Origin of the sequence: Methylomonas methanica, assembly GCF_001644035.1 — a bacterium.
Lineage (GTDB): Bacteria > Pseudomonadota > Gammaproteobacteria > Methylococcales > Methylomonadaceae > Methylomonas > Methylomonas methanica_A.
This window is the reverse complement of sequence record NZ_LUUG01000062.1, coordinates 1-57,671: the sequence shown is the minus strand read 5'-3', so window position 1 is coordinate 57,671 and position 57,671 is coordinate 1. Positions and strand designations below refer to the sequence as shown.

44 protein-coding genes and 1 tRNA gene are annotated in these 57,671 nt (G+C 49.7%); 15 read left to right on the top strand and 30 right to left on the bottom strand.

The window, feature by feature from the left end:
- The first annotated feature begins 102 nt into the window (after positions 1–102).
- Genes dksA through A1332_RS09645 form a run of 4 tightly spaced genes read left to right on the top strand, consistent with a single transcriptional unit; the run spans position 103 to position 4,289 of the window.
- On the top strand, positions 103–534 hold the full coding sequence (dksA, locus tag A1332_RS09660; protein ID WP_020481282.1) for an RNA polymerase-binding protein DksA: 432 nt from the start codon (positions 103–105) through the stop codon (positions 532–534).
- On the top strand, positions 525–1,430 hold the full coding sequence (gluQRS, locus tag A1332_RS09655; RefSeq protein ID WP_331709872.1) for a tRNA glutamyl-Q(34) synthetase GluQRS: 906 nt from the start codon (positions 525–527) through the stop codon (positions 1,428–1,430). The genes dksA and gluQRS overlap by 10 nt, the downstream gene beginning before the upstream one ends.
- A 26-nt stretch (positions 1,431–1,456) precedes the next feature.
- Positions 1,457–3,397, top strand: a complete 1,941-nt coding sequence (gene acs / locus A1332_RS09650) for an acetate--CoA ligase (protein ID WP_064008281.1) — start codon at positions 1,457–1,459, stop codon at positions 3,395–3,397.
- Between the two features lies 1 nt (position 3,398).
- On the top strand, positions 3,399–4,289 hold the full coding sequence (locus tag A1332_RS09645; RefSeq protein ID WP_231890255.1) for a DMT family transporter: 891 nt from the start codon (positions 3,399–3,401) through the stop codon (positions 4,287–4,289).
- A gap of 284 nt (positions 4,290–4,573) precedes the next feature.
- Here the strand turns inward: A1332_RS09645 and A1332_RS09640 are convergent, their stop codons facing one another.
- Positions 4,574–6,277, bottom strand: coding sequence for a DUF4301 family protein (locus A1332_RS09640; protein WP_231886611.1), 1,704 nt, complete (start codon positions 6,275–6,277; stop codon positions 4,574–4,576).
- A 387-nt stretch (positions 6,278–6,664) separates the two neighbouring features.
- On the opposite strand from A1332_RS09640, the gene A1332_RS09635 reads away from it, so the two are divergent.
- Positions 6,665–6,913, top strand: coding sequence for a transposase (locus A1332_RS09635; RefSeq protein ID WP_064008280.1), 249 nt, complete (start codon positions 6,665–6,667; stop codon positions 6,911–6,913).
- A 251-nt stretch (positions 6,914–7,164) separates the two neighbouring features.
- Positions 7,165–8,493 (top strand): TolC family outer membrane protein, encoded by a 1,329-nt coding sequence (locus A1332_RS09630; protein ID WP_064008279.1) that lies wholly within the window; start codon positions 7,165–7,167, stop codon positions 8,491–8,493.
- A 58-nt stretch (positions 8,494–8,551) separates the two neighbouring features.
- On the opposite strand, the gene recD is transcribed toward A1332_RS09630, so the two are convergent.
- The 6 genes from recD to A1332_RS09600 form a co-directional block, all read right to left on the bottom strand.
- Positions 8,552–10,504, bottom strand: coding sequence for an exodeoxyribonuclease V subunit alpha (gene recD, locus A1332_RS09625; RefSeq protein ID WP_064008278.1), 1,953 nt, complete (start codon positions 10,502–10,504; stop codon positions 8,552–8,554).
- Positions 10,501–14,193 (bottom strand): exodeoxyribonuclease V subunit beta, encoded by a 3,693-nt coding sequence (gene recB, locus A1332_RS09620; protein WP_064008277.1) that lies wholly within the window; start codon positions 14,191–14,193, stop codon positions 10,501–10,503. The genes recD and recB overlap by 4 nt, the downstream gene beginning before the upstream one ends.
- Positions 14,190–17,687, bottom strand: a complete 3,498-nt coding sequence (recC, locus tag A1332_RS09615; protein WP_064008276.1) for an exodeoxyribonuclease V subunit gamma — start codon at positions 17,685–17,687, stop codon at positions 14,190–14,192. Before recC ends, recB begins: the two co-directional genes overlap by 4 nt.
- Positions 17,688–17,904: 217 nt before the next feature.
- Positions 17,905–17,982: transfer RNA gene (locus A1332_RS09610), tRNA-Met, on the bottom strand.
- Between the two features lie 52 nt (positions 17,983–18,034).
- Positions 18,035–19,126 (bottom strand): redox-regulated ATPase YchF, encoded by a 1,092-nt coding sequence (ychF, locus tag A1332_RS09605; protein ID WP_036278667.1) that lies wholly within the window; start codon positions 19,124–19,126, stop codon positions 18,035–18,037.
- 141 nt (positions 19,127–19,267) lie between these two features.
- A complete protein-coding gene (locus tag A1332_RS09600; protein ID WP_064008275.1) occupies positions 19,268–20,134 on the bottom strand; it encodes a hypothetical protein in 867 nt (288 codons plus the stop codon).
- A gap of 103 nt (positions 20,135–20,237) precedes the next feature.
- On the opposite strand from A1332_RS09600, the gene A1332_RS09595 reads away from it, so the two are divergent.
- On the top strand, positions 20,238–20,849 hold the full coding sequence (locus tag A1332_RS09595) for a tetratricopeptide repeat protein (RefSeq protein ID WP_064008274.1): 612 nt from the start codon (positions 20,238–20,240) through the stop codon (positions 20,847–20,849).
- Positions 20,850–20,945: 96 nt separating this feature from the next.
- On the opposite strand, the gene A1332_RS09590 is transcribed toward A1332_RS09595, so the two are convergent.
- The 3 genes from A1332_RS09590 to A1332_RS09580 are packed head-to-tail and all read right to left on the bottom strand — an operon-like array spanning position 20,946 to position 23,439.
- Positions 20,946–22,139 (bottom strand): sensor domain-containing diguanylate cyclase, encoded by a 1,194-nt coding sequence (locus A1332_RS09590; protein WP_064008273.1) that lies wholly within the window; start codon positions 22,137–22,139, stop codon positions 20,946–20,948.
- Complete coding sequence (locus A1332_RS09585; RefSeq protein ID WP_064008272.1) at positions 22,139–23,008, bottom strand: HDOD domain-containing protein; 870 nt, start codon at positions 23,006–23,008, stop codon at positions 22,139–22,141. The genes A1332_RS09590 and A1332_RS09585 overlap by 1 nt, the downstream gene beginning before the upstream one ends.
- Positions 23,008–23,439 carry a protein YgfX gene (locus tag A1332_RS09580; RefSeq protein WP_157203984.1) on the bottom strand — a complete coding sequence of 144 codons (432 nt, stop codon included), beginning with the start codon at positions 23,437–23,439 and terminating at the stop codon, positions 23,008–23,010. Before A1332_RS09580 ends, A1332_RS09585 begins: the two co-directional genes overlap by 1 nt.
- A gap of 77 nt (positions 23,440–23,516) precedes the next feature.
- Between A1332_RS09580 and A1332_RS09575 the strand changes: the two genes are divergently transcribed.
- The 5 genes from A1332_RS09575 (at position 23,517) to A1332_RS09555 (ending at position 29,661) form a co-directional block, all read left to right on the top strand.
- Positions 23,517–24,470 (top strand): YgfZ/GcvT domain-containing protein, encoded by a 954-nt coding sequence (locus A1332_RS09575; protein ID WP_064008270.1) that lies wholly within the window; start codon positions 23,517–23,519, stop codon positions 24,468–24,470.
- Between the two features lie 14 nt (positions 24,471–24,484).
- A complete protein-coding gene (locus A1332_RS09570; protein WP_020481918.1) occupies positions 24,485–25,327 on the top strand; it encodes an HDOD domain-containing protein in 843 nt (280 codons plus the stop codon).
- Positions 25,328–25,341: 14 nt separating this feature from the next.
- Positions 25,342–26,316 carry a COX15/CtaA family protein gene (locus A1332_RS09565; protein WP_064008269.1) on the top strand — a complete coding sequence of 325 codons (975 nt, stop codon included), beginning with the start codon at positions 25,342–25,344 and terminating at the stop codon, positions 26,314–26,316.
- A 121-nt stretch (positions 26,317–26,437) separates the two neighbouring features.
- On the top strand, positions 26,438–28,186 hold the full coding sequence (locus A1332_RS09560; RefSeq protein WP_064008268.1) for a DEAD/DEAH box helicase: 1,749 nt from the start codon (positions 26,438–26,440) through the stop codon (positions 28,184–28,186).
- Between the two features lie 773 nt (positions 28,187–28,959).
- Positions 28,960–29,661 carry a hypothetical protein gene (locus A1332_RS09555; RefSeq protein WP_064008267.1) on the top strand — a complete coding sequence of 234 codons (702 nt, stop codon included), beginning with the start codon at positions 28,960–28,962 and terminating at the stop codon, positions 29,659–29,661.
- Between the two features lie 386 nt (positions 29,662–30,047).
- Here the strand turns inward: A1332_RS09555 and A1332_RS24745 are convergent, their stop codons facing one another.
- From A1332_RS24745 to A1332_RS09545, 3 genes are all read right to left on the bottom strand, one after another.
- Complete coding sequence (locus A1332_RS24745) at positions 30,048–30,230, bottom strand: YbdD/YjiX family protein (protein ID WP_081733713.1); 183 nt, start codon at positions 30,228–30,230, stop codon at positions 30,048–30,050.
- A 12-nt stretch (positions 30,231–30,242) separates the two neighbouring features.
- Entirely contained in the window at positions 30,243–30,557 is a 315-nt protein-coding gene (locus A1332_RS09550; protein WP_228375618.1) for a PilZ domain-containing protein, read from the bottom strand.
- Between the two features lie 106 nt (positions 30,558–30,663).
- Positions 30,664–32,961, bottom strand: a complete 2,298-nt coding sequence (locus A1332_RS09545; protein ID WP_064008266.1) for a DNA internalization-related competence protein ComEC/Rec2 — start codon at positions 32,959–32,961, stop codon at positions 30,664–30,666.
- Between the two features lie 259 nt (positions 32,962–33,220).
- Between A1332_RS09545 and A1332_RS09540 the strand changes: the two genes are divergently transcribed.
- Entirely contained in the window at positions 33,221–34,540 is a 1,320-nt protein-coding gene (locus A1332_RS09540; RefSeq protein WP_064008265.1) for a PepSY-associated TM helix domain-containing protein, read from the top strand.
- A 26-nt stretch (positions 34,541–34,566) separates the two neighbouring features.
- On the opposite strand, the gene A1332_RS09535 is transcribed toward A1332_RS09540, so the two are convergent.
- The 17 genes from A1332_RS09535 to A1332_RS09455 form a co-directional block, all read right to left on the bottom strand.
- Positions 34,567–35,427, bottom strand: a complete 861-nt coding sequence (locus A1332_RS09535) for an HDOD domain-containing protein (protein ID WP_082879625.1) — start codon at positions 35,425–35,427, stop codon at positions 34,567–34,569.
- Complete coding sequence (locus A1332_RS09530; protein WP_064008264.1) at positions 35,420–40,525, bottom strand: response regulator; 5,106 nt, start codon at positions 40,523–40,525, stop codon at positions 35,420–35,422. Before A1332_RS09530 ends, A1332_RS09535 begins: the two co-directional genes overlap by 8 nt.
- Positions 40,526–40,538: 13 nt before the next feature.
- A complete protein-coding gene (locus A1332_RS09525) occupies positions 40,539–41,078 on the bottom strand; it encodes a YfiR family protein (protein WP_197491431.1) in 540 nt (179 codons plus the stop codon).
- Positions 41,079–41,179: 101 nt separating this feature from the next.
- Complete coding sequence (locus tag A1332_RS09520; protein WP_064008262.1) at positions 41,180–43,162, bottom strand: TonB-dependent receptor plug domain-containing protein; 1,983 nt, start codon at positions 43,160–43,162, stop codon at positions 41,180–41,182.
- Positions 43,163–43,547: 385 nt separating this feature from the next.
- A complete protein-coding gene (locus tag A1332_RS09515; protein WP_064008289.1) occupies positions 43,548–44,615 on the bottom strand; it encodes a hypothetical protein in 1,068 nt (355 codons plus the stop codon).
- Positions 44,616–44,671: 56 nt separating this feature from the next.
- Positions 44,672–47,470 carry a class I adenylate cyclase gene (locus A1332_RS09510; protein ID WP_064008261.1) on the bottom strand — a complete coding sequence of 933 codons (2,799 nt, stop codon included), beginning with the start codon at positions 47,468–47,470 and terminating at the stop codon, positions 44,672–44,674.
- A 42-nt stretch (positions 47,471–47,512) separates the two neighbouring features.
- Complete coding sequence (locus A1332_RS09505) at positions 47,513–48,112, bottom strand: histidine phosphatase family protein (RefSeq protein WP_064008260.1); 600 nt, start codon at positions 48,110–48,112, stop codon at positions 47,513–47,515.
- Between the two features lie 16 nt (positions 48,113–48,128).
- Positions 48,129–48,875, bottom strand: a complete 747-nt coding sequence (locus A1332_RS09500; protein WP_064008259.1) for a phosphate/phosphite/phosphonate ABC transporter substrate-binding protein — start codon at positions 48,873–48,875, stop codon at positions 48,129–48,131.
- Between the two features lie 12 nt (positions 48,876–48,887).
- Entirely contained in the window at positions 48,888–49,364 is a 477-nt protein-coding gene (locus A1332_RS09495) for a PAS domain-containing protein (RefSeq protein WP_064008258.1), read from the bottom strand.
- A gap of 27 nt (positions 49,365–49,391) precedes the next feature.
- Positions 49,392–49,754 carry a roadblock/LC7 domain-containing protein gene (locus tag A1332_RS09490; RefSeq protein WP_020481940.1) on the bottom strand — a complete coding sequence of 121 codons (363 nt, stop codon included), beginning with the start codon at positions 49,752–49,754 and terminating at the stop codon, positions 49,392–49,394.
- Between the two features lie 41 nt (positions 49,755–49,795).
- A complete protein-coding gene (locus tag A1332_RS09485) occupies positions 49,796–50,452 on the bottom strand; it encodes a hypothetical protein (RefSeq protein WP_064008257.1) in 657 nt (218 codons plus the stop codon).
- A gap of 5 nt (positions 50,453–50,457) precedes the next feature.
- Entirely contained in the window at positions 50,458–50,994 is a 537-nt protein-coding gene (locus tag A1332_RS09480; protein ID WP_020481942.1) for a GTP-binding protein, read from the bottom strand.
- A gap of 19 nt (positions 50,995–51,013) precedes the next feature.
- Positions 51,014–52,243: a hypothetical protein gene (locus A1332_RS09475; RefSeq protein WP_064008256.1), complete on the bottom strand. Its 1,230-nt coding sequence runs from the start codon at positions 52,241–52,243 to the stop codon at positions 51,014–51,016.
- The gene (locus A1332_RS09470; RefSeq protein ID WP_064008255.1) at positions 52,240–52,941 is read right to left on the bottom strand and encodes a FimV family protein; all 702 of its coding nucleotides are present in this window, start codon (positions 52,939–52,941) and stop codon (positions 52,240–52,242) included. Before A1332_RS09470 ends, A1332_RS09475 begins: the two co-directional genes overlap by 4 nt.
- Before the next feature lie 60 nt (positions 52,942–53,001).
- Positions 53,002–54,393: an argininosuccinate lyase gene (gene argH / locus A1332_RS09465; RefSeq protein WP_064008254.1), complete on the bottom strand. Its 1,392-nt coding sequence runs from the start codon at positions 54,391–54,393 to the stop codon at positions 53,002–53,004.
- Between the two features lie 35 nt (positions 54,394–54,428).
- Positions 54,429–55,772, bottom strand: a complete 1,344-nt coding sequence (locus A1332_RS09460; protein WP_064008253.1) for a sensor histidine kinase — start codon at positions 55,770–55,772, stop codon at positions 54,429–54,431.
- The gene (locus tag A1332_RS09455; protein WP_064008252.1) at positions 55,769–56,434 is read right to left on the bottom strand and encodes a response regulator transcription factor; all 666 of its coding nucleotides are present in this window, start codon (positions 56,432–56,434) and stop codon (positions 55,769–55,771) included. Before A1332_RS09455 ends, A1332_RS09460 begins: the two co-directional genes overlap by 4 nt.
- Positions 56,435–56,569: 135 nt before the next feature.
- Between A1332_RS09455 and A1332_RS09450 the strand changes: the two genes are divergently transcribed.
- Both A1332_RS09450 and A1332_RS25950 read left to right on the top strand, forming a co-directional pair.
- Positions 56,570–57,196, top strand: a complete 627-nt coding sequence (locus A1332_RS09450; protein ID WP_064008251.1) for a cytochrome b/b6 domain-containing protein — start codon at positions 56,570–56,572, stop codon at positions 57,194–57,196.
- Positions 57,197–57,485: 289 nt separating this feature from the next.
- Positions 57,486–57,671 (top strand): hypothetical protein (locus tag A1332_RS25950; RefSeq protein WP_231890254.1); only part of this gene is annotated, 186 nt, incomplete at its 3' end.

The following is a 57,671-nucleotide window of genomic DNA, read 5'->3' as shown; positions in this document are numbered from 1 at the left end:
TCCGTTAGTAGAAAGCGCCTGCATCATAACAAACTTCTTGCTTGCCCCCGGCTATTCTGTTAAAAAGCCCCGATTTTTTTATAGACCGTCAGGAGTCATTGGATGAACAATACTAACCCTGCCGCATCGGAATTTACTTTTAAGCCTTATGAGGAAAAAGAAGGCGAAGAGTACATGAACGAGGCGCAGTTGAGCCATTTTTCCGCCATCTTAAATAAATGGAAATCCGAACTAATGATGGAAGTGGATCGTACCGTCCACCACATGCAGGACGAAGCGGCCAACTTTCCGGACCCCAACGACCGGGCCACGCAGGAATCAGAGTTCAGCCTGGAACTGCGCACCCGCGACCGCGAACGCAAATTGATCAAGAAGATAGACGAATCCTTGAAGGAAATCGAGTCGGGTAACTACGGCTACTGCGAAACGTGCGGTATCGAGATTGGCATTCGCCGCCTGGAGGCGCGCCCCACCGCAAACCTGTGCATCGATTGCAAAACGCTCGATGAAATCAGGGAAAAGCAATTGGGTTAATTCTGCCCAAGTCCGCACCGTATATCGGCCGGTTTGCGCCCTCGCCTACCGGCCCGCTTCATCTCGGTTCTTTATACACCGCTCTCGCCAGCTATCTGGATGCCCGTCAGCATAATGGGCTATGGCTGCTGCGCATAGACGATCTCGATACGCCGCGCAACATGTCAGGCGCCAGCGATGACATCCTGGATTGCCTGCAAAGCTTTGGTTTGCATTGGGACGGCGAGGTGGATTACCAAAGCCAGCATCTCGATCAATACGAGCAAGCCCTTGTCGAATTGCAAAATCGGCATGCGCTTTACCCTTGCACGTGCAGCCGCAGCTCACTGGCGAATTCGCCTTTGATTTATCCGGGCTATTGCCGCGCAAAGGCACAATCGACTGATGCGCCACATGCGCTGCGGGTAAAATCGGCAGATATTTCGATTCACTTTATTGATGCCTTGCAGGGTGACATAACCCAAAATCTGGCAAGCGAGCACGGCGACTTTATCGTCAAGCGCAAGGATGGCATCATCGCTTATCAATTGGCTTGTGTCGTCGACGATCAGCGGCAAAAGGTCAATCGGGTAGTAAGAGGTTACGATTTATTGGATTCGACCCCCAAACAGCAGTATTTACAGCATTTGCTGGGTTACCCGTCGCCGCTGTACATGCATATTCCATTGATTGTCGACTCGGAAGGCAATAAGCTGAGTAAGCAAACCCGCGCCGAAGCCGTGAGTCCAAATCAAGCCGGACCAACCTTGTTTCTGCTGCTAACCTTACTCAAGCAAAATCCACCGCCCGATTTGCGGCTGGCTGCAATCGACAGTATTCTGGAATGGGCCATCGAACATTGGCAAACCGAACGCTTGACGAACACCCAAGCCGTCTCAGCCTTACAACACAATTAATAACGTTCAAAGAAGGAGGTTACGTTATGTCAGACCAAAAAATTTATCCGGTTAATCCGCAGATTGCCGCCGGCGCACATATCGATAGCGCTGCTTATCAGCGTCTCTACCAACAATCGATAACCGAACCGGAAGCATTTTGGGCTGAACAGGCCACCGAATTTTTGGACTGGCATCAGCCTTGGCAGCAGGTACTGCAATACGACTACCCCAAGGGCGAAATACAGTGGTTTCTGGGCGGCAAACTTAATGTCACCGTCAACTGTCTGGACAGACACCTTGAAAAGCGCGGCGACCAGGTTGCGATCATTTGGGAAGGAGACGACCCGGCGCATGATCGCAAATTGACCTACCGCGAGTTGCACGCCCAAGTCTGCCAATTCGCGAATGTCCTGAAAGCCAATGGCGTACAAAAAGGCGACAGAGTCTGTGTCTATCTGCCGATGATCGCCGAAGCGGCGGTGGTAATTTTGGCTTGCGCGCGGATTGGCGCGGTGCATTCCATAGTGTTTGGCGGCTTTTCGGCTGATGCGTTGCGCGATCGTGTGATCGATGCCGATTGCAGGGTTTTGATCTGCGCCGACGAGAGCTATCGCGGCGGCAAAATTGTACATTCCAAATTGAATGTCGATAAGGCCGCCAACCAATGCCCCAACCTGAATACCGTGATCGTCATCAAGCATACCGGCCACGACATTCCCTGGACTGAGGGCCGCGACATTTGCTACCACGAAGCCATGCAAACCGCATCAAGTGACTGCGAGCCGGTGATGATGGACGCGGAAGACCCCTTGTTTATTCTGTACACCTCCGGTTCCACCGGCCAACCGAAGGGTGTGCTGCACACCACCGGCGGTTACTTGCTGTATACGGCAATGACGCATAAATACGTATTCGATTATCAGGAAGGCGATGTCTATTGGTGCACCGCCGACATAGGCTGGATCACCGGCCATTCCTACGTGCTGTACGGCCCATTATGTAATGGCGCCACCAGCTTGATGTTCGAGGGCGTACCGACCTACCCGCATCCCGATCGTTTCTGGCAAGTCATCGACAAACATCAAGTCAATATTTTTTACACCGCGCCGACTGCAATCCGCGCACTGATGGCGCAGGGCGACGATTTTGTCACCCGCACCAAACGCAGTTCGCTTCGCATTCTAGGCAGCGTCGGCGAACCTATCAATCCGGAAGCCTGGGAATGGTATTACCAGGTGGTCGGCAACAAACGCTGTCCGCTGGTGGACACCTGGTGGCAAACCGAAACCGGCGGCATTCTCATCACACCATTACCTGGCGCGACGCCGTTAAAACCGGGATCGGCCTCGCTGCCGTTTTTCGGGGTAAAACCTGCGATACTCGATCCGGATGGAAATATCATGGAAGGCGAAGCCGAAGGCGTATTGGTGCTAACTTACCCATGGCCGGGCCAAGCACGCACGGTTTACGGCGATCACGCGCGCTTTATCGACACTTATTTCGCCAAGTTCCCCGGCTATTATTTCGCCGGCGACGGCGCCCGCCGCGACAAGGACGGCTATTACTGGATTACCGGTCGCATCGATGACGTGTTGAATGTGTGCGGCCACCGTTTGGGTACCGCAGAGATCGAAAGCGCGTTGGTATTACACGACCTGGTAGCCGAGGCCGCTGTGGTCGGTTTTCCGCATCCGATCAAAGGGCAAGGGATTTATGCTTATGTGACTTTAAACGTCGGCATTGAGGGCAACAGCAGCCTGAAAGGCGAATTAAAAGACTTGGTACGCGAAGAAATCAGCGCTATCGCTCTACCCGACTTGATTCAATGGGCACCCGGCCTGCCCAAAACGCGCTCCGGCAAGATCATGCGCCGCATCTTGCGCAAAATAGCCGCCAACGAATTCCACGATCTGGGAGATACATCCACACTGGCCGATCCGTCAGTGGTCGAGCAATTAATCGCCAATCGCTTGAAACTGCCTTAAGGTGAAAATTCGCCTGGCTTTAGCATATATTGGTGTGGTGCTGGTCTGGACGACGACGCCGCTAGCCATCAAATGGAGTAGTCTCGGCGTCAGCTTCGTGTTCGGCGCAACGGCGCGGATGACCACCGGCCTGACCTGTTTGCTGTTGCTACTGCTGTTGTTGCGTCGACGCTTGCCGCTCAATCGGCTGGCGTTACTTACCTATCTAGCGGTGGCAATTCAACTCTACGGCAGTATGTTGATTACTTATTGGTCCGCGCAATTTGTGCCGTCCGGCTGGATCTCAGTAATTTTTGGCTTAAGCCCCTTTATGACCGCCTTTATGGCTGCCGCATACTTAAAAGAGCGCAGTCTGGGCTGGGGTAAGTTATTTGCATATAGCTTGGGTGTGGGCGGTTTAGTAGTGATGTTCAGTTCTGCGCTGGAATTGGATGAGATGGCTCTACAAGGCGTGATCGGCGTGCTGGTGGCAACCTTTATACACGCGGCCAGCGCGGTGTGGGTCAAACAAATTGATGCGCGCTTGTCGGCTTTACAATTAGTCACGGGCGGATTGTTAATCTCGGTGCCATTGTATTTCTGCACTTGGTATTGGCTGGATGATGGCGTATTGCCTGATACTATTCCGCAGCAAACCCTTTACTCAATTGCCTATCTGGGCGTCGTTGCGACCACCTTGGGCTTTGCTTTGTATTATTTTGTTTTGAACAACATGGAAGCCACCAACGTGGCGATGATGAATCTGATGACACCCATCATGTCATTATTCCTGGGATACAGCGTCAATCACGAACCATTGACATTGAAAACGATTGCTGGCACCAGTCTGATTATGTGTGCCCTTTTGATTTACGAGATCGTCAATCGCCGTCAACAACGGAATGGCATGTAATCGCCATTCCGTTGTCTTAGCGTTAGATCTTGCTGACGCGTTGTTTTGATACGCAGCGAATTCGGCGTTAATTTCTTGATGCAATAAAACTTACTCGACATCAGCCAGCAAGAAGCCGAACTTCGATCCGCAATCGTAGCGATTTCCGGCAAATTCAAAAGACAGCACTTGCTCATCTTTCATTAACGTCGCAATTGCATCAGTTAGCTGAATTTCACCTCCTGCGCCGCTCCCGGTGTTTTCGATTGTTTCAAAAATAGTAGCTGTGTTTAATTATAAAAAAATTATCTTATTTGCTGATGCTCAGGACGAAGCAAATCGTTCACTGTTTTTACCGGATTGAATGTTTCGATAGGAACTTCAACAAAAATTGTATTCCAATCGCTCATGGCTCCATTCCAAAGTCCGGGCAACTCTAAAGCTTTCAATGCTTTACCACCCTTCGATTTCAATGAAATAAATCCGGTTTGCTTATCGACATACTGTAAAAGATTAAATTTTTCGCCTTTATAGTTTTTCACTCCACATACCAAATCAACAGGATTAAAATGAGTTGAATGCATCATTTTAGCTTTTTCAGCCGGATTTGATAAATCAATTTGCGAACTTTCGAGAATTTGAGTAGACACTGTTCCATCTGCATTTACAGTAAGAAAAGGACCACCACCAGGCTCTCCGGTATTTTTAACCATACCACAAACCCTAATCGGACGATTTAGTTTTGATTTCAGATATTGTTTTAATTCACTTTCATTCAATTTATTAATTCCAGGGTGAATGTTATTAAGTTCCTTTTCGCAAAACAGAGCAATTTCATGTAAGCTTGAAATAGAGATGTTATCTTTCTCCAATAATTGAAGATTTTCAAACGCTTTTTGTTGAAGTTTAATCAATAAACCAGCAATAGCTTTCTTGTATTTAACTGTTTGATTTTTAAGCGAATCAGGGACCACATTATCAATATTTTTAATAAAAATAACATCTGCATTCAAATCGTTCAGATTTTCAATAAGAGCACCGTGCCCTCCGGGGCGAAAAACTAATTTTCCATTTTCGCGAAATGGTTGATTTTGTTCGTCGACAGCTATAGTGTCAGTCGATGTTTTTTGTTCTGAGAAACTGATGTTGAATTTTTTGCCCAGTACATTTTCGTATTCAGAAAGCGTATCATTTACATGATTTTCAAACAGTTGACGGTGTTCAGTTGAAACTGTGAAATGAATATTTACTTCATTCGATGCATTAGAAGCATACAATCCACCTTCCACCAAATGCTCCTGTAGCGAAGTGCGTTTTTCATTGTTATACGTGTGAAATAAAAGCAAGCCTTTAGGCAACGCACCATAATTCAAGCCATTACTGTTTAATAAATTAGATACAATAGCTTTCGTCTCCCCACTTTTAATCAAATCATCAATGCTTTTATTATTATTTTTTAAACAACATTCGTTCAAAACATCGTAAAAAGCGAAGTTTTTAATTTCAGTAATAAATTTAATTTCAGCAGGTTTTGTTGGTTCGGCATAATCGGCATCCAAAAACTCATATAAATCTTTAAACATACGGCTGGCCGCACCCGATGCCGGAACAAATTTGAGTATTGAAGCATTACTTTTCAAATAAGCATCCCATGTTTCCAACAAATCATTAATTTGTGCATCCGAAACAATGGTAATACCCTGCTCTGTTGATGCAGCATTAATAATTTCCAAAAACGGGAAACCAGTTTCAAAACATTTAAGCTGATGAACAATTTGTGATTCTGAAATACATTTTTCGCTAATTTGCTGTAAATCGTTGTTTGATAGCATGATGTTATAATTTTTGATGTTGTAAATTTTGTTATATGTATCTATACAATTAAACGCCAAAAGTACGGCTACATTTGGCCACCTCGAAAAAACCATCCGATGGGAAAAAAGCGGCAACCCAATGCTGCTGATACCCGCCATGATCATAGAAAGCTTCTTGCCGCCGAAAAAGGGCATTGATCTGCCCACAGTGGGGATTGTGGTGTGATATCCGACTACGTAGTCTTTACCAAAATCATCCCCACTTTAGAAAAACACTGATATCCGATTGATTCCCGTATGAGTTACCGTTCGGCATAATTCTTCATTATATTCATATGGCAACAATGCATCGGCTTTGGAGCTAAACAGAAATTCTATATCATGATTGACTGCTTATGGTCGATTGTGTTGAAAAAACCTGTTTTTCTCGAATTCCAACTACTTTTGCGGTTTAAGCAAATTGTAAGTTATTGCTTTTCTTCTTAATTACTTTTCTGCTTTAACCCAATTTTCCAACAATAGCCATTTTCAACACAATCAGCCAGTTCCTGCCAATGTAATGCTGACTTTTCTCAAGAATGCATGTGCAACGACACCAGGACACTAAGTAAGGTGCGCGGCAAACCGCTGACCGACCGGGAAAAACAAGGCAGCAGCTCCCGCTCCAAAACCCGTTGCCGGGTCGAACACGTGTTTGCCTGGATGGTGCAATGGAGCGGAAAGTCAGTCCGTTGCATCGGCCTGGCTCGCTCCGAAGTGCGTATCGGTTTCATGAACTTGGTTTACAACATGAGGCGTTTTTGCGCTATTCGCAGGGTAGCTGCGTCTTGATGCCGCCCATAGGGGCCGAAAAGGCTCCTATGGGAAGATGATTGTTTGGAAAAGTTGGCTTTTGAGGCCGTTTTAAACCTCGCAAACAATTATTATTGGATTATTATTAGAGGTACCCTAAGGTTAAAATTGACTGCTAGCTAATCAAGTCTGCGCACACAAGCTGACGTCAGTCTTAAATTATCGCGGCACGCTAGTTATTTTAGGCGATAATTAAAGTTTATTTTCAACTCTCCTCGCAAGATTTCTCAATGACAAAACTGTTACTCACGTTTTTGGTAGCTCTGATATGGGGAAGCCCCGCTTTTTGCCAGGATTTACTGGAAACCTATCAGCTGGCGAAAGCCAATGACCCAGAATTTAAAAGCTCGGACATTAATAAACTCGCAACCGCAGAGATCAAGTCACAAAGTATCGCGCAAATGTTGCCAAATCTTTCCTTTAGTGCCAATAGCAGCCGCAATCGCTTGGAAAGTACCAGCTTTTTGGGAACCACCTTGCAGCATTACTGGGACAGCAAATTGGGTATTAATTTGAAGCAACCCGTGTTTCACTGGGACCATTGGGTACAACTCGATCAGGCCGATAACAAAATTGCTCAGGCGGAAGCGCAATTCCAGGCCAAACAACAAAGCTTGATCCGCAGAACCGCCGAGGCTTATTTCAATATATTGGCCGCGCAAGACAATCTGGAATTTGCCAACTCGGAAAAAAAATCCATCGAAAAGCAATTAGAACAGGCCAAACAGCGTTTCGACGTCGGTATCATCGCTATTACTGACGTTTATGAAGCCCAAGCCGGTTACGATAGGGCTCTGGCAAGCGAGATCGAAGCGGAAAACCTTTTGGATAACAGCAAGGAAGCCTTGCGGGAAATCATAGGCGATAATGCCGCCGAACTGAGCAGTCTACAACCACAAATCCCGCTCAGCCCACCGGCACCAGAGGATTTGTCATCGTGGGCGAATACCGCCGAGAACAACAATTTCTCTATTGTGGCTCAGATCAATCAAGCCGAATACGTGCGTAAAAACGTCGAGTTACAACAATCCAAACATCTGCCAACCCTTGACATCGTTGCTCAATACAACGAAATGGACACAGGTAACCAATACGGTTTGCGCGGTGACAATGAAAGTTTCGGATTACAACTAAACCTGCCTTTATACGAAGGCGGCGGCACCTCATCCCGCAGTCGCCAGGCAGCTTATGAGTATGAAGCAGCCAAGGAAGATTTAACTAAAGTAAAACGCAGCATCAATCGCGGCGTTAAAGACGCGTTTCGGGGTGTGGTTTCCAGTATTAGCAGGGTCAAAGCGTTAGACGCTACCAGTAAATCCGCAGAAATGGCGGTAGAAGCCGCTGAAGCCGGCTTTGAAGTGGGCACCCGAACCATGGTGGATGTGCTCACCGAACAACGTAATTTATACAAAGCCAAGAGCGATCACGCCAGAAGCCGTTACGACTATCTGATTAACGGCATAAAACTCAAGGAAGCCGCCGGTAGTCTGAATGAAGAGGACTTGGAACAAATCAATCAATATTTGCAGGCAAAAACTGGCGCCCTAGTAGCGCATTGATGGCAGGTGGTAAATACTAGCCCTTTGACGTTCTAGGATTGCCACCAAACCCCAATCACTATTTACGGCAGGTCAAAATAGCTTTAGAAAAAACCCCGTCGCTGCTTTCCAGCAAAGTGAAACTTTCTTTGGCGCGTGTGATGCCGGTATAAATCAATTCGCGTGTGATCACCGGGCTGATATTTTCCGGCAACACCAAGGCCACATGGTTAAATTCCGAACCTTGTGACTTGTGCACGGTAATAGCAAACGCCGTTTCCACATCGGGCAAACGCATCGGCGATACCCAACGAATCTTCAGCGCCGCCAATGGATCGGTATTCGGAAAGGCCACCTTCATTTTGCCGCTGCTGTCTCGCAGTGCGATCCCTATGTCGCCGTTCATCAATCCCAGATTGTAATCGTTGCGAGTGATCATGACCGGCCGGCCTTCATACCAGAGCGCCTGTTTGGATCTCGCAAACAGCCACTCTTCGATACGCTGATTTAGCCCTTCTACGCCCCACGGCCCTCGTCGCAATGCCGACAACACCTGAAAGGCATCGAAGGCTGCCAACACTTGCAGGGCCCACTCGTCGCATCGCTCCGCAGTTTTTGGCCGGCAATCGCAGATTTGCGCCAAATAATATCCATAACCCAGGCCACCCTCATTAATCACCAACTTTCTTAACAGGCTATTGGCGGCATCCGGGCTTGGGTGTTGCCGTAAGGCCATGTATTCTGCATGCGGTTCGGGTCGCAAATCCGGGTAGCGTTCCGTGTCGGTTAAGATCGCCTGAGCCTGCAAGGCATCGCCCTGATTCACGGCTTTAGCCAATTGTCCTATGCCGCTGTGCTCATCGAAACGATGACTATGACGCAACATGATAGTTTGTTGATTGATAGCAGAACCTAATGCTGCGGCAGGCTTAAGCCGTTCTCCGGCATAGTCAGCAATCCAGGCCAAAGTAGCCGAATCATAAGCGGCCTGTTCGGCGCCACGACATAAATCGCCCATCACCGAGCCGGCCTCGACCGACGCCAATTGATCCTTGTCGCCCAACAAGATCAACTGAGCGTTTGCCGGTAAGGCCTCCAACAGCGATGCCATCATTTCCAGATCTATCATCGACGCCTCATCGACAATCACAATGTCGGCGACAATCGGATTGTGGCGATTATGCAGAAAGCGCCGCGAATCGTGCCGGCTGCCCAGTAAACGGTGCAAAGTGCTGGCTTTTCTGGGAATAGATTGCTTGATGCTTTCATCGACAGCCAAATTGTCTAGGGCTTTGGCAATCGACTCGCTGACTCTGGCCGCCGCTTTACCGGTTGGCGCCGCCAGTAAAATATTCAGTGTTTTGGGGTTCTCACTATCTTCTTGCGCTAAATGGATCAACAAGGCCAACAACTTGGTTAACGTTGTGGTTTTACCGGTACCCGGTCCGCCGGTGATAATGGCAAATCGCGCCCGCAAAGCCAGGACACAAGAGATTTTCTGCCAATCCGGGCTTTCCGAGCTCGTTGGAAACAAACGTTGCAATCGTTCCGACAAAGACTCCGGCAAGCTATCCCGCACCGGTTGCAAACGTTGCATAATGCAGGCTTGTGTGATCTGTTCATAGTGCCAGTAACGCCGCAAATACAATCGATTGCCAGCCAAAACCAGCGGCGTAACGCCCTCTCCAAACGACACAAGCCTTGATTGCGTTAGCGCAGCTTTCCAGACCTCAAGGTTATACACTTTTAAGCGCGCCAATTCGGCCGCAGCCTCATCCTGCTCGACCACCCAAGCATCATCAGCGGGAATAGCCAGCGTCATACCGGGCTGCTCGCAGAGTTTTTTTAAGTCCAGATAGACTTCGCCTCTATCCAGTTGATGGCTGACCAAGGCTCCCGCCCACAGCACGGCTTCGGTTGCGTCAGGCTCAAGTTCCAACAAAAAGCCAACGAAGGCCCGATTCAAATGACTCAACCAACCTTTTGCAATCCAGTGCTGCATGATGTCTATTACCGCTGCTTGCCGAATCATGCATAAGCTCCGTCTTTTGACGCCGAAAACAACATATCCAAGCTGTCGATCAAGATCCTGGGCGGCTTATCGTATACACGCCCCGCCGTCGGACCTTGGGTGCCTCTTAAGAACAAATACAGTGCCCCGCCGATGTGCATATCGTAATCGTAAGCATTGCCCAGCCTTACTTTCAGCAAGCGATGTAAAGCCAGCAAATACAGGCTGGCTTGCAAATCGTAACGCTTAGTCAACATGGCCGCAGTCAAGGCGTCCTGGGTATACGCCGCGTCGTCGACACCCAAGCTGTTGAATTTATAATCGACCACGTAGTACTGCCGATCGTGCACGAACACCAAGTCGATAAAACCTTTTAACAGCCCATTTACTTGGCCGGGCAGTAAGCCGGGACGGACTTGTCCGCCGAAGGTGTGGCGGCTGACCAAGCGGTCCAGTTCCACAGTGTCAACCGTCTCGGCACCCAGCAGAAATTCCAGTTCGGCTTGATAGGCATGGGCGTCTAGGGTAGACAAGCTGAGATTGTTGCCCTCCAGCAAGGGCATGCTCAACCAATTCGCCAGGGCCGAACCGATGATGGCCTGTTTATTCTCCCATTCACTACTGGTAAAACGCTTTTGGATCAACTCCTGTCTTAGGGCAGGAGTTGCCGACACGCTGGCAAAACCCAGTTGCGCGCATTCCTCAAGCAGGTCATGAATTAACACGCCGGGGCCGGCGCCCCTGGGCAAACCGTGGACACCGGACAGTGGCGGTGTGCTGACTGCCGCCGCAACAGTTTGAGCTTCGTCGCTTTGCTTATCGTCATGGGCAGTTTCCAACTCCGGCAACAGCCGAGGCTGATCTTCTGCCAGCGTCGGTCGGTCCGCGATGTGCAAGGCGCTGTAACTGGCTATCCACCAATTGCTGGCTACTTTGCTGAGCGGAACGCGCGCATCGTCGCAGCCGTCGTTTGCCAAGACCAGGCTGTAGCGTGCATCGTCACTTTCCGGTAAAGGCGCTATCGAAATCGCTTCACAGCTGCCTTTCAGCTCGAGCAGTTGCGATGCTAATTCGCTGATCGGCTGCTTGGTCCGCCAATTGAGCAACGCGCCCAACGCGGATTTTTCCAACTGGCAATCCTTGGTACTACCCGACTTGACCGGCGCTATACCCAACCAACAAGCATGGCGGGCGCGGGTCATCGCCACATACAGTAAACGCAAATCCTCCTGCAACCTTTCTTCTTCGCTGATGGTTTTGATACGCTCTTGTTTATGCAGGTCGATTTGTAAATCCTGATTCTCGTCGTGATAACGGTAATAGGTATTGAAGCGACCACCCACTTCCCGAAAACTGCAAATAAACGGCAAAAACACCAGCGGGTATTCCAGGCCTTTGGATTTATGAATGGTCACGACTTTAATCAGGTTGGCATCGCTTTCCAGCCTGATGATGCCGTCGTCGCCGGCCTGACTGCCGCCGGCCTCTATCGCTTCGGCCAGATGCCGGATTAGGGCTTGCTCGCCTTCCATCTGCATGCTGGCTTGTTGCAACAATTCGGCGAGATGCAGCAGATTGGTGATGCTGCGCTCGCCGTCGCTGTCGGCAGAAAGGCGGGCATGCAAACCGTAATCATTAATCAGCTGCCGCAGGGCCGGCAAAATGCCGTCCTGTTGCCAGCGTTGTTGATAAACCAAAAAACGTTCCAGATGCGATTCCCAGCCGGGTTCGTCCAAGGCCAGTTCATGCAGCGCTTGGTAAGACCAGCCGAAGGTTGCGGAACTTATCGCCGCCCTCACCTTGCGCTCGTTACGCGGCTCGGCTAAGGCATTTAACCAAAGCAACATGTCAACCGCTTCGGCGCTGGCAAAGATGGAATCGCGTTCGGAAAGATATACGCTACGCAAGCGCCGCTGCGCCAAAGCGTTGCGAATTGCCCTGGCTTCGCTGCCGCTACGGACCAGGATAGCGATGTCCCCGGGTTGCAAGACTTGAAAACCAGATGCCGATTTGAACCCGGTTTGCCCCGCATCAGCCGCGCTCAACAATTTGACAATCTGACTGGCCGTTACCTCGGCCAGCGTTTCCCGATAAGCCGGCATGCCCACCGCATCCTCGCTTTCCCAATGCCATAGCGTTAGCGCCGGGGCGGCTTGATTATCGATAACCCAAACCTCGTCGCGCCCCTGAGCCTTGACCGGCAGAAAGGGTAAAGGATTATCTTGTGGAGTTTTAAACCAAAACGCGCCACGCTCTTGCTGATCAGCTTGCAAAAACGTCTGATTGACCGCGTCGACCAGTGCCTGGGTGGAGCGGTAATTGGTGCCCAAGGTGTAATGCCGGCCTTGGGTATCACGGTGCGCTTTCAGATAGGTGTAAATATCCGCGCCCCGGAACGAATAGATGGCTTGTTTCGGGTCGCCGATCATTAAACAAGCGGAATCACCAGCAGCTGGCGTGGCATAGAGCGTAGAAAAAATCCGGTATTGCACCGGGTCGGTATCCTGAAACTCGTCTATCAACGCGATGGGATATTGTTGGCGAATCACTTCCGCCAATCTTTCGCCGTTACGGCCTTGCAGCGCGTTATCCAGACGAATCAACATGTCGTCGAAAGTCATTCTGGCGATGCGCTGTTTTTCAAAATCGTAACGCTGCCTTATCCAATGCACGGCGTGTTTGATTAGCTCGACTTTTAAACTCGGCTGCGCCGCGAGTTGCGCAGGTAATCTGCCTATCGCGGCAAAACCGGGATGGTGCGGCGGTGTTTGTCCGGGATTGGCTAACTTTGCCATGCCGTCCGGCGACAGATTCTCAAAACCCTTGCCTATGTCCAGCGTGTCTTGCAATGGATCCAAACTCCATGCCTCGATTTTGTCCAGCCAGTTGCGGCGGTTAGCCGAGTTGTAATTTTTTGCCGGCAGCACTTTGGATTCTATGGCCGCCTCCAGTAGTTCGCGTACTTCAGGCAACCAATTTAGCCAAGGCGCTTTTATGGCCTGTAGCTCAGCCTGCCTAATGGACACCACCGCATAAATCAAGTCCTTGATGGGCTGACCGTCGGCAAGGCTAAATGGTATCGGCTCGGCGTTGCCCAGCAATGAACGCACTGCTAGCAGTAACTCGTCCGGATGTTTGAACACCGAATACACGCTTGGAAAATCGGCGTCATTAGATATTTCGTAATAGAAACTCCGCCAATAGTCCCGCACCACCTCATTTAACAATTCAGTATCGTCGGTATTGACCTCCTGCCTAAACAAGCTGCCGCTATCGAAAGCATGTTGTTGCAGCATGCGGTTACACCAACTGTGGATGGTGTAAACGGCTGATTCGTCCATCCAGTTAGCCGCCAACTCCAGACGGCAGGCGCATGCCGGCCAGTCTTGCTCTACATAACAGTCGCGGATGTCTTGTAAGAATGAGTCCGTAGTCGCTAATTGCTGACGAAAAAATCGCGCAGCCTGACTCAAGCGCTCGCGAATCCGCTCGCGCAATTCCTTGGTGGCGGCCTCGGTGAAGGTCACTACCAGAATATCCGGCGGCAATAGATATCGGCTTGGTTCAGCACAATTGGGATTGTGTCCCAGGATTAACCGTACATATAGGGCGGCGATGGTGTAAGTCTTACCGGTGCCGGCGCTGGCTTCGATCAGGCGTGTCCCGGACAACGGAAATTCGATGGGGTTGAGCGGAATGGCACTGGTCATGCCGACGCCTCCCCTGCCCCAGGCAATTCCCGGATATGCGCAAACATCGGCCGATACAAGCTATGTGCCCAATAGTAAAAATCCTTATCCGCGTTAAAGGCAGTCAAACTGGCAAAGTTTGGAAAGAAGCGGGCCAGATAGGCATCGTAATGGATTTCGCCGGCATTCCATTCGTCTCCGTAATATCTGGCTTGGGCTTTTTCCAGCGCGCTTTCCGAGGGGGCGGCAAGCCAGCAAAATGCGGTTCTGCACGCGACCGGCAACGGTGCTTGCATGCCGTGGTGAAAAGCGGCAACCAGGTTTTGCAAGTGCTGATAGGCGTCGTCTTGCTCGACAACGGGCATTTCAATCACCGTGTCGGCACCGATAACTAAGGTCTTAACCGGCAAATTATCGGCGCATGCCGCCAAATGCTGTAACCACTGCAACAATAGATTTTGGTATTTGATGGATTTGTCCTTGTTCAACAGATTTTGCGCCGTCAGATGCAACAGACCGGCTTGTTCTTGCTGGGATTGGCGGCGCAATAGACTGAGATCGCCGGTCACTTGCACCGTAACGCCGCCGGCCAACGCAAAAGGCGCAAATTGCAGCAAATGCGGTTCTAAAGTTTCTGGCCACTCCGACACCAGCGTCCGATAGCGCTCCCAAGCCGACTTGACCGGTTCGGCCATGGCCGCGAAACTCGCCTGGGCGAAACCGCCCAAGGGCAGTTGTCCTTTCTGCATCATCGCGGCTAGCTGCCGCGACAGGAATTCTTCCGTGTCGTCCGGATGCTCTGCGGTTAAACCTTGCAGCAGTTCATCGCTGAATAAATAGGCTTGCAGACTATCGATTCCAAACGGTTCGCAGTCTTCACTAGTGACCGTTTGACCATCGAAACCAAACTTCAGGGTTTGATTGCAAAAACTTTTTACCGGCGCCCGCAAAAACCGCGCCAGCGATTCCAAGGTCAAGGCATAGGTTTTATCGTCCGGGCCTGACACGATCCGCCCGCTAAACTGCTGAGCTGCGGCAGGTGTAAACCATTCCCGGGCATAGGTAAAAAGCCGTTGATCGCGATTTTTCCGGACATAGGCTTCGCTAAACGGTTGCAAAGGATGCGCGACGGTAATTGTCTCCAACAAGTTGGGCTTATCGGCAAGCACCCAGCCCTGCGCCAGCACATCGCGTAATTGACTAATCAGCACCGAAGGCGGCCGCTCGCTGTTATCGCGGATACTGCGCCCAACCCAGCTGATATAAAGCTGTTCGCGTGCCGACAACAATGCTTCCAGAAACAGATATTGATCGTCTTGCCGGCGCGAGCGGTCGCCTGGCCGGTATTGGCCGCGCTGGCTCATCAAATCGAAACTGTGCGCTTGCTGGTTGCGCGGATAGTCGCCGTCGTTCATACCCAATAGGCAAATCAGTCTGAATGGGATCGCGCGCATCGGCATCAATGTACAAAAATTCACCCGGCCGCTGAGAAAGCGTTGATGCAAGGAAGGTTCGTCGACGCCAGCCAACCAGGCCTCGCGTACCACATGAATGGGCAATAAATCCGCGCTGCTTAAACCAGCTTGTCCGCAGTACCTGGACCAACTAGCCAGCGAACTGGTAAGGATTTCCAGGGTTTTTCGTTCGCGCTCGTCGCTTACTTGAAAAAAATCGTCCAGCAATTCGGATAATATTTGCAGCCATTCGCTAGGTGCATATTCCTGTCGCAACAGCTCTGCGTATTTTTCCAGGGTTTCTAAGAGAAACGCCAAACCGCCTAGCCATTGCGCATCCAGGCCGCCGATTTCTTCGTAAGGCTGAATCTCATCAAAAGCCGCCCCGGCACCGACCGCATACCCCAGCAACATCCGCTTCAGCCCAAACTGCCAGGTATTGGCCTGCAAGTCACCGGGCATATTGACCCGTTGTGCGCGTTGCAGGGCGTTCAAGCCCCAGCGTATCCCGGATTCTTCTATCCACTGATGCAGTTTAGGTATCGCGGTTTCGTCAATCTCAAACCGCGCCCGCAAGGCCGGCACTTCCAGCAAACCCAAAAACTCGCTGACCGCAAACCGCGACTCCGGTAAATTCAGCAACGCTTCCACTGCCAGCAATAGCGGATTTTGTCCGCGCTGCTGCTGATCGGCCAGGCTGTAGGGAATATAACGCGGATCGTCGCTTTGAATTTGCCCGAATACCGCGTGGATATGCGGTGCGTAGGTATTGATGTCCGGAACCATCACAATGATATTGCGCGGATACAAAGGATTACCGTGTCGTTGGGCGCTATCGAAACGCGCCAACAACTGATCGTGCAAAATTTCGACTTCGCGCTGTGGGCTGTGAGCGATATGAAACTGAATCGACTCGTCGGCATTTGCCAGCAAAACGGGTTGCTCGGGTAACGGTTCCAGATCCAGAATCGATTGTTGCAGATGTTGCAGCAAACTGCGCTGTCCTGCGTCCCCGTAGTCTTTGAACATGTCTATTTTGCTGTCTGGCCAATGCCAGTTGGCGTAGGCTTGAGTTTCATCGAAATGATCCAGCAAGCGGATATAATCCCGGCCCTGTTTGCCCCAGGCCGCCAATAATGGCGGGGCCTGTAAATGCAATTCCGCATCGCTTAATGTGGCGCTCATAGCCGATTTGTACGAGTGACGGCGGCGTTCAGCTTTGAGCAATTCCTTATCTTCGATGATGTCGGCCCAATAGTGCTGACAAGGGTTATGCACAAACAACACGATCTGACAAAATCGGCCCAACTTAGCCAGCACTTCCAGTGACTGCTGCGGCAGGGACGATAGGCCAAATAATACGACCCGGCGCGGTAAATTGGCCGGCCGTTCCGTTAATGTATCGATCCGAGTCATGAATTGCGCGTGTACCGCCGCCCTGCTGGCAAACGGCGAGGATTCCGCACCCAAATCATCGAGCACCGCCCGCCACAACGCGGCTTGCCAGAGTTGCGAACTCGGCAGCGGTTTGCTCTCGCCATGCCCGTTGCGCAACACATCCAGCCCCACCGCCCAATCCGACACCCAATCGGAACGATACACCTGGTATTGATCAAACAGATCCGCCAGTTGTTCGGCCAGTTGATGACGTTTACGGCAATTACTATCATCGGTCAAAAAACTGGCCAGCGTTTCGAAGCCGGGTTGTTTCAGCAACTGTGGCAACAATCGATATAAACGCCAGATCAACGGGTCCTTGGCTAACGGTTGCTCGGTGGGAATCTGCTCGCCCAATACCGAACGATAAATGCTCCAGATAAACAAAGACGGTAACTGCATTTTCATCGCAGCGGCAATGCCCAACGAGGAATTGTGCGCCAGACTTTGCTTTAACCAATGCCCCATGCCATTGCTCTGCACCAGAAAAATTTCGTTTTCCAAGGGCAGCAACGGATGCTGTCGTAGCCAGTACTCGACCACATCGCGGAGTTCTTCTAGTTGATTGGAGTGGATCACGGCAATGCCGTTATCTAGGGAATGTGCGTGACCTGATGCAGGCATGATAGGCAGAAATAGTTTAGGAGAGCGGTGTAGCTATTATCGCCACTTTTGACTAGGCCATCGAGGGGGGTTAAAAATGAATATCTTTGCCTCAAGAGGCCTAACCGTAGCTTTGCCCGGTAATGCTGAGAATGTGACAAAAGCTACGCGCATAAAAAAACCATAAGCTCTTGTGTTTAAAGCCTATGGTTATTCTCTGTACTGCGACAGCTGTAAATGGTGGCGATACCGGGGATCGAACCTGGAACCTCGGGGTTATGAATCCCGCGCTCTAACCGGATTGAGCTATATCGCCACTGGGAACAGCTTTGAAAAGACGCGCATTATAGGACGCGTCTTTACTATTGTCAAACGTTGAAACGAAAGTGCATCACGTCACCATCCTGGACTTTGTACTCCTTGCCTTCCAACCGCCATTTACCGGCGTCTTTGGCTCCTTGTTCGCCGTTGTAAGCTATAAAATCCGCATAAGACACAACTTCGGCGCGGATGAACCCCTTTTCGAAATCGGAATGAATTACTCCCGCAGCTTGCGGAGCGGTGGCGTTGACTGGAATGGTCCAAGCTCTGACTTCTTTGACGCCGGCCGTAAAATAAGTCGAGAGATTCAACAGCTCATAGCCGGCACGCACGACTCTATTCAAGCCTGGCTCTTCCAGACCCAAGTCTTCGAGAAATTCTTTCTTTTCGTCTTCATCGAGTTGCACGATTTCCGCTTCTATGGCCGCGCAGACAGCGACGACCTTGGAGCCTTCCTTTTCGGCAAACGCTTTGACTTTGTCCAGCATCGGATTGTTCTCAAAACCGTCGTCTTGCACATTGGCAACATACAGAGTGGGCTTGATCGTGATCAGGCACAATTCCTTGATAAGCTTGGCTTCATCTTCGGTTAAACCTAAAGTACGCACGGCTTCACCGGCATTGAGGTGTTCCAGCACCCGTTCCAGAACTTCCTTTCTCGCCAGTTCGTCCTTATTACCCGACTTTGACGCTTTTGCGGCTTTTTGCAACGCTCTTTCGACAGAAGACATGTCGGCGAGAGCCAATTCGGTATTGATGACTTCGATATCGTTGATCGGATCGACTTTGCCGGCAACGTGAATCACATTGTCGTCATCGAAACAGCGCACGACATGCACGACGGCATCCGTTTCGCGGATATTACCCAGAAACTGATTGCCCAAGCCCTCTCCTTTCGAAGCACCAGCCACTAAACCGGCGATGTCGACGAACTCAATAGTGGTCGGTAATACGCGCTCGGGATTGACGATTGCCGCCAGTTTATCCATGCGCGGATCCGGAACTGGCACCACACCCACGTTTGGGTCTATCGTGCAAAAAGGATAGTTTTCAGCCGCAATGGTGGCTTTGGTCAGCGCGTTGAATAGAGTTGATTTACCGACGTTGGGCAGCCCAACGATTCCGCAGTGTAGTGCCATGAATTTTATACAGAAGGATTAATTTAACAGGAACCGGATAAACCGGCAGAGTGCGGGCGCGATTATACAGAGTATTTAGGGATACGACCGCGCCGACACAAGGAGAAACGCATCGCTTGCGAACGATGCGCTATCGGTTGCTTATTTGACTTGCAAAACACCGCCTTGACCACTGCCCGCACCGCCTTGTACTTCTTGTGCCTTATAATTTCTGAGCGATTGGACCATATTGTTATAAGCATCAAAGAAGGCTGCTGCAGTGGCTATACCTTCCGGTGTTCTGCTGTACATGCCGATACTACCGCCTGCCGCGCCGGCAAAAAGCCCACCCCAACCGCCAAACGCGCCGCCGCCCGATGTACTCATATTATTGGCGGTGGCACTGCCTTGGGAAATAGCTATCTGTACGGTTGAACGAATATCGGTCAGTGTCAGAGCCACATCGGTAGTTCTAGTTTCCACGGCATGCGAAACCGCTCCGGCAATGGCGCCCAGACCGCCTAAACCGGCAGCACCTAAGCCGGCACCGATTAATCCGGCCCCGATGGAGCCTCCTTGTCCGCCTGTCGATTCGTTAGCGACGATAATCTGCGGGTCAAGTAAATAGTCGGCGGCAACACGTTGGCCTTTATGTTGTTTTGAACCTGACCGATATTCTCCGGAGTTTCTTTGTTGGTCGGTTATTCTATCCAACATGGCGCTGGTACTCATATTGCCGATACCAGTGATAATAAAACAGTTGGATTGCTGTACCGCTAACCGGATTAACGGATCAACTGTGGTTACACCGGATGCTCCAGAAAAACGACCATCGCTAACCGCTAAGGTACCCAACGGGCTAGCGCAACGTTCCAACGACTTATTGGCATTGACGCTGGTCGCTCCGCCGGCAGAGCCGGAGACTAAATTTGAACTACCACCTGTCTGCAAACCAGGCTGTTGCGCGCAGCCGGCAAAAGCAAAAACAGAGACTAGTATTGATAAATCTCGAATTGATTTAACGCTCATCCAAAAAACTCCAAAAAATTGCCATTCAGTTAATAACGCCTAGCAAACTAAAAAATTCGAGCGATAATAGACCAAAACTTATAAAAAGAAAAAGGAAATACTCATGCTTTTAAAAAAGCCTTTTTTGCCAACGATGTTTGTATTATTCGTAGCGTTTGGCCTGGTAGCGTGTACACATCAAGAAAAACAAGTTAAGTCAGACACCATTAGAATTTGCGACGAGAATGGGTGTGCGGATCGCCCTAAAGACTATGCCTCTTTTCAGCCGGAACCGGCGATGTCCGCTGAAGACGCTGCAAAAATCAAAGCGCTTGAAGAGCTGGCCGCAAACGACCCCCGTGCCGCTTATGATTTGGCTCTGCGTTTCTTTAGAGCTGACGGTGTTCGCCAAGATACCTATAAGTCGATCAAATGGATGCGTGAATCCGCCGAGAAAGGCAACTTCGATGCTCAGAAAGCTTTGGGTAGGGTTTATCTGACGGGTCTTGGTGAAATGGGATCCGATCCGGGCGAGGCTGAAAAATGGTTATCCATCACGGCCAGTAAAGGCGACAAGGAAGCCAATACCTTGCTTAAAGAGGCTGTAAAAGCCCGCCAATCGGAGCAAGCAGATTATCAGTGGCGGAGGCGATGGCAACAGATTTTTTACAACAGCTGGCATACCGGCTATCGCTACAATTGGTACTGGGGAACCGGGCGCTGGTATTTGTATTAATCTAAACAGACCAAGATACGTCATTACATAAAATCAAGTACGGGACTGACAACAATTCCAGGTTTTATACTTAGTGGGAAATTCAGATATTTAACGCTAATCTGATCGGGCTTCACCGAATACTATCGTCTTATCTCGGCCGCTGGCTTTAGCTTGATACAAGGCGGCGTCGGCGTAATTAATCATTTGGTCGATGTCAGGCGTTTGTTCGGATTGAATTAAATCGCTATTTAAGCAATATAAGCCAATACTCAGGGTCAATTTAACCACCTCTTTATTGACAGACCATTCCAGGTTTTTAATTTCCTGCCGAATACGTTCCGCAAATGTTTTACCGCTATCACAGCGGGTGTTGGTAAAAATCGCTACAAACTCTTCGCCACCAAAACGCACCAAAATATCGGTATTGCGCACTTGCCGTTTTAACGCATTAGCGACACCGGTTAGTACTTGATCACCGAACAAATGCCCAAAGCGATCATTAATCACTTTGAAATGATCGATGTCCATAACCAGCAGACAAAAACTAGTTTTGTAGCGCTTATGATGAGCGATAACAACTTCGACTTGGTCGTAAAAAAATCGCCGATTATGCAGGCCCGTCAACTGGTCATGCATGGACATACTGGCAAAATGATCTTTCAGCTGGTTGGTTTCCGCGACCAAGCTCTCCAGCTCGGCAGTCCTGGACGCAATTTGCTGTTCCATTTGCTGAACCAGGCGGCGAGTGGTGATGAGCTGACCAAGAATGTTTTTATAGACTTCCAATAAACGGATATGCCAATCGCTGAAATAATGTGCTTGCGGATGCGATACGTTTAAAACGCCAATCAGGGTGCGATTGAAGGTAAATACCGGTACGCTGATAATTGAGCCGGGTGATTGATTGAAGTTTCCAGTTTTTTCAAATCGCTTATCTTCATGGCAATTTTGACAATGCTGCAAAACACCGGTGGCGGCTGCTGCGCCAATCAAGCCTTCCCCGACTTTAAAGCGCAAAGGCCTATCAATATTTGGTTCAGCATTGCCAAGCTCGCGCACGCTAATGCCGGCAACATTGCTTAACAAACCTTCACTGTCCACGATGAAAAAAGAGCAGCGTTCCATATCTTGATATTGGATAAGGCTTGCCAAAGCTTGCCTGATAAGGGCTTTTTCGTCATCGACTTGATAGTCGATTTCGGATAATTGTTTGACTGCGGACAGCGCATTGACGAGGTCGATCAGCAAATCCTGCATGCCGAAGCCCGCTAGTTTGGCATCTTGACTGTCTGCGCTGTGCTGATTCATCAATTCCCCATGATGGCTGCAAGTTTTTGCATGGCAGGCTGATTTTCTGCCAGTTGTTCGGCTAGCTCACGTATATTTTCCAAGGGTAACTCAATTTTCCGACATTCCGGCTCAATCTCTTGCAGATTAATAGGCTCGCCGGCAATCACGATTGCGCTTAGCCGCTCACAAATCCTCAATAAAATCAATAAGGGCAGCTCTGTACCCTCAAAATCCTTATTTTCATAATTTTGTAATAGAAGCTGATACAAAGCCGGCAAATGCCATTTATGCAATAAAAAATGACCTATTTGATAATGGCTCTGCCTCATTTGTCGAGAAATTCCCTCGCTCACCGACAAGCGAGTCTTTTTGCTCTCGACAAAGATGTCATGCAGCTCTTCGGGTTGCAAATAGCCGAGCACCAGTATGCCGATATTCAGCAACAACCCGCCTGAATAAATAGTCGATGGCGTAAACTCGCGCAATTGCGGGACTTCAGCTGCCAATTTTTGCGCGGATACCGCTGTTGTTAATGAGCGTATCCAAAAATACTCGGCGTCGAATCCTTGGCATTTACGCGTATCAAATTGGACATTAAAAATAATTGCCATTGCCAAGGCTTTAACTAAATCCAGGCCCAGGACCTGAAAAATGGCAGTACGAATGTCGGAGACATTTCTGCCTCGGGCAAAATAGGCCGAATTCGCTAATCCAAGCAATCTGGCGACTAAACTAGGTGATAACGATAAGGCATCCGCCAGTTTTTCTATGGGTATGTCCGGCGTGTTAATAGCATCCAGAATTCGCAAACTCGCCTCGGGCAAAACCGGCAAGTTTTTCAGCGAACTCATTTGCAGTTCAATTGTTTGCTTTACATCGGCATTCATCAACCATGACCATGACCTGAAATAATTAAACAAACCGAGAGTTTGCGGTAATCGTTGTTACTCATTGCATCTTTTGGAATTATCATCGATTGACGCCTCCCTTTATCATGCACCCAATGCAGCGCGATTAGTAATCCGGTTACCACAGTTGACGCTTGAATCTCGATAGACTGGTAATGATCGCCATTTCCAAGCAGCGACCATCCATGCTTAGGAGTATAGCGCAGATAAGCGATGCCAATTTCGCCGGATGCCATATTGCTTCGCCAGCTTAATAATACTGCCATCGTTAGCAAGCCTTTGTAAGGTATCGGTAGCGCGTTTAACCAACATGCCACCAGCGTCACCGCGTGGATGGCGCTAACGATGAATATCAGCATCCCTGATCGCCCCACTGTAAAATTCATGCTCTGTTCAAGATTTTTCGACACAATCGCCGCACCTTTTTCGCGCTAAGGTAAACTACCCTGCTAAATTATGTTCATGTATTCCTACAAACCTTGCCGCCATGCTTGAAGACCGGACAGATAACACTAACGCTTTTAGCGAACCCAGTGCATTTGCTTTACCCAGAAAAGTATTCGCATCCACCGGCCTGAGCCTCATAGAAGTTTACGGTCAGGATGCCGCAAAACTCTTACAAGGCCAGTTAACATGCAATATTAACGATTTATCGGCATCGCAAGCCAGTATAGCCGGATTCTGTAACGCCAAAGGCCGTGTCATCAGTACGCTGTTGGTGGTTAAATCGCTAGCGTCTTTTTACCTGATACTGCCTGCGGACTTGCTCGACACCGTGTTAAAAAAATTGCGGATGTACGTGTTGCGAGCCGATGCAAAATTGCATGATCAAACCGGAAACCTGCATATCCTGGGCATATCGGGTCTTTCGCCTGAATTTGACGTTCCAACAGACAATTTTGCAATCGGGCAAATACCGTTAACGACCATTAAGTTACCAGGGGCACCGCGTCACCTGATGCTGGGTACGTCTGATCAGATTAATGAATTTACCGGATTACTACGCAGCCGACACGATTTCGAATCCGGCAGCCTGGACGAGTGGCGCTATCAGGACATCTCCACTGCCCTGCCTTGGTTCGATATTAGCCAATCGGAACAACATATTCCGCAGATGTTGGGTATTGACCAGCTTGGCGGCATCAGTTTTAGTAAAGGCTGTTATACAGGCCAGGAAATCGTGGCCCGCAGTCACTATTTGGGCAAAGTCAAACGCGCGCTGTTTATTGCCGAATGCCAACAATCACCGAACGGTATCATTAACGGCTGTAAGGTGTTGAACGGCAGTTCTCAGCAAAATATGGGGTGCGTACTGACTCACGCTGTCTGGACCGGAATAAACCGTGCGCTGCTCGTCCTGCAAATAGTTGATGGACTGCCAAAACACCTTATACTTGATGACGACTATCGTACGCCTATCGCGATAATTTCGGATCAATAGCGGAAATTTAATCCATGCAATTCAAATCTGTTCAAGACTTTTTAGTCCATGTGCAAGCGGAACTGGACGCCAACCGATTAATCCTGCCTACCTTGCCGGATGTAGCCATCAAAGTCCGCGATGCTGTCAGTAAAGGCGATGCCACTGCGCAAAGTTTGGCCGAGATCATCGCGACCGACGCCGCCATTTCCGCCCGTTTGATACAAGTTGCCAACAGCCCGTTGTATCGCGGCACCATGGAAATCAAAAATATTCAAATGGCCGTAACCCGGCTCGGCAATAACACCATTCGCACACTGATCACCAGTTTGATCATGCAGCAAATGTTTACCCCTACCACGGCGTTGCTGGAAGGCTATTTCCGCAGCACCTGGGAGCAAGGCGTCAATGTCTCCGCGATCAGCCGCGCGTTGGCTGCATTCGTGCCGCATTTAAACGCCGATGAAGCCATGCTGGCCGGCCTGATCCATCAAATCGGTAAATTGCCGATACTCACACTGGTCGAGAAAATTCCGGAGTTTAGAGACAGCCCATCCCGATTAGACAAGCTGCTGGAAAAAGCCCACCCGCATGTCGGTAAGTTGATCATGAATACCTGGAATTTCCCGGAAGAACTTAAACTGGTGCCTTCCGAGTATGTGGATTTTCAGCGCGACTCAGGCTCTAAAGCCGATTATGTCGATTTAGTGCAAGTCGCGTTTCTGCAAAGCATCGCCGGCACCGATCACCCTGCCTGCCGCGTCGATTGGAACACCGTACCTGCCTTCGTTAAGTTGGGTATCCAACCCGATACCGAAATTTTGGAAATTGAAGGAGTCTCGGAAGAGATCGAACTCGCCCACTCAATGTTCCTTTGAGACAAAAAAACCATATGATAGACGCCCAAGACGCCGCCCGTTTTCGCCGCTTAGGTACGCTTACCATCTTTGCCGTGTATTTTGTGATTCTGGTCGGCGGCATTGTCCGGGCCTCAGGAGCCGGTATGGGTTGTCCGGACTGGCCGACCTGCTTCGGGCAATGGGTTCCCCCCACTCACGAATCACAACTGCCACCCAACTACCACGAAATTTATGCTGCGCGCGGTTATGAAAGCACCGCCTTCAACCCTGTAAAAACCTGGACCGAATACACTAATCGCCTGGTCGGCGTGACTATCGGTTTTCTGATTTTTCTCACCGCCTGGACATCGCGGGTTTATCTGAAAGCCGACAAAGCGATTTTTTATTTAGCGTTATCGGTCTTTCTGCTGGTCGGGTTTCAGGGTTGGCTGGGTTCAGCCGTGGTAGCAAGCAACCTGAAGCCATTAATGATAACGCTGCACATGCTGCTGGCCCTGTTTATCGTTGCGCTACTCATCTACGCCATTGCCAGATCGCAAAAACCACTCCTGGAAGCCATCGACAGCCATTGGCTGACACCGCGCTTTGCTTTGGTGTTAAAAATTGCCATGGCCATGACCTTGTTGCAAGTGGCAATGGGCACCCAAGTCAGGGAAGCAGTGGATTACATCGCCCATGAGCACAGCTACATCGACAGGCAATATTGGCGTGATAGTTTTCCGATCATTTTTTATATTCACCGGTCTTTTTCATCGATCATTTTGTTTACCAACCTCTGGCTGGCCTGGAAAATTTATCAGCAAGCCGACAAACGTAGCCTGCTGTTGCGCACCGCTTATGTGTTAATGGGATTGATCGTTACCGCCATTTTGGCAGGCGTCAGCCTCGACAGACTGGGTTTTCCCGCCGTCGCTCAACCGGTACATCTGTTAATGGCTAATCTGATTTTTGGCGCGCAATTTTTCATCTTTATTTGCTTAAATTACTCTTCCCGGAAAGCAAGCTAGACAAGCCAGGATTTTACGGTAATTATCAATAAGTTAAGCAATATCGAGCCAAGTTGCGATACAATGCCGGGCATAGCTAGCCCATGGCCGGCAACTCTCTTTTTTTCTACAGGTATTATTAATGTCCGACACCCCCTCCTCCGCCACGCCTTCCTTTAAAGATTTATCGCTTTCAGACCCCATATTAAAAGCGCTGGAAAGTGTCGGTTACGAAACGCCTTCTCCGATTCAAGCACAGATTATTCCGTTCGTGATGGCTGGTCGCGATGTGTTGGGCCAAGCGCAAACCGGTACCGGCAAAACCGCCGCATTCGCCTTACCGATTTTGTCACGTATCAATCTTAATCAAAAAGACCCGCAAGCTTTGGTGCTAGCCCCAACCCGCGAGTTAGCGATACAGGTTGCCGAGGCGTTTCAAAGTTATGCCGCGCATATTAAAGGCTTTCACGTATTACCAATCTACGGCGGCCAGGATTACACCAGCCAGTTGCGCCAGTTGAGTCGCGGCGCCCATGTCGTGGTCGGCACACCCGGCCGGGTTATGGACCATATGCGTCGCGGCACACTTAAGCTGGACCAACTCACCACACTGGTACTGGACGAAGCCGATGAAATGTTGCGGATGGGTTTTATCGACGATGTGGAATGGATTCTGGAACAGACCCCATCCACACGTCAAACCGCGCTGTTCTCGGCCACCATGCCGACCGAGATTCGCAAAATTGCGCAGAAATACCTGAACAATCCCGAACAAGTTACGATCAAGGTCAAAACAGCCACCGCCGCCAATATTCGCCAACGCTACTGGTTTGTCAGCGGTGTGCACAAAATGGACGCCCTGACCCGGATTTTGGAAGCGGAAAACTTCGACGGCATGATTATTTTCGTCAGAACCAAAACCGCTACCATCGAAGTAGCCGAAAAATTGGAAGCGCGCGGTTTTTCCGCCTCGGCCATCAACGGCGACATGTCGCAAGCCCTGCGCGAGCGCGCCATCGATAATCTGAAAAGCGGCAAACTGGATATTCTGATCGCCACTGACGTCGCCGCTCGCGGCCTGGACGTCGATCGTATCACCCATGTCGTCAACTACGACATCCCTTACGACACCGAATCATATATCCATCGTATCGGCCGTACCGGTCGCGCCGGCCGCACCGGCGACGCGATTTTGTTTGTTTCACCGCGCGAAAAACGCCTGCTGGCCAATATCGAGCAAGCCACTAAACAAAAAGTCGAAGAAATGCAATTGCCTTCCACCGACTTTATTAACAACGCGCGCATCAACCGTTTCAAACAGCGGATTACCGACACCCTGGCCGGCGAGGAACTCAGCTTTTACAACCAATTGATCAACCAATATCAGGTTGAGCATAACGTACCGGCATTGGACGTTGCGGCGGCCCTGGCCAAATTGTTACAAGGCGATACGCCTTTGTTAATGAAAGAGCCCAGCAAGAAACCACGTAAAGACGCGGAAGAAAAAGGCCGTTCCGACCGCAATGATCGTGGTGAACGAGGCCCGAGACGGGAAAAAGGCCGCGCCGGCGCGGTGGAAATGGAAACCTTCCGTATCGAAGTGGGCCATAGCGACGGCGTAAAACCCGGCAATATCGTCGGCGCCATCGCCAACGAAACCGGTATAGACGGCGACCACATCGCCCGCATCAAAATCGAGGAGCACTACAGCACCGTAGAGTTGCCTGCCGGCATGCCCAAAGACTTGTTCCAGGCTCTGAAAAAAGTCCGGGTAGTTGGCAAACCCTTGGATATTTCCAAATTCGACCCTGATTTGGTAAAAAAAGACAAAAGCAAAAAACGGGTCGGTTCACCGTCAAGACGCGGCAAAAACAAAGACCAAGCGGAATAAATAAGGTCGCGGTTCGATTGCCACCGCGCCAGATCGGTAACTAACAAAGGCCTAGGTGTTTTTCACTTAGGCCTTTTTTATTGCCGTAGCTAAATCGTAGCAGCCGGACTCCACTGACAAATCTGCTTTGAAAATTTGTCATTATTCAACACGAAGCACAACAACTCTCCAGCGGGAGAGGCAGGGTGAGGGGAATCAAAATAAGGCACTTGCGAGTTTAATTCTCCTCACCCCAGCCCTCTCAATCACGAGAGGGGGCAAGCTTTCAGCGACTTGCCGGGTTTTGCGATTTGCAGAATAGTTACGAAAATATTTCTCTCTATAGAGGCCACCCCAATGGCGTTACGTTAAGCCGTTCGTGCTGACCTTGTCGAACTATAAACGGCTTAACCGCCCATCCCCGTCGACAAACTCAGGGCGAACGGTGAAACCTTCACTTAACGGCATTGCCACAGGGATTTCCTGCCTGGATGGCGCCGCTTCGCCGACCCGGTGGCTTCCTCCTGTTGAATGCAGGCCGATGACAATAAAACAAAATATTCCTACATAAATACTCAGTAGATAATTCATAAATTCCGTGATCTACTACGCAAAAATACTCGACATTATGCTTCTGTTGTCATTTGTAATTTGACGAATAGAAAGGTCTTAAATTTTATAGGAGGCATAGTAAACAAAGTTGAATATGGCTGTACAAAAGGAACAAAGAGTTGCAGGACAAAATTAGTATGTGATAGGGAATTAAATTAATATTTATTGAATAGGTAAATAATATGTATAAGAAATTATTTGGCATAATGGTATTGTTTCTGGCAACAGGCAGTGCATCGGCGAGTAACTATAGGTTTCAAATTGATATTTCAAATCCTGGGGCGCCTATAGTTAGCTTTCAATGCTCGGGCAATGAAGCGGGGTGTAAGGATCCATTTAGCCCTCCGAACAATCCTCCGGATTATCAGACTGCAGCTTTCGGAAACGGTAGTATCCAGGGTGACTACCACGTTAACCCAATGGTGAACCTTCCCAACGGTGATCCGAGGCTTAATCCGCTTTTTACTATTAATGAACGGGCTAACGGTGAACTCTTGAATTTGACAACGAACCTATTTTACTTTAGTACCCCTGCGGAATATTATTTCGGTAGTATTCAAAATGCCTATTTACTGGATATCACTTCGAGTACTGACACTGGTAGCACTTTTATACTTAAAACAGGGGCTCCAGGTTCAACAGCGAATCAGAAAAGTTATGGTGACGAGATAGATTTACTCGGCAATTTTAGACCTTCATCCGCTGCGGTTGAAGGCTGGGGTAACATAACGGGGGTTCCAGGTGAGTCCGTAGGGGGCGTATACCTTCAAGTGATTCCTGAGCCAGAGATATTGTTGTTGCTAATTGTGGGGTCATTTTCGCTGCTCGCGTTTAGTGGCAAAAAAGTTCACCTCTTCAAGAGTCAATGTGCAAATATGGCTTGACCCCACGAAGAGATGGTGAATTTAGTTTTGTTGTTCAGAGAAATGATTTCAGTCAGTTGTTGGTTGCCGTAGCTAATATATGTCGGCGATAACTAAAAATAGATTTATTGGTACTGTTTTTATTGCGGCCGACATTGCCAGACGTTAGTTTGATAAAAATTCTAAATGTAAATTTGATATTTATAACTAGTGGGTTGCGTCTTACTACCAAAGGCCTAGGTTGAAAAACCTAGGCCTTTTTTATTGCCTTGCGGCTCGCCATACCAAAATTGTGTTCGATACAAGTTGATCGAATTGAACTGGATTTCCATGGCTGTAATTACCGGCTCGGGTCGTAAAGTAGTCCTATAACTTTTGGCGCGAGTAATTTCAAGCCACAATTAAATTCAGCAACACCGCTTCACGCCATTCCATTTACGCTGTGTTTCAGCCGCAAAAAACGCTTTTCGACTTAACGGCGGAAGCTGTTCCGCGTGATGCTCGTGCCAGTGTCGTAGATAGCGTTCATAAGCGGCATCGCCGTTGAGGTGGCGCCAGAATGATCGCAAACTCAGAATGAACGCGCTCATTACACAGTCCAATTAATCTTTACGCTGCGGAACCAACTTGACGCATTCGAACATCAGATCGTCAAATTCGTCTTCGCTGTGTTTGTTCGGGTTATATTGCAAGCCGCATTCGCGGTCTTCGCGGATATGTTTGATGTTGCCGTGTATCGACATGGCCACCCGCGATTCCGGCAGGATGATGGAAATCCGCAATTCGGCCTCGTCCACCGCTTGCCCCAGGGGTTCTTTCAAACGAATTTTAATACCGCTGTAACTCATATCCACGACCTGGCCGTCGATGATGATTTCACCGCCGGGCGGTGGCGGTTCGATGATGATGTGTGCCACGAGTCCTTCCGGATTAAAACGTATTCTGGTACGGTTTTCATTCTCCACTGTAATGCTCCATATTTTGGTCCTGAGAGTATAGGCAGAAACGCCGACACGGCAAAATTTATCTGACATCAATACTCTGCCGATTCGGCACGGGTGCCCGCCAATAGCGTTGCCGTTTCGCTCGTTCCGCTGTCGGCTGAATCCCTTCAAGTCCACTACGCACTGAAATAGCGCCCTGCTCGGCCGTATTCAACCAAGCGATACCAAGTTGGCGATAGCGTTCGATAATCTGCCGGTGCGGAAAACCAAAGCGGTTTTGATATCCGGCAGGGACCAAAATAAGCGTGGGATTAACTTTTTCAAGCAAAGCACGACTTGAAGATGTTTTACTGCCATGATGCGGTGCCAATAATACATCGCTGGCAAGTTCGTCACCGTACTCGCGCACCAGCCAGGTTTCGGCCGCTTGTTCGATGTCGCCGGTCAGCAAAAATCGCTGCCGTGCGCTACTTATTTGTACTACGCAGGAGTTATCGTTATCGCCGACAAAGCCGCTTTCCGGCGGCGACAGTACCTTAAAAGTTACCTCGTCCCAGCGCCAGATTTGTCCGTTCCGGCAATACTCCCCGTGTTCGCGTGCGGCCCATTCCGAAACGCTGCTGATGACTTTGTCTACCGGCAATTCGGCAAATATCGACTCCGCGCCGCCGCTATGATCGTTGTCGCCATGACTAATCACCAAGCTATCGACCTTAGCGATACCCTGCTCGCGTAAAAACGGCAAAATCACTGAATCGCCCATATCGGAATATTCCGAATAACGCGCACCGGTATCGAATACCAGAGTATGTTCCGCCGTTTGTACCACGGCCGCTAAACCTTGGCCCACGTCCAGCACAGTCAGCCAGGCTTCACCGGGTTTCGGTTTTTCCACCTGCACGATTATCAGTGGTAAAAATAGTAACGGACTTAAATACCGGCATGGAAAGCCGCTTGGCGCTAACAGCAGGAGCACACCGAAGGCCGCCAATCCAACCGCATACCACGGCGGCGGGAGGCAATAGATGCTGGCTAAGGGCAATTCGGACATGTGCGAGAGCAACCACCACAACCCTTGCAGTATATAGTCCAGGAGTTGTAGCAACAGAGCACCCAGCGCGGGCCAGATGAACAGTAACAACACCGCCAGCAATGCCGGCGGTACGATCAATATGCCGATAACCGGCACGGCCAACCAATTAGCGACAGGCGATATCAACGATACCTGCTGAAAAAACACGATCAATAAGGGCGATAAGCCCACCGCCGTAGCCAATTGCGCACCACCGGCTTCTCGCCAGTACGAGGGTCTCCCCAATCGGCCCGCCGACACGTAAATCAATAGCGCCACTGCCACGAATGACAACCAAAAGCCGACCGATAACACGGCCAATGGATCGAACAGTAATACGGCCAGCAACGCCAATAACAAAATTCGCATCGGCCCGGTGTTACGTTGCCAGGCGATTGCCGCTAGCGCCACGCTGAGCATAATCACCGCACGCAGAGTTGGCACCGAGTATCCCGCCAAACCGGCGTAAAACACCGCAGCCAGCCAGGCGCATAAAGCCGCCGCGCGTTGCGGCGAGATTCTGAGCACCCCAGTCCAGGCCCAAAACCTTCTCGTCCAAAGATAAATCAGGCCGGCGATCAAACTAATATGCGAACCGGAAATCACGATTAAATGCACAACACCCGTGATTCTGAACACTTGCCATTGCTCTTGGGTAATCGCGTTTTGGCTGCCGATAGTCAGTGCTTTTATGATGCCCAACTGCGCGCTGCCGGGCAAAGCAGCGTCCAGTCGGTCAGCAATCGCTTGCCGACATTGGGCAAAATATTGACCGATACTTGGCGAAATACTCACAATTTGCGGCACAGGTTTGTCGCGCACATAACCCGTTGCACCAATATGGTTGGCAAATAACCAGGCTTCGAAATCAAAGCCGCCGGGATTGAGGCGGCCGTGCGGTTTGCGCAGTTTTACCTGGAACTCCCAGCTCTGCCCGGCAGCCAAGTTAAATTGCGGGTAATACCAGCTCAGACGAATTTTATCCGGAAAATCGCCGGACGGCGCCGTGACGATAAAATCGAAATTGGTTCGCTGCTCTTGTTGTTGCGGCAGATTGGCAATATATCCTTGTACCTTGATTTCCCTGTTTTGATAAGCGTCAGGCAATTGCTGGGACAGCCGCCAGCTGCCATATAAACTCGCCCAAAACACGCCGACAACAAACGCGAAAACTCGCCAGTTACGTAAATAAACCAAGAGCAAACAGCAAATGCTCATACCGAACAATTCGAACGTACTGGGTAAGCGACTGAATTGTTGTACGGTAACAATCCCTGCCAGAAACATTAAACTGGTCACATTCATTGTGTCTCCGACCCAACTTTATCCTTTACTAAACATCCCATCTTATCTACCAGATAAACTACGCCGCCAGGCGTAATTAACGCAGTCTAGTCGAATTTTTAAACTTATCCCCGGATCAACAGGTGTCACAAGCTGGTTGTTATCGAATTAATCCTGCAAAATAGCCGGTTGCCGTGCCTGGCGAATTTTCTTTTTTAACTTATAGCGCCTAAGACTGCTTCGCAGGCGGACTGTCGCTAAAACGCCAATTGTTAACCAAATGCCAGAGACCCATTACCCGCTGATTGTCCGCCCGCGCTTTATCCTCAATGCCCGCAAATGGTGGCGCTTGTGCCATGTTTATCTGGCGCTGAGTCTGGGGTTGATATTTGCGCTGATAGGCTTGACCGGCAGTTTGAGTATTTACCGGGAAGAATTGGATAGCTTGTTCAACCCGCAATTACGCGTCGATGCCCCCCAAACCCCTGCTTTGTCTCCTGACAAGATCGTCGCTGCGGTGCGCGTGGCCCATCCGGATCGGCACGGTGCCTGGACCTTGGAGATGCCGCGTACGCCGGACGGCATGATCACCGCGTGGTTTGAAAAGCCTAAGGAAAGCGTGGACGCTTTTTATGCGCCGTTGATGGTTTCCGTCAACCCTTACACCGGCCAGGTTGTCGACAGCCGGCTATGGGGACATACGCTAACTACCTGGTTATTGGATCTGCACACCCAATTGCAATTGGACGGCTTTGGCCGGAATGCGCTAGCGGTTTTGGGCGGTTTATTGATGTTGTCGGTATTTAGTGGCTTGTACTTGTGGTGGCCAGGCTGGCGAGCGTTGCCCCGCGCCTTTTCGGTAAGTCCAAACACTGGCTTGATGCGGCTATTGTTTGATTCGCACCGGCTACTGGGAGTAGCCAGTTCGGGATTTTTAATCTTGCTAGCCTTTACCGGTTTTCATCTGGCTTACCCTACTCTGCTGGAAAACCTGACCGCCGCGTCCGGCATGGGACATGGTGACGCCGGCCCCAATGTGCGCAGCACAGCAATACCCAATGATCGGCCGACCAGTCTGTCGGAAGCAATCTTAGTGGCGCGCGGGCCGTTTCCCAGCTCGGAAGTCCGGCGTATTACCACACCGGTCGGCGAGCTGGGTACGTATCGGATCAATTTGCGCCAACTTAACGAGATCAATCAACACCATCCGTTCACTACGGTCTGGGTGGACCGCTGGAGCGGGCAGATTCGCGATGTGCAAAACCCCAGCAAATTCTCGGCCGGACAAACGTTTACTACCTGGCTTTGGCCGCTCCATACCGGAGAAGCCTTTGGCGAAAGCGGTCGCTTGCTGTGGTTTTTTGTGGGATTGACGCCGGCCCTCCTCTTTTTGAGTGGCTTAATTCATTGGTTGTACCGGCATGGATTTGTCGCGGATCGAAAAGTAGACCTGAAACGGGCAACAGCAGCGGCAATAGCTGCTTGCATAACGGCGTCAGAATGCGCGGCCAGGGCTATATTTAAGGTGGCGATACCTGCTGTAAACAGCGTTTTGCAAAAGATGTATGGTCGAATCAGACGGATAAAACGACTAAAGTAGTTATGTGAGGCGTGTTTCTGAGACGATTAACGAAATAGCACTTTTGCTAGTTCCTGGGTTTTTAAATATTGGGTTTGCAGGTCGGCAAATATCTCGGTCTGACAAGCCGGGCTGATGGCCAGTTTCTCGAAGGCCGCAACCGGCCATGTGTCTTTATTGTCGAAAACACTACCCACCATTTGCGCCGCAGCGCCGACCAAAGCCGCGTGTCGCCAATAGCTGCCTTCATACACCGGATTACGATGGTAACGAATAATCGCCACCAACGCTTCGGGTATGCCCCAGGAAATAGTCAGATGCGCGCCTACTTCGCAATAATCGGTATGCAGCACTTTGCGTAAGGCCTGATTCAAATCCAATTCGGGATTGGCTAGTTTAAAACGCAGGGCTTGGTGGGTTTCCTCGGGCATGATGTCGGCCATGCACAGCAAGCCGATGTTGTGCAGTATGCCGCCGGTGTGCACGGTTTGCGCCAATTGCTCGTTACCCCGCTCTGCCACAAGCTCGTCTGCTAGCGCACGAGCAGCGTGCGCGACCAGCATGGTACTAATCCAATAGCGTTTAATATCGAAACTTCGGCACTCCCTGACATTAAACGGCTTCATCACTGCCAGACCGATACCGACGCCCCGGACAATATTCAAACCCAGTTTTAAACAGGTTCTTTCCAGCGACGTCACCGGCTCGCTGGAGTTGTTAAACCAGGCCGAATTGGCCAAGGCAATCAGTCGGGATGTGATCGTTGCGTGCCCCGCCAGAATCTTCGCTAACCGGGCATAATCCAGATTATCGTCGGACAAGGCTTTGACGACTTGATGAACATCATGCGGCAAAGAAGGTAGCCGCTTAATGTCCGCGAACCGTTCCGGCAATTCAAGATCAGTCATAATCGTTTACTTGTCTGTCGTTAGCGGCTTGTTTTGCCTGAATAAATTCCAGCCGGAAATCTTTGTCAAACATTGCCGGCAATTCTGCTGCGGTCAAAGGTTGGCTAAACAAATAGCCTTGAACCACCTGACAACCCAAACCGCTCATCACCATGGCCTGCTCTATCGTCTCGACGCCTTCCGCCACCAGCGAGAAATCCATCGCGTTGGCCATGCCGATAATCGTACCGAGCAGAATTGGGGTTTGCGGGTTGAACAACACATCCTGAACAAAGGTGCGGTCGATTTTCAAACAATCCACCGGCAACTGCTTCAGCGAAGCCAGCGACGAAAAGCCGGTACCGAAATCGTCTATCGCGATTTTCACCCCCATCGCCTTCAGTTTTTTAAAAATCTCCAAGTCCGCCGCGGTTTGCATGGCACTTTCCGTGACTTCGATTTGCAAATAGTGAGCCGGCAATTGTGTATGTTTGAGAATTTCCCGCAAGGTGAACGGAAATTGCGGATCGCGGAAATGACTGGCCGACACGTTGACAGCCGTGGTGAGTAGCGGCAGCCCTTGTTTTTGCCAGGCGATTAATTGCTCGCAGGCCAGTTGAATAGCCCAGTCGCTAATTTTACCGATCAAACCCAAGGCCTCGGCCAAAGGAATAAACTCGCTGGGCCCCAGCAATCCGCGCAACGGATGGCGCCAGCGCACCAAAGCTTCGATACCTATCATCCGCCCGTCCAACATACTTACCTGCGGCTGGTAATACAGTTCAAGCTGTTGATATTCCAGCGCATCCCGTAAGGTTTGCTCGTCTTGCATCCGCTTAATCGCTAACCCCGTCATCTCCGGCCGATAGTAAGCGTAGCGCTGTTTGCCTGCGCTTTTGGCTGAGTACATGGCGGTATCGGCGGCTTTCATTAGATCGTGTTCGTTCTCGCCATCCTTTGGATAAATAGCAATACCGATACTGACGCGGGGTTTTAAATGGTGCGTGTCGAGAATTAAAGGCCGGTTGATTTCCTGCAAACAACGTTCGGCAATTTCCATGGCCTGAAATTCGTCGGTAATGCTGCTGGCGATAATACAAAATTCGTCGCCGCCCAATCGGGCGGCAAAATCCTCTTCGCGAACCACGCTTTGAATGCGTTGCGCTATGGCTTTCAGGAACTGGTCGCCGATGTTGTGCCCGAAGCTGTCGTTGACATACTTGAACTCGTCCAGGTCCAGGAATAAAAACGCAAACTCAAGTTTGCCGCGCGCCGAGGCCTTGATGGTTTGCTGAATCCGTTTGTGATAATGAACGCGGCTGGCCAGACCGGTCAACTCATCGAAATACGCCAACTGGTGGATGATTTGTTCCGATTGCTTTTGCTTGGAAATATCCTGAACCGTACCGGTGACGAAACTCAGCTGGCCGCTGCTGATCAAGGCGGTATCCTGACGGACGCTGATTGGGGTTTCCAGATCCGGCCGCAACCTGTACTCGACATACTCTACTTGTTCGCCCTGGGCAGCCGCTTCGATCAAGGTCTGCACTATCTTGCGGTCCGCCGCCTCTATCAAATTCAGATAGTTGCTCAGTTCGCCCCGGAAATAGTCGGCAGGCATTTGGCACATTTCCGCTAAAAATGGCGAAATCTCGAATTTATCCTGCTTCGGATCCCAGGTCCAATAGCCCAAGCCCGCGATGCGTTGCGCGGCGGAAAGTTGCTGCTTACTATTGCGTAGTTCAGCGGTGTCGTGGCTGGAACGCAGCAGAAAACGGATGTGATGGATTAACACCACATGATTAAGCGGTTTGATAATAAAGTCGGTAGCGCCTACCTTAAATGCCCGATTTATCGATTCAATGTCTTCCAGACCGGTAGACATAATGATGGGCACGTCGGTCATGGCAGGATTGGCCGACATGCGCCGGCAGGTTTCAAAACCGTCGATACCGGGCATAATCGCATCGACTATGACCAGATCGGGAATTGCCGCTGCCAACAGCTCCAGTGCCGCTTCTCCGCTCTCCGCCTCCACGACGTCGAAGCCCGAGGCTTTTAACTGCTCGCCGGTAATCAATCTGAAATTCGGATCGTCGTCTATCAGTAAAATTCGCTTGGCTTCCAGCGACAGGTCGGCTATTCGATTGTCGGTGCTGGCCTGCCCTATATCGGGCAGCGCTGTGTTGGCAATAGCGCGCAACTCCGCTAAAGCCGCCGCCAATTGCGTCTCGAATACCGCCAGCAGCGCCGGAACTTCCTCGAGATCGGCTTGGCGACCGGCGGTTTCCAGCATTAGGCAGGTTTTAGATAGCTCCTTGGCCCCCAGATTGGCGCTGGACGACTTTAGGGCATGAGCCATATCGGCTAACAAATCCGCTTGCCCATCGGCAGCGGCTTGCCTAAGTTTTTCCGCTGTTTCCGGAGCGGTTTGCAGATAGAGCGCTACGGCTTTGTTTAATAAACTTACCCCATTGGCATCGTAAATATCCCTAAGCTGAGCTAGATCGGCCTGGCAAATCGGGCCGGGGGTGGTGTCGCCCGGAGATACCGTATCCGGATGTGGGAGCGGAGCTGGGTTTACTGCCGTATCCGCTAAGTTTGGCAGCCAATTTACCAAAAGTTGGCGCAGCTGTTCCTTGCTGAACGGTTTGCTCAAATAGCCATCCATGCCGACCATTTCACATTGGTCGTGTATGCCTTTTTGCACATCGGCGGTTAAGGCGATAATTGGAATTCTGGTCGAGGCCGTGGCTTGCTCATGCTCGCGAATTTTGGCGGTTGCCGAAAAACCGTCCATAACCGGCATATGACAATCCATCAATATCAAGTCGTAACGACGCCGACAAGCGGCTTGCAGCGCTTCCTGTCCGTTATTCACCACATCCGCAACGCACCCCATGCTTTCCAGAAAGCTTTTCACCACTTCCTGATTTACCAAGTTATCTTCCGCCACCAAAATGCGCCCTGATAGCCTGATTTGTTCGGCAGTGATGGCGGAAGAAGCCCCTTGTTCCACGGGTGCGAACGTGGCGATTTCCAGCAAACAATTCAGCAGACGTTGTTGGAAAACCGGCTTGTTCAAATAAAAGCTGATACCGTATTCGTGGGTTAGACCGGTTTTAATGCTGACATTTTCTGAGCTGAGCATGATCAAAGGCAGTTTGGGAATACGCTGGTCGCGTTGAATGGCCTTAGCCAGGGTCAAGCCGTCCATAACCGGCAAATGCCAATCCAGCAGCGCTACTTGAAACGGATTATTTAAAGTAGCCGCCTCGACCAATATTTTCAGCGCCCTGGGGCCGCTATCGACAGTCGTGACATGGGCGCCCCACAGCGAAACCTGATCGTGGAGTATGTCGCGGTTTATCGCATTGTCATCCACTACCAGGATGTGCAGACCTTCCAAAGCACTGGTATCGGCACGTTCGATGTTGGTCTGGATGCCTAAACCAAATTCCAAGTCAAAGTAAAACCGGGAGCCTCGACCGATATTACTTTCCAGCCCCAGGCTGCCGCCCATTAATTCGACTAATTGCTTGGAAATGGTCAAACCTAAACCGGTACCGCCATAGCGCCGGGTGATGCTGCCGTCGGACTGCGTAAAGCTATCGAAGATTTCCGCCTGACGCTCAGCGGCAACACCTATGCCGGTGTCGATTACTTCGAATAATAAGCTGACTTTATCTCGGGCCGAATTTTCCGGAAAGCTCACCTTAAGCTGCACATCGCCTTGTTCGGTAAATTTGATGGCATTGCTCAGCAGGTTAACCAGCACTTGCCTTAATCTTTCCGCATCCCCTTGCACAATGAAGTGCATTTGGTGCGGAAGATTCAGTATCAATTCCAGGCCTTTACGGTGGGCTTGTTCCGCCATCATTTCCACGGTGTCTTCCAGTAAGCGGCGCAGATCGAATTCCTGAACGATCAACTGTAATTTGCCGGCTTCGATTTTGGAAAAATCGAGAATATTATTGATGATGCTCAATAGCGAATTAGCGGAACGATAGGCGGTATCGGCAAAGCGGCGTTGCCTGTCGTCCAAACCGGACGACATTAATAACTCGGTCATGCCCAACACGCCGTTCATTGGCGTTCTTATCTCGTGGCTCATGGTTGCCAAAAATTGCGACTTGGCTTTACTGGCTTGTTCGGCTTGCTCTTTAGCGGATAGTGCTTCGGCGATGCTGATACTCAGTTCTTGATTTTTTTCTTCCAATTGCTGGGTACGTTCGACAACCTGCTGCTCAAGAGAATTGCGGTGCATGGCCAGCTGATCGTCTCGAAACTGGATTTCGGCAAGCATGGCATTGTACACATCGGCTAGATCGCCGAATTCATCGTTGCTGGTCTTGTTAATTCGATGCGAAAAACTCTTCTCATGCCCCACCGATTGCATCGCGTCCATCAGTTTAAGTAAGGGCGCCAAAAATATTTGCTGCAATTTGGTGGTCAAAATACCGATTAAGATCATGGTAAACACCACGATCAAACCCATAGTCGAATAAAAAGCTTTTAATATGGCGTAGAAACCGCTTTGGTCATCCACCAAATGCAATACACCCACCACATCGCCATCCAGTTCTATCGAACGGACAAAATGCAGATTGTTTTCCTCATCGTATTTGAATACGTTTTTTTCTCCGGCTTTACCGACGATATTATTGGTATAAGGAAACAGGCGGTCATACCAGCTAGCTAAAACTTCGCCTAAAACATCAAATATGCCTTCAGAGCTAGGAATAGATTGCGCATCGCTTAAAAGCGCGGAAGCTTTTTCCGCATCCCAATGACTAACACCGAGTTTTTGCGAGTGATAGTCGGCAAATAACTTGCCTTGTTTATCGTATAACTCGGCATTTAATATACTATCCCGGGTTTTCAGGCTATTCAGCATAGTATTAGCCGACACTGTATCGTCAAAAACCAGTGCCGCCGAGATATTCGAGGCAATAATATTGGCGATCAATATCAATTGCTGCTCGGTATCGTTCTTTTTAGCATAATATTCATTCACAACAATCGCAGTGCTTGCCGAAAATAGCGTCAACATGGCAATCAAAGTCATAATAAATACTAACTTGATCTTGATAGGCGCATTATTAAACCATTTAAACATGCGATTATCTCTCCTAATTATCGCCGACAATTTTTGCAAGCCGCAGCAGATTTGAGCTTATATTCAACCGCGCAGCCTTCGCCGCGGCTAAATTAACGTATAGCTGAATCTTACCGTCCTTATTAATCATGCTTACCAAACCGCCTGAATCCAGAAATTCTTGATCTTCCCCCATAGTCAAAACAGGGTGTGATTTTATATCGATAAAAACTTGTAACAGTAAGTTTTTCGCTAATTCACTGATAAATAACACATGACATTGCGTTAAATTACGCAATCGGTCGGCGTAGATAATTTTAATCGTCCTAACTCCAACATTTTTGCCGTTGATAGACTCAAAGGATTGCTGCACAACATTATCGCCTACCAAACATACATTCAACGAATCGCCCGATTCTGCAAATGTCTGCTCCGGCCATTGGGTGAATCTGGCAAAGTTTAACGTTAGTGCGGCCAACACCGTATATTGTTCCATTGCCTGTGGTGCGGCAATAGCTATAGGCGCAGTAACTAAACATACCGAAACCGCTAAATATCGAATCAGCTTTTCCATGTTATTCGTGCGGCAAGGTAACATTCAAACTTATTAGATTGGTTTGCAAAATATTATTCAGCCGGCATCAAGATTTATGTATACCTACTAATTTAAATGATTCAAAAACTCCAACTGACTTTACCGTACATACCACGATCGATTAATGTTGGCATAACCATATTTTCTTGTTGATATTCCAAATGGCTTGATGTAAACAAATTTTGCCCTACTAATGACAACTCCACCTCATGAACCGGCCGCCAAGCCAGGCGAGCATCCATCGTCACGTAATTCTTAATGTGGTTCATACCATAGACTGTCGCACTGGTATTTTCGTCAACATACTTTAACCACAAATCAAAATCCAAGTCCTTGCTTACCGATAATGCACTGCGTAGGCTCACCCGCTGTTGCGGACTAGTGCCGAATGGGGGCGATGTATCTTGCATATCGGTTTTCAATAAACTGTAATTGGCATCCCAACGCCACCAATCCAGCATTTGCCAAACGGTGGCTACCTCAAATCCATAGGTCTTGGCTTTATAGTCGTTGCCCAAGGGTACCGGCTGTACCACGACGAAGCGCGTGGGGTCGAAGTAATAAGCAACTGGGGTTGGATAACGCAAGTTTTTGTAATCGTTATAAAATCCGGTAATATCGATCGACAACGATTTTATAAACGTCGTTCGATAACCCAGTTCGTAAGCAATCACATCCTCCGTGCGAAAATTACGGGTTCCTTGCAAATTCACCTCGGTTGGGAACGGGTTCAACGCGGAAGGCGGCACCACTGTTTGCAGTAAGGTCATATTGTGCTCGGCGCGTGACGGTGTCCGCACCGCCCGTGACACCGCTCCCCATATACGATGTTGAGAATGAGGTGTCCACATTAAGCGTGCGGTAGGTTGCCCCTCAAATCCGCTGTAGTCGTTATGTTCGAGTTTGGTGCCTAAGGTTAACCACAATTTTTGATCGATCAACTCCATTTCATCCTGCACGAAGGTGCTGAATAATTGATCGTTACGACTTGTAGGGCTCAGGCTCAGCAATCTGCCTGCGCGCGTGTCGTCGTGGGTGTACTGATAACCGAAGCCCCAGATGACTTCGTTGTTATCAAGCAAGCTAAATCGGTGCTGAAAATCCAAGTCCAGGGTATTCCTGCCCTCGCTGAACCAAGCCTCGTTGCGCCGGTAGTAATCGTAATAGAGTTGTAGGGAATAATCCGAGCTGGTTGAAACAGTGTGTTGCCAACGGCCAAGAATATTGCCACCGTACGTTTCAGCTTTGTCGCGAAAAGTATCGGTATATGGAGCTGCAATCTGCGGAATCGTTATCGTTTGATTGAGATGGCTGTGATACAAGTCGCCTTGTAGTTTTAGTTCGTCTTTTAATGTCAAATTGGAATCTATTCGAAAACCGCCTTGGGCTTTGTCCCAATCGTCGCCGGCGCCGGCGCCAAGGGCGTTGGTGTTCTCGTCGCGTTTGAAGCCTTTAACGTAAGCCCTTCCAGTGGTATCTTCGCCTAACTGCGCACCATAGCGTAAAGCCCCAAAGCCTTGCTCCTCGGTACCGCCGCCTCCTGTCAGCAAGCCGCCTTCGGTTTTTGAGGAATGCTTGGTGATGATGTTGATAACACCATTGACCGCGTTCGCACCCCAAAGCGTTGCTCCTGGTCCTCTGATCACCTCTATTCTTTCCACATCTTCCAGCATTACATCCTGGTTTTCCCAATAAACGCCGGAAAAGGAACGGGTATAAGTATTGCGGCCATCGATTAACACCAATAGCTTATTGGCAAATCGACTGTTAAAGCCGCGCGCGCTCACCGCCCATTTATTTGAGTCTATTCTTGCCACATCCAAACCCGGCGCCATCCGTAACGCTTCCGGGATGCTGGTCGCACCGGTGCGTTTGATGTCATCGTGAGTAATCACAAATATAGCAGCCGCGGAATCGTTTAAGGCTTGCGCTTTCTTGGAAACTGAAGTGACTTCAACATTTAGCAAATCTTCTACATTTAGCTCAAGTACGTCTTCAGATGCGGCCTGCAAGGCGCAGGGGTGACTAGTCAACAATAAAAATCCGGCAATATATTTTTTCATAGGGGGGCATATGAGCAGCGCTTTTAGTAATCCAATGTCTATTAACCAATAATTCAGAATGGTTAGATTCCGATAGGTGGTTTTGACTATCAACCGGCCTTTAATCAACAGCGACGGACATTCCCACAGATTGGGGAGCCGTATAGACCACGACGAGAATCCAATTAGGATTCGGCGGAACGGCAATATTTGAGGGCCGGGTTAAGCATAAAAATTAGCGTGTAATGACTGTTTCGATATTCGCTTAAGCTATGGGCAAGTCTAGTTCAATTATTGAATTCGGACAGATGATGAGGCAGGCGTGGCATACGCCGGCATCCGTGCCCAGCCAAGCCGGAAAAATTGCGCCGACTCAGCCGGCGGAAAATTACGTGGAATCTTTGATTCAGGCCAGGAAATTAAGCTGCTGTACGCTGCCGGCTTTGCCTTGTTCAGTTAAATAGATGCCGCTACTCGCGATTTCTCCCAATGCTTGATTGGCCGTATCTTTCAATTGAAACGGCGTAGTCAAATGACCTAAGTAAATCGCGCCGACATGTTTATCGCCCAGTGCCAATAATTGCTGCGAACCGTCATCATGACGTTGCCAGATTCGCAGTTGCTTGTAGATGGCATCGCCGGCATCGATAAACTGATTTTTATCGTCGTCGTAAGCCGCTAAATCCGCAAAGCCGTTACCGCTTCTCGGACCGAACAATTCCGAACCGTCGTTAATGAGACCATCCTGGTTTTTGTCCAATGCCAACATACCGCTGCCGGCTTTCAAGCCGGAAATTTGATCCAAACTACCATCGGCATCGATATCGAATTGAAACCGGGTTCCGCTTAGTTCCGCGGCAGTGCCGTCGAAATTGATGACCAATGGATCGGTTTTCACCGCATCGCCCGCGCGGATACTCAGATTGGATTCGGTGTAAAAGCTGCGGCTCATGGACAAGGACACCGAAAAACTCAGCGTTTGCCCATCCTTGGTGGTAATACTGCCTTCGGCGCTAAAACTGGTCGTTTCGCTTTCGAAATAAGACTCGGATTTTTGATATACCAGCCCATACCCTTCACGCTCCGGGGCGGGTGTTGCCGGTGCTTGCTCCGGCGCCTGAATAGTCACTGAATCGGCTTGCGCCTTTAGTTGCTCCGGTGCGAATAATTCAAAATCCCGGCCGGTGATCTCTTTGACCATGCGTCGAATGATTTGCAGCAACAGATTATCTTTGGAACTAAGTGATGTATCGGTATCCAGGGTTTGGGTTGCGGTCGCGGACGTTTGCGCCGATTGGCTTAGATCAAGGCTATCTTGAATTGCCTCGCGTGCCGTTTGGGAACGGTGCTTTCGCACTTTATCGAGATTATCTTCCGGCTTATCGATCCAGACCCGCAACGATTCGCTGCGTTGGCTAATCTGTTGCGCTTGATGTTGGCTTTGCAGGTGGACGGCGGAATTCTGGATAATCATGGCAACCCCCATAGCTCGACTGATTTGAGCTAAATATCGGCTGCCGGCCTGGAATATTAAATATTTAGTTTGTCTTCTATTTTTTGTTTGTAGTTTAGGAAATGGGCGGCCTGTAATTGTTCATTTCGGTCTGTGCCCAACAGACGACAAGGCACGTCTATTTCAGTAATGTGAAACGGATAGTCGTCGTGGTTTTTCCGATAACCCAGTATGTGGGCGCGAATCGGTTTAAAGCTGTCGGCGTTGGTGACGGAAAACTTGTGTTCGTTACAGTAGATCGCGATAGCGCCGTTTTCCTCAGTCGCTATCCGGACTCTTAGATCCATGACACTGCCGCCTAGTTTGACCGGCACGGCCTGACAAGACAGCACTCCCGCCGAGTTTCGCTGAATTTCATAAAATTTGACACTCAAGCCATCCGGCAATTGCGCGCGCGCCAGCAGGGTTTCCAAAAACACCGAGTAGTGGGTGACGACGTGCTCGGGATTGGCATTGCTGTGTTGATGGACGAACAATGCGCCTTTTTCATCGAGTACGTAAACACCCACATGTTTACTAGTTGCGTGATAAAAAACCTGAATCACATCCGCCAAATTCTGCGCATATAAAGACGGAATATAGGTTTGATCCATTACGTAGGCATCAAAAAATACTGCGGAAAATTGCGGATTGGGTTTGGCTAATTCATGCAGCAGTTGGTTTTGGGTGTCCAGCCGATAATAGCCCAGGCTGCCGTTTCTAAGTTGGAACAAACCATAACCCGTCTCGGCTGCCACAATATAGCGCTGCAAGCCATCCCGGCCGGATGCGAAAAACTTCAGCAAATTGCCGAACAAGGCTTCGATGCGCAAGATGATGCTTCTGCCGCGCACCGGGTTGTAACACAAGGCCTGGAGTTTATCGGCGGATAAAGGCGCAGCGCTGTTATTGAACACATCGACGAGGCAGTTAAAAACACCCTCTATGCCGATATAGCGTTGCAAGCTGGCCTCGCCCCAACTTGACACGGATAAGCGTTGGATACTTTGCACAAAGCACTGGCGGCTGTCACCGTAACTTAAGGGGTCTGAACGTTCGCTCATCACTAATTGCTGATTGTTCGCGTCAATGGCCAAACTTTCGCCCAGATTAATCAGCAACAATGACGACGAGATGCGATTAGGCTCACCGTAAATTTCCAGATCGTTCTCCCTGCCGGGCAAATAACGGCTTAGAAACGCATTCAACTCATTAAACAATTGATACAAATCATTATTGGCAATTTTAAGACTGGGGGTAACCAGTTGAAGATTGAGCGATTTTTTATATAAGCCGTTTACCACCGCCCAGCACAAAACTTCGAGCAAGCTTTCGCCGGATTTAATAGCGCTTTCCGGGGAGGCTTTCTGTGACGCTATTCTATCGTCATATAAACACCAGCGCGGCGGCGCGTCGTCAGCGAGGACTTCGACAACGACCAGCAGATCGGGTTTGGCATGGACAGTGGTTCGGGTTGTTAGCACTTCAATTTTGTCGGGGCGTAAATCCAGCGTCGCCCGCAATTTCCGGCCAATCAATTTCAAGTCTCTGTTTTCGCGTTGTGCCTGATCCAAAGGCAAACCGGAAAACTTTAAAATCATCCGCAGGCATTGTTGCAGTTGATCGCGAATCACCACATGCTCAACGCTGGCTTTCTTGATATCCCAAAATTTTTGACTGGCCAAATTGTCCAACAAATCGTCCGGCCATTGCCATTGGTTTGCCACGCTGTGTAGATAATCTTCACGTTGCAACCGCACCCTGTTTTCCGTGAGATTTTCGGAAGCGGCCATGATTTTCATGTAGAAACATTCCCGAATCAGGTTCAAACGCCGCTTGGACTGCGCCTGACGCAGATAGTCATCCACTTTGCGGTACATCAATAAGTAAGGATCCAGGCTTTCGACACTGAAATCGCCTTGATATACCGCCTGTTTTAATGACAAACACAGCCACTGCGGTTCGGGAAATTCACTGGCATAGCTTTCCATCAGCAGCAACTTCAACAAGGACTTATGCGGGGAGGTCAAGGACTTATATATATGCCAGAGCGTAGCGCTGACGAATTCCGCCATCGGCATATCTTGCAGTCCGCCGAAATCGACAACGTCCGTTTCCGAGACGAACCGGTTCTCCAGCAAATGCGCAACATATTGCTTATAGTATTTTTCCTGTTGCGGCGGTACCAACCACCAGACCGGCACCCGCCCGGCAATGTATATCGAGGTACGGTAAAACTCTTCCAACAACAAATAATGTTGGGTTTCGCCGCTGCTCTCTTTGGAGATCGGCGTATTTTCGCCGCGCAAAAACTGCGTGGCATCGACCAGAAAAAAATGCGTCTCGATTTTTAAGGTCGCCGCCCATTTTTCCACTTCCTGGGCTTTTTGCCGCAATTCGTTTAATTCATCTGGTGCCAAAGTAGATGAATGACAAAGCCAAATATCGATATCGCTATTTTTTGAAAACGCCATACTACCGACGCTACCCATTAAAAAAATAGCCTGAATGGGGTAATGTCTTAAGGCCTTGCGCTTGTAGACAAAGCCTTTGGAAAACTGCTTGGCCACATCGGTGGTTTGCTTATTGGGGGTGTAATCTGGAATACCGGCCGGGCCTTCCAACGATACGAATCCGGGTAACAAGGGATGGTTTTGATGAAACAGTAAAGGCAGCAGCTTCAGGAAATCTTGCTGGCGCGGCTGCAGAAAACTTTGTACATGTTGCAAACGCAACTGGTTGAAGTGCTTGAAACGTTGGGCGACCGCATATAGATCTTTTTTGCTGATCTCTTCGCCCGGCGCGCCTAAATGGATGGGTAGAAATCGATTGGTCAAAGTTGCCGCGCCTAAATCAAGTGTGAGGTCAGTATAGAAGAATCAACTCGGCTTGTGAAAGTTAAGCTGGACGAAGCGCCCATTATCGTCGTCGAAGCTGGTAAAACGGGTCAAACAGGCGTGCGGCAAATCGATATGAAAACTTTGGGTAACCGGCAGTTTGAAGGCTTCTGCAAATAGCACTCTGATCACGCCGGCATGAGTAACAACCAGCACCCGGCGCCCGGCGTGCGCAGCCAATAAGTGCTCCCAGCCTTGCCTTACTCGGGCGGCGAATGTTTGGTAGCTTTCGGCACCAGGCGGGGTAAATTTCACCGGGTCTTTATAAAATGATGATAGCGCGTCGGGCCACCGGCTGGAAATTTGCTCGGCGGTTTGGCCTTCCCAAGCACCGAAATCGATTTCACACCATGCCGGTTCGATCAGTAACTCCAATTGCTGTTGTTCGCACCAGGCGGCAGCAAAGGATCGGCAGCGCCTCAGCGGCGAACTGATCACCGTATCCCACTGCCCTTCCCCGCATTGGCTATACATTTGCCGCCACCCGCGTTCGGTAAGCGGATCGTCTGTCACACCGCGATAATAAGAGCCGCCACGGGCTTCGCCGTGTCGCAGAAAATCTATTATGGTCGGCTGATTCATCGGGATTAGGTCGGCATCAGGTGTTCAAGGTATCCATCAAATCGATCATGAACTCCATTTCTTCGTCCTCGATCCGTTGCCATGCACTGAAGCCTAAGGCGTTCAGCACTCCGCCACCTTTTTCATCCCTATCCATCTCCAGTAATATTTTTTGGAAGTCGTCGCGGCGACTCTGCAATCTCGGACCTATCATCAGAGAATGGTAGATGACGCTAATTTGACTGCGTACCAATATCCGCAATTGCTTTTTTAGCATACCGGACAGATTGTCGTATGCCTCCGCCAGAATGATGCCTACATCCGCCTCGCCTTTCAGCAGATGTTTGGCCACCAAAACATGATTGTCCGATAACAGAGGGATGATATTGCCGGCATGCAAATCAGCGGGCTCCAACATGATCATCCCCATCAGGCGCACATCCGGATCGTCGGTGAATGCCACACGAGTATTCGGCTTTAAGTCGGCTACATCGTTGATATTGCTGTCGGCGTTAACGGCGATGATGGCTTCATCGGATTCGCCCTTGGCGCGTACCAGGGGCAAAAAACCTTTCTCTCTGACCAGCATGGCCGCATCGAAGGGGTTGGCGTAAATCAAATCGATCTTATCGGCTGCAATGGCCTGGTGCAGATCGTGATAATGATTGTACATTTCCAAATGGATGGCTTCGGCGCTCTGCTTTTGCAACCAAGTGTTGAAGATATACCAACCCGACAGACGGTCTGGGGCAAAATCCGGGCTAACTGTAAACATGTAAGACATGAGGCTCCCCAATTAAATAAGTGTCGGATACAGCGCGATGCATTCATCGACGTTACTGCGCGAGGGTTTGCGGCGCACCGAAGTAAAACCAACCACCTTACCACCGCGCACATTGGGAATGACCGTCGCTTTTACCCAATAATAACCGCCATCCTTACGTAAATTTTTGACGAATCCTTGCCATTTTTCACCGCGTAGCACCGTATCCCATAAGTCTTTAAAAGCGGCAGCCGGCATGTCCGGATGCCTGAGGATGCAATGCGGCGCGCCGAGTAACTCTGTTTCGGTATAGCCCGACATTTCAACGAATGCGCGATTGACGTGGCTGATGATACCGTCCGGCGTAGTCGTGGAAACAATCAACTTGCCGTCGGGGTATGGCGTTTCAAGCCCGGTGTACAACACTTTTCTGGATTTGCCATCGCAATAGGTAAGCGTTGCTTCCTGGTACTCGCCAACGATGTCTTCGGGTTTCATATCAACGATCATGATTTACTCCGGGTTGCCGGTTAGGGTTTACAGCATTTCGGAAATACTCTCCGCCGCGCGCTTCACGTCAAGGAAGATGAGTCCGAGTTTGGCGTTGGGTTTGGCCAGTACCGTAAGTACGGCTTCGTTACCGGCATAGGTCATCAACACGTAGCCCCTGGCACCTTTGATCAACACTTGTTCCAAATTGCCGCGATTTAATTCTTGAGCGGTTCTATCGCCCAAGGACAACATCGCCGCACTCATTGCGCCGACCCGGTCTTCGTCCATGCCGGCAGGTAACACCGACGCCATCATCAAACCGTCGGTGGAAATCACGCCGGAGGCTTCTATATCCGCCGAAGTACCGTTCAGCTCGGTTAAAACCGACGTCAGCATGTCTGCTTTCATAATGTAATTCCTCTTAACTATTGAGTGATGTTGGGATGCGCTTAATTGGCAGCATCAGCGGCTTTTGTTAAATAACGGGTAATTAAAGCCCAGGCCAAGGTTACAAACTCGGCCTGGTTAAAATGCGGTACGCCGGTAATCGCCAACACGAAACGGTGCTTACCGACGAACATCGGCCAAAAGCCGATTTGACTGTTACCGAAAGGATCGACAATGGCCCAGGCATGGCTGGATATGCCCATATTGTTTATCAGTAATCCGGAACGGCGTTTATGCACGGTCGCCAGTTCCGCGCTAAGCGCGGACAGTTCTTCGGCTACTTCATGTGGAAAGCCGCTGCAAGCCAGGTAAAACCCTTGGTCGTCTGCCAATAATACTTTGCCGCTTTCGGAAATCTTTCCCAACAAATCAGGCAAGATTGCCTCGAGCGCAGACTGTGGCGCCTGTAGAGGCGTATCGAGCCCCTGCACCCAACCCAGCTTTTGGCAGTACAACAGCAATTGCAAGGCCTTGTCCTCGTCGTCGATTTCCATCAATGCTTGCAACTGCGCGATATTGAGCGCTGGAGTTTGCTCCTGTTGCAGCAAGCGGATTAAAAACCGTCGAGGCTTATCGGTTTCCGGCGACGATATGGCGTAATAAGCGCCGGCAGGAGTGGGATACAGATACAGCCCATCAATCAATTCAAATCTTTCCATTGCGCTTACCCCGCCAAACCGGGATCCAGAGAATATAGCAAGGCTTGAACTAACAACGAGACATCGTTTTTTTCCCGCGCATCCACCGCAAAAACCGGCGGTTTCAAGCCAACGCCCTGCAATTGCACATGGTAGTCTTCTATTGAGGGCGTACTACTCAAATCCATTTGCGTCACCCCAATCGCTACGCTGGTATCGTTGATAAACTTACCGAACGCGTCCAGAAAAAACCGCATGTCCTGAAAAGGGTCCGCGCGCGTGTTGTCTAGCAATAAAATTAAGCCGATGCCGCCGTTGGTTAAAATATCCCACATGAAATCGAAACGCTCCTGGCCGGGAGTGCCATATAAGTGAATTTTTTCGCCGCCCGCCAAATTCATCACACCGTAGTCCATTGCCACCGTCGTCGATGCTTTACGATTTTTGGTCATATCACTGGCGGCCGCATCGGTTTTGACCGGGGGGACATCGCTAATAGCATTGATTGCAGTCGTTTTGCCGGCGCCCACGGGGCCCGTGAAAATAATTTTGTATTGACTCATCGAGATTCCTTATCGTTTGCTAAGCGCCGCGCAATTTGTTGAGAATTTTGCTTAATAAACCTTCATTTTTAGGCTTCTTGGTTTGTTCCACGGCAATGACCGCATCGACCTGACGTTCGCTCTGTTTCAATATACCTATCGTCTGACAGGCGCTAATAAACACAAATACATACTGCGGTTTGACATGTAACAGACCTGCGACTTCCAGCGGCGTTCTCGGTGCCTGAACCAGCAATGCGGCAATGCGCAAGGCATCCGGCGTGATGACCAGCCGGGTAAAATTCGGCCATCTTTCTAAGTAGACCGGCCGTTGAATATCCAGGCCTATCGGGAAGCGTCCCTTGGATGTCCAGATTGCCAATTTCCAGACAAAAGCGCCCATATCTTGAAACTTGTCCTCGGCGCGTTGAACGGCGGTTGTAGAATCGACTGCCGTCAAAATCATTTTGCCGACGGATCCTTTACCCAATGGCATTCCGGCAAATGCTCGGGTTTGTTTATCGTCGGCATCTACCCAGATTTCCTGATTTTCCGGAAAAATCGTCAAAGGTTTCCAAATCGAGCACAGTTGCAAGACGCGCGACTGCAAATTAGCCGTTTTATATGCCGACATTACGTAGCCCAAAAAATACTGCCGTGGGTCGTAACACGCTGTTAACAATTGCACCTCGTCGTCGAAATCGATATCACTTAGTGTTCCCAAAAACGCGGTGAAGCCGCCTTCGTTCAACTGCATCGCCGATTGATGTTTGCTGGCTTTATGATGTTCAGCGGAGTCGTCTGGTTTTGGCGCTTTAGACTTATTGACGTAAACATCCATAGTCATTTTTTTCGGCGTTTCTACCTTGGCCGGTTCCGGCAAATCGGGTGTTTTAGGTGCTGCTTGTGCAATTTTCGTGCGTTCGGCAACGGCTTTGCGAGCCTGGGCAACTGCCTTGATTTTATCGAGCACCGCCAGTATTTGTTCGACATTCACCGGCTTCTTAATGAAATAGGTGTTATCCAATTGCAGGTTTTGTAAGGACAATAATATTATCGGTCGGCCCGGTGCGGCAGCTTTTCTGGCATCCAGAATATCCCTGGCTTTTGGGTGATCCGCGTCGATCATATCAATATCGGCTTCGACATCCTCAACCACGACGGCAACCCCTCGGCAAGGCCCCTTCAGATACATCTCCATGGTTTTACAGGTGCGGCTATCCATGCCATGCAGAGCGATTCGAAATGACGTTTTATTCGGCTTGCTCATGATGCCTGTCCTTCAAAGTAGTTTGCCAATTCCAGCCATTCACCCTCTAGCACAATGCCAGAGTCGCTAAAGCGTTGCCGATTGATTTGAAAGCGCTCCCGGTTTTTTGTGGATTTATAAAGCTCTAACAAAGCCAGTTGTAAATCCGGACGATCATGATGAAGGTTGATGCCGGTTTCCAACACATCCATGGCCTGCTCAAGCTGGCTGTATTCGATAAAGTCATTGGCTAGCGCCAGAAAATCATGCTGGGTTTCTGTGTGCTGCCTGGACATGACCAGTTCGCGAGTACCCAATATGCCCTTGCTAAACAATGAATATCGATTACCTACCGGCTCCGGTCCCTTAGTTTTAAGCAAATCCTGATATTGCTGACCATGCAGTCGCGACTGACTAGCTTGTATCATACGGCGACTAATCGAATTCCCTTTCCCATCCAAAACGATGACTAAATCCAACAGCGCCGCGTAGAGTTGCTCGGACAGACGCCGGTCGTAACAAAAATAAATCCGTCGCAGATGCGTCAACAGATCTTTGGGATTTCGACTGATTTTGAAAACTATGGCGGTCAATGCTTGGCCGGCATCGTCATTGGGGCAGCTAAATAAGCTGAGTTCCCGGTCGTGCCAAAAGTCGGTTTCTTGCGGGCGCTCATCAGACGATGGTCCAGCAAACAGTCGGGAAAAGTATTGGGGCATGCCACCCTCCGAATCAAACGATGCTCGAAGGGTAGCAGTTAAAAAGCCAATTTCCAGAATTTAGTGGGGTATTTGTTGTCTTGCTTCACATATTGCCTGACGAACCGCTGCCGGTGCCGTACCGCCGATATGATTGCGGGCAGCGACCGAACCTTCCAGTTTTAGAATGTCGAAAACGTCAGCTGTAATCGTGCCGGAAAAGCCCTGCAACTCCGTGAGGGATAATTCCGACAGATCTCGCTCTGTTTGTAATCCCAGGCGCACAGCCTGGCCTACGACTTCATGGGCATCGCGGAAGGGCATACCTTTGCGAACCAAATAATCAGCCAAGTCGGTAGCGGTGGCGAATCCTCTTTTCGCCGCGTTATACATATTTTCGCGTTTGGCTTGAATGCGCGGCATCATATCGGCAAAGGCCCGCAGACAATTGATTAAGGTGTCGGCGGTATCGAACAAGGGTTCCTTGTCTTCCTGATTATCTTTGTTGTACGCCAAGGGCTGGCTTTTCATCAGCATCAATAAGGACACCAAATGCCCGGTGACCCGGCCGGATTTACCGCGCACCAGTTCCGGTACGTCCGGGTTTTTCTTTTGGGGCATGATTGAGGAGCCGGTGCAAAACGCATCGGGAATGTCGATAAAATTGAATTGCGCGCTGGCCCACAACACCAATTCTTCCGAGAATCTCGACAAATGCATCATGATTAAACTGCCGGCCGCCGCAAACTCAATCGCAAAATCGCGGTCGCTAACCGAATCCAAGGAGTTGTTCGACGGCCGGGAAAATCCCAATAATTCGGCGGTCATAAAACGGTCGATAGGATAACTGGTGCCGGCCAATGCCGCGGCGCCCAAGGGCATCACATTAAGGCGTTTACAGCAGTCTTGCAGACGCTCCTTATCCCGGCACAGCATCTCGAACCACGCCATCAGATGATGGCCGAATGTCACGGGCTGAGCGACTTGCAAATGGGTAAAACCCGGCATGATGGTGTCGGCTTCGCGTTCCGCCACATCCAATAAAGCGATTTGCAGGCGTTGCAACTGCGTCAATATTGTTTCAATTTCACTACGTAAATATAGTCTGATATCGGTCGCCACCTGGTCATTACGCGAACGACCGGTATGCAGTTTTTTGCCGGCAATCCCGATCAAATCGGTCAAGCGCGCTTCGATGTTCATGTGCACGTCTTCCTGCTTGATCGACCAGACAAACTCACCGCGTTCGATCTCGCCGCCGATTTGCATTAACCCGCTGCGAATATCGGCGAGCTCCTGCTCGGTCAGAATACCTATTTTGCACAGCATCGCCGCATGCGCCAACGAGCCTTGAATATCTTGCCGGGCCATACGCCGGTCAAAATTGACGGAAGCGGTAAATTCTTCGACAAAAGCATCGGTGGCTTCGGCAAAACGGGCGCTGGAAAGTTTTTCGGTGTTAACGGTGGTCATAAGCAATCAAACGGTAAATACAAAAGAAAAGGGAATTATACCGATGCTGCGGCTATCCACCTTGGGAATTGCACACTCACCAGCAAACCACCGAGTTGTTCGGAGCGGCTAATCTCCAGAGTACCCCCATAAAATACGGCGATGTCACGCACAATCGCCAAGCCTAGACCATGTCCCTGCACCGCTTCGTCCAGCCTTAAACCGCGCTTACTTAATTGCTGCATATCCTGCACCGAACAACCCGGGCCGTCGTCTTCGACACTAATGGTAATGCCGGCTCCATGTTCAACCGAGACTACGACCTGCTTATCAGCCCATTTGCAGGCGTTATCCAGCAAGTTACCGGTCAGCTCCAGCATGTCTTCCCGATCGAAATTGATTAATTGATCGGGAGCATCTACATGGATCATTAAATTTTTCTCCGCGTAAACATTTTGCAAAAGCATGACTAAGGCAGTGAGTTCTTGCTGCGGATTAAACACGCTGGCAGTTTGCATATTGCCGGAGATACGGGCGCGTTTTAATTCCCGCTCGATGCGCTCATGGATCGCTTGAGTTTGCTGTTGCAGCTGATTGCGCAGCTCCGGATGGTCATCCAGTTGCGAATTTTCAGCCAGACGAAACAGCATCGCCAACGGCGTTTTTAACGCATGTGCCAAATTGCCAATCGCCGTTCGCGATTGATGCAAGCGCCTCTCAACCAGCACTAACAAGCGATTGACTTCCGCAACTAAGGGTTTGATTTCCGCCGGCACTCTGGCTTGGATCTGTGACTGACGGCCATAGGCAATTTCCGCCAATTCATCCCGCGCCGCCTGCAATGGTTTCAGTGATCTGCGCACATCGTTACTTTGCAGGGCGATTGCTGTCAGCAGTACCATGGCTGTCAGTACCAGATAGGCGAGCCGAATGTGGTCTATATCGTGGCCAATATCACTCAAATCCTCCGCAATACTAATTGTGATTGCATGACCAAACCGCTCGAAACCTCGACTCAAGACCAGCAAAGGTTGCTGATGCGGCCCATCAGGAAAATGGAATTGTCTGGCGGTATTGACCGGCTCCGTGGCGAAAGGCAAAACCACATCTTGCAGCGATTTTGAATAATAGGCTTTTCCCTCAACCTGGATAACGAAATAGTGACCGGAATACGCCTGTCCGTATACGGTGCCGGCATGCGAGCTATCGAAGATCAGTTGTCCTTCCGCGTTAAGTTTCAAAGTATCGAGCAACGAATCGCCGTCGTGCTGTAAGCGAGTCAGCATTTGTTTTTCCGCCACGGAGCGAATCACCCAATCTGCTGCCAACCAGTGCCCGGCAAACACCATGCTCAGGATAATAATCAGGCCACGATTGAGACGCTGGCGCAATGAGATCAAGGCTTCTCACCAAAGATATAGCCTTGCCCACGCCGGGTAGCGATCAGATCCTTACCCAATTTACGCCGTAACCGATTGATATACACTTCAATAACGTTGCTGGCGGGGTCGCCGTCGCATTCGTACACGTGCTCAAGTAAATGGGTTTTGGTGAGCAGCTTGCCGGGATGCAGCATGAAATAGCGCAGCAAACGAAACTCGATTGCCGTCAACTCGGCATGCTCAGCGCCATCCACGCTGACCGTTTGTCTATCTTCATCCAAGGTCAACCCGCAACCGCACAGTTGCGGTTGCATCATCCCGTGCATGCGCTTTAACAGAGCTTGGATGCGTGCCTGTAATTCCTCGATATGAAACGGCTTACCTAAATAGTCGTCGGCACCCACTTTAAACCCGTCGACTTTTTCATGCCAGGCGTCCCTCGCCGTCAGCACAATGACCGGCACATGATTGCCCGCCTGCCGCCAACGTCGCAGTACTTCTAGTCCGGGCATTTTCGGCAAACCTAAATCCAGGATGACGATATCGTAGGATTCAGTCATGCCTAAAAACTCGCCGCTTTCGCCATCCATGGCCAAATCGACCGCAAACCCGGCTCTTTCCAGGTCGGCTTTTAAGGATCGGGACAGGCCTGGATCATCTTCTACCAGCAATAGTCGCATAGTTGAGTCATAACAAAGGTTGGTTTCAAAGAGTTACTCGGAGAAAACTATTTTAACCCCGAACTTTTAAGATTGGATTTATCTCGGTTTTCTAAACTAGCCATATCCGCAACTAAGCATGCCTAGGTAAGTAACATGAATAACCAGAACACCATAGCGGTCTGGGACATTTTTATCCGTATTTTTCACTGGTCGTTGGTCCTTGCCTTTACTGTGGCCTATTTCACCAGCGAGGAAGAAAACGCTTGGCATATTTACGCCGGCTACGCGGTTTTTGGTCTGATTATCTTCCGCATTCTGTGGGGAATAATCGGCAGCCGCCATGCCCGTTTTAGCGATTTTGTTTGTTCGCCCAGCGCTGTTTACCAATATATTCGCGAACTGCGCGAAGGCTCAGCCAAGCACTATATCGGCCACAATCCTCTCGGTGGTTGGATGGTGGTTGCTTTGCTCTTTACACTGCTGATTGTCACTGTCAGTGGCTTAAAAGTATATGCAACAGAAGAAGGTCGCGGTCCGCTGGCCGGCAATCGCGCGACAATAACCTTGATCAGCGCCGCCCATGCGGAAGACGATGAAGATAGCGACAAAGAAGGAACGGAAAATCAAGACGAAGAATTTTGGGAAGACATTCATGAAGGTGCGACGAATTTTATGCTGGTATTAATTGCCCTGCATATAGCCGGTGTCATTATCTCCAGCAGGTTCCACCGCGAGAGCCTGGTTAAGGCAATGTTCACCGGAAAAAAGTCAAAGGAATGACAATAGAAACGTGAAACTTAACACAAATTTAATTTTAAATTTATTTTCCGCTGTTATAAATCCCCGACTTTAAGTTGCCTGACGATCTGAAATCTGCTGTTCGAGTTAGGCAACTCACTACATGCCGCGCGGCAAAACTATTTTAACTCCCGATTTTTTAGAACCCCATAGGGCATTATTTGGGCTTATTAAAATCGGGAATTTACTTTGATGTAATTAATTCTTACGCCGCCAGTTTCATTGCTAGCTTAGGTCAGTTTACACACCACTAATCAATAGGGAACACACAATGAAAAAGATGACTCTCTTATTGCCATTGCTAGCGCTTGGCTCTGCCGCCGAGGCGAGCAACATCAGGGGCTCTTTAGGCAATTTTGATGCGATGAATCGCACCGGCGAAATCGTATACGGTATCGAAATAGAATTAGACGATTGTCACAGCAAAGACGTGATCAGGAGAAATAGTCAAATCTGG

Excerpts from the sequence above, each read along its gene's own strand:
- A1332_RS09590 (WP_064008273.1), bottom strand. The coding sequence starts at position 22,139 with ATGAATCAGCACAGCGCAGACAGTCAAGATGCCAAACTAGCGGGCTTC.
- A1332_RS09560 (WP_064008268.1), top strand. The coding sequence starts at position 26,438 with ATGTCCGACACCCCCTCCTCCGCCACGCCTTCCTTTAAAGATTTATCG.
- A1332_RS09640 (WP_231886611.1), bottom strand. The coding sequence starts at position 6,277 with ATGCCCTTTTTCGGCGGCAAGAAGCTTTCTATGATCATGGCGGGTATC.
- A1332_RS09555 (WP_064008267.1), top strand. The coding sequence starts at position 28,960 with ATGTATAAGAAATTATTTGGCATAATGGTATTGTTTCTGGCAACAGGC.
- A1332_RS09485 (WP_064008257.1), bottom strand. The coding sequence starts at position 50,452 with ATGGAAAGATTTGAATTGATTGATGGGCTGTATCTGTATCCCACTCCT.
- A1332_RS09540 (WP_064008265.1), top strand. The coding sequence starts at position 33,221 with ATGCCAGAGACCCATTACCCGCTGATTGTCCGCCCGCGCTTTATCCTC.
- argH (WP_064008254.1), bottom strand. The coding sequence starts at position 54,393 with ATGACCACCGTTAACACCGAAAAACTTTCCAGCGCCCGTTTTGCCGAA.
- A1332_RS09490 (WP_020481940.1), bottom strand. The coding sequence starts at position 49,754 with ATGAAAGCAGACATGCTGACGTCGGTTTTAACCGAGCTGAACGGTACT.
- acs (WP_064008281.1), top strand. The coding sequence starts at position 1,457 with ATGTCAGACCAAAAAATTTATCCGGTTAATCCGCAGATTGCCGCCGGC.
- A1332_RS09480 (WP_020481942.1), bottom strand. The coding sequence starts at position 50,994 with ATGAGTCAATACAAAATTATTTTCACGGGCCCCGTGGGCGCCGGCAAA.
- A1332_RS09585 (WP_064008272.1), bottom strand. The coding sequence starts at position 23,008 with ATGAATGCCGATGTAAAGCAAACAATTGAACTGCAAATGAGTTCGCTG.
- A1332_RS09565 (WP_064008269.1), top strand. The coding sequence starts at position 25,342 with ATGATAGACGCCCAAGACGCCGCCCGTTTTCGCCGCTTAGGTACGCTT.
- A1332_RS09515 (WP_064008289.1), bottom strand. The coding sequence starts at position 44,615 with ATGATTATCCAGAATTCCGCCGTCCACCTGCAAAGCCAACATCAAGCG.
- ychF (WP_036278667.1), bottom strand. The coding sequence starts at position 19,126 with ATGGCACTACACTGCGGAATCGTTGGGCTGCCCAACGTCGGTAAATCA.
- recB (WP_064008277.1), bottom strand. The coding sequence starts at position 14,193 with ATGACCAGTGCCATTCCGCTCAACCCCATCGAATTTCCGTTGTCCGGG.
- A1332_RS09520 (WP_064008262.1), bottom strand. The coding sequence starts at position 43,162 with ATGAAAAAATATATTGCCGGATTTTTATTGTTGACTAGTCACCCCTGC.
- A1332_RS09600 (WP_064008275.1), bottom strand. The coding sequence starts at position 20,134 with ATGAGCGTTAAATCAATTCGAGATTTATCAATACTAGTCTCTGTTTTT.
- A1332_RS09545 (WP_064008266.1), bottom strand. The coding sequence starts at position 32,961 with ATGAATGTGACCAGTTTAATGTTTCTGGCAGGGATTGTTACCGTACAA.
- A1332_RS09475 (WP_064008256.1), bottom strand. The coding sequence starts at position 52,243 with ATGAGCAAGCCGAATAAAACGTCATTTCGAATCGCTCTGCATGGCATG.
- A1332_RS09575 (WP_064008270.1), top strand. The coding sequence starts at position 23,517 with ATGCTTGAAGACCGGACAGATAACACTAACGCTTTTAGCGAACCCAGT.
- A1332_RS09505 (WP_064008260.1), bottom strand. The coding sequence starts at position 48,112 with ATGAATCAGCCGACCATAATAGATTTTCTGCGACACGGCGAAGCCCGT.
- A1332_RS09635 (WP_064008280.1), top strand. The coding sequence starts at position 6,665 with ATGTGCAACGACACCAGGACACTAAGTAAGGTGCGCGGCAAACCGCTG.
- A1332_RS09470 (WP_064008255.1), bottom strand. The coding sequence starts at position 52,941 with ATGCCCCAATACTTTTCCCGACTGTTTGCTGGACCATCGTCTGATGAG.
- recC (WP_064008276.1), bottom strand. The coding sequence starts at position 17,687 with ATGCCTGCATCAGGTCACGCACATTCCCTAGATAACGGCATTGCCGTG.
- A1332_RS09570 (WP_020481918.1), top strand. The coding sequence starts at position 24,485 with ATGCAATTCAAATCTGTTCAAGACTTTTTAGTCCATGTGCAAGCGGAA.
- A1332_RS09500 (WP_064008259.1), bottom strand. The coding sequence starts at position 48,875 with ATGTCTTACATGTTTACAGTTAGCCCGGATTTTGCCCCAGACCGTCTG.
- A1332_RS09525 (WP_197491431.1), bottom strand. The coding sequence starts at position 41,078 with ATGGAAAAGCTGATTCGATATTTAGCGGTTTCGGTATGTTTAGTTACT.
- A1332_RS09530 (WP_064008264.1), bottom strand. The coding sequence starts at position 40,525 with ATGTTTAAATGGTTTAATAATGCGCCTATCAAGATCAAGTTAGTATTT.
- A1332_RS24745 (WP_081733713.1), bottom strand. The coding sequence starts at position 30,230 with ATGAGCGCGTTCATTCTGAGTTTGCGATCATTCTGGCGCCACCTCAAC.
- A1332_RS09455 (WP_064008252.1), bottom strand. The coding sequence starts at position 56,434 with ATGCGACTATTGCTGGTAGAAGATGATCCAGGCCTGTCCCGATCCTTA.
- dksA (WP_020481282.1), top strand. The coding sequence starts at position 103 with ATGAACAATACTAACCCTGCCGCATCGGAATTTACTTTTAAGCCTTAT.
- A1332_RS09595 (WP_064008274.1), top strand. The coding sequence starts at position 20,238 with ATGCTTTTAAAAAAGCCTTTTTTGCCAACGATGTTTGTATTATTCGTA.
- A1332_RS09630 (WP_064008279.1), top strand. The coding sequence starts at position 7,165 with ATGACAAAACTGTTACTCACGTTTTTGGTAGCTCTGATATGGGGAAGC.
- A1332_RS09450 (WP_064008251.1), top strand. The coding sequence starts at position 56,570 with ATGAATAACCAGAACACCATAGCGGTCTGGGACATTTTTATCCGTATT.
- A1332_RS09535 (WP_082879625.1), bottom strand. The coding sequence starts at position 35,427 with ATGACTGATCTTGAATTGCCGGAACGGTTCGCGGACATTAAGCGGCTA.
- A1332_RS09495 (WP_064008258.1), bottom strand. The coding sequence starts at position 49,364 with ATGATCGTTGATATGAAACCCGAAGACATCGTTGGCGAGTACCAGGAA.
- recD (WP_064008278.1), bottom strand. The coding sequence starts at position 10,504 with ATGATTCGGCAAGCAGCGGTAATAGACATCATGCAGCACTGGATTGCA.